Genomic DNA, 49621 nt, shown 5'->3' with positions numbered 1-49621 from the left:
GTTTAAGTTAGAATATTTCTATTTTCCCCATCATTACGAGGGAAGCATGACCGAAGTAATCTCATGATTTAAAGTTGCACACATTCCCAAACATTCAATAGGTAGATTGCTTCGTGCCTCGCAATGACGTTAATGTCATGTCTGGCAGATTAGTTTAAAGCGTTCGCAATGACGTTAAGTTCACCCAAAATAAAAAAGCCAACCATCAGATAAATCACTCCATGAAGGGTTGTCTCTATTTATTAAGACTTCCTTTCTATTTCGGCTGCCTGCTTTTAGTTGTTTTTCCCTGGTAATTGCTTGATTAATGTCTGTAAATTCTTCAAAATAGACTAATTTATCACAGTTGTATTTTGATGTGAATGCTGATTTATATTTCTTTGTTTTATGCTCATATACACGTTTTATTAAGTTAGTTGTCACACCAATATATAAAACCGTGTTATTCTTATTAGTCATAAAGTATAAATAAGATTTTTCCATAGAAAAATAATAAATATAATTAATTTTCGTCATTACGTGGGAAGCATGACCGAAGTAATCTCATGATTTAAAGTTGCACACATTCCTAAACATTCAATAAGCAGATTGCTTCGTGCCTCGCAATGACGTTATGGATGAAGATTTAGGTTTCAAATTGGTAGATTACTTCACTGCGTTCGCAATGACGCTTAAGTTAGAATGTTTCTAATTTTTCCGTCATTACGAGGGAAGCATGACCGAAGTAATCTCATGATTTAAAGTTGTAGACATTCCCAAACATTCAATAAGCAGATTGCTTCGTGCCTCGCAATGACGTTATGGATGAAGATATAGGTTTTAAATTGGCAGATTGCTTCACAGCATTCGTATTGACGTTTAAGTTAGAATATTTCTATTTTCCCCATCATTACGAGGGAAGCATGACCGAAGTAATCTCATGATTTTAAGTTGTAGACATTCCTAAGCGTTCAATAAACAGATTGCTTCGTACCTCGCAATGACGTTGTAGTTGGGTATTTAGGTTTTAAATTGGCAGATTACTTCACTGCGTTCTCAATGACGTTTAAGTTAGAATGTTTCTAATTTTCCGTCATTACGAGGGAAGCATGACCGAAGTAATCTCATGATTTAAAGTTGTAGACATTCCCAAACATTCAATAAGCAGATTGCTTCGTGCCTCGCAATGACGTTATAGAAGAAGATAAAGGTTTTAAATTGGCAGATTACTTCACTGCGTTCTCAATGACGCTTAAGTTAGAATGTTTCTAATTTTTGCGTCATTACGAGGGAAGCATGACCGAAGTAATCTCATGATTTAAAGTTGCACACATTCCTAAACGTTCAATAAACAGATTGCTTCGTGCCTCGCAATGACGTTATAGATGAAGATATAGGTTTTAAATTGGCAAATTGCTTCAGTATATTCGTCATTCCGAATTACTTAAAAAATAATAAAAACAAAAAGGGCGGAAAAACTTAGTTTTTCCGCCCTTAATAAATACTATAAAAGGTTCTTAATTACAAATTGAAAGAAGCACCTAAATTAACCGTGAATTGGTTATGTAATTTTTCAGAAGGCTCTAAAATTTCTGTATTATATTTTGCAAAAGGCACATTAAACTCGGTGTAAACACCAAAACCGTTAGTAAAAAAGTAGCGCACACCTAAATGCCCACCAAAATTTTTAAGACTTAAGTTTAAACCTGGGTACACATCAAAATTATCATCTACATTAATAACGTTTCCTAGATTGGCGTTAAAACGCGCTTTCAAATCAAAACGATCTGTAAAACTTTTAGAAAGTTCTTCGTCTATACTTAATGCGTAAGATGATGAGATACCAACAGATATGTTTTCACCCAAACCATAATCGTAACTGATGTTAAAACCGGTGGCATTGTTTTGTAAATTCGTTCCTAGTTGTAGTTTGTTGTCGTTAACACCCATAAAAGCTTGTGAATTACAAAGCGATACGGTAAGTATGGTTACTAATAAAATTATTTTTTGCATGATTTTTTTTTAAATTTTTGATGCCGCAAATATATTACAAGTTCTTGTAAAAAGTGGTTTTATTTATAAGTTCTTGTGGGTTTTCTTAATAGCCTGTTGGTTTTTCCAATCAATCCATTTTTGACCTTTGATAATGCGCATGGCATTATCAAAATTGCGCATAACAAGCAGATTATAAACCGCTTTACTGAAGTTTTTCGGGTTACGTGCAATGGCGCGCAAACTCATAGAAAAACCAGGCGTTAAGTAACGCATGTAGTGCCAATAACCCTCGGGCATGTACAATACTTCACCGTGTTTTAAAGTGGTTTTGTGTCCATTTGCTTTTTTAAGCATGGGCCACTTTTTAAAATCGGGGTTATTAAAATCGATATCTTCTCGAGTTATTAAGGCGTGTGGTATTTTATATAAATAGCCATTCTGTTTTTGGTCGAATAAAATAACTTGCTTTTCACCTTCAAAATGGAAATGAAAAATATTTGCCATATCAATATCATAATGCATAAAAGTATAAGCATCACGACCACCAAAAAATAACATAGGGATGCCTTTTAGGAGGCGTAAACCAAAATCGGGAAACGAAAAATCGTTTTGCAACACCGGGATTTCCTTTATGGCATTCCACAAAAAAATGCGGTATTTAGTGGGTTCGCGCTTAAGTAAATCGATATAATCGGCCAATTTCATTTTGGCGTGTGGTTGGTTAAAACCATCTTTATAATCTACCGGTCTATCGTCGTATAAGGGAATGCTTAGGTCGCCGCCAACGGTTTTCATATAGTCTAAATTCCATTTGGTATAAGCAGGCCAGTGGTCTATAAACCGCTCTATCACCACAGGTTTTTGCGGTTTAAAATACTGCTCTAAAAAGTCCTCTTTTGTAATTGTTTTTACTCGAGGAATATCTTGTAAGTTCAACGACAAAGCTCTATTAATTTAATATGCCAAAGTTAAGAAAACGTAATGAAACAGGAAATAGTATTTTGGGCTTTACCAGAAGGGGCGTACTATTTTTTAGAAATGCATAACATGCGCCATTTCAATAATTTAATATATAGAATTAAGTAGTTTGCGACTTTTTAAAATGACCTGGTTGGATTTTTGGGTACGCGTACTATGGAAATCGTACTGTTCAAAATTCTAAAATAATAAAAACAGACTGGTGTTCTATAAAGCAAATACATGTTATTTTAAAGCCAATTATAAATGAAAAACCCTGTTAGATGTGTAGCAACTAACAGGGTTTTGTGGGTTAAATGATAGGTGTTACCTTATTCATTTGGTATTATAGTAGCGTTTTCTGTGTCATCGCTAACATCCTGTATTGGGGTGTTGTCCGGTTTCGTTTCACGGTCTTTTCCTTTTAAATATTCTGGCAAATCCATTCCGGCCATATTGAACATTTCTTGTAAAGGTGGCACCGATTGGTACATGCCCGAAAGGAAGTTGGCTGTAGACGATTTTCCGTCTTTACCGCCACCGCCGTTATCCCAAACAGTTACTTTATCAATTTTAATGTTTTTGATGGCTTCTGCTTGTATTCTTACAAGTTCTGGTAATTTATCAGCAATTAATAATAGCACGGCGTCTTTAGAACTGTTTCCAGCTGCTTTAACAATTTGGTCTAAACCAGCTGCTTGTTTGGTTAATACTTCATATAAACCTTGCGCTTCCGCTTGTGCTTTTAATAAAATCGCATCGGCTTGTCCTTTTGCAATTCTTCTAATGTTTTCTGCTTCGGCTTCAGCATCAATTTCAACTTTTCTTTTGTCAATTTCCGCAGGCACAACAATATCAGCTAATTGTGTAGAACGTACACGCTCTGCTCTGGCAATTTCTGCTAGTTTTTCAGCGGCATAAGATTCTTCTAAGGCTTTAGCTGCCTGAACTTTCTCAGAGGTAATCGCTCTTTTTTCTGCTTCCGCTTCTTTTTCTCTTCTTAATGCATCCGATTCTGCAATCGAAATTTTTGCAATATTTTCTCCATCAATAGCACGGGCATTGGCTTCAGATGTTTTAATTCTTTCATCTTTTAAAGCCTCCGCTTCACCAATTTTAGCTTTGGCAACAGCGCTTGCGGTTTGTACACGTTCATTTTGGCTTGCATTCGCTTCACCAATCATGGCTAGGGCATTGGCTGCTGCAATTTGTGTTCTTTCATTTTGACTCGCATTGGCTTCACCAATTTTTGCTTTAGCATGAAGTTCGGCTACTTGAGTACGTTCATCTTGTACCGCATTGGCTTCACCAATAGAACCATCTCTGGTTTTTTCTGCTACCGATTTTCTAGCGGCATTTATTGCATGTGCTGCAGCTTCTTTTCCTAAAGCTTGAATGTATCCAGACTCATCAACAATATCTGTAATATTTACGTTGATAAGCTTTAAGCCTACTTTCTTAAGCTCCGATTCGACACTTTCAGAAATATTGGTTAAAAATTTATCTCTATCGGAATTAATTTCTTCAATATCCATAGAAGCAACTACCAAACGTAATTGACCGAAAATGATTTCTTGTGCCAATTCTTGAATATCGTTTTGCCCTAAACCTAATAACCTTTCGGCTGCATTTTGCATAATACCAGGCTCGGTTGATACACCAATGGTGAAACGAGACGGTACATTTACACGAATGTTTTGCTTACTTAAAGCATTCACCAGGTTTACTTCAATGGAAATAGGTGTTAAATCTAAAAACTGATAATCTTGGATAACAGGGATAATAAACGCGGCACCACCGTGAATACATTTTGCTGATTGACCACCGCCAACTTTACCGTAAACGACTAATATTCTGTCTGAAGGACAGCGTTTGTAGCGTTTAATTAAAACAATGAAAAAGATAAAAACAAATAGTACTGCGAATATGACAGCAAGGGGTAAGCCCAACTCGAAGGCTTGTGTAATTAATAAAAGCATAGATTATTTGGTTAGTAGTTCAACAATTAATATTCCGTTTTCTGTAACGTTTTTTACTTTAATCACAGAGCTCGATTTTAAGTTAACATCGGCATCTGTAAGTGCTTCAAGTTCGCGTAAAGCACCTTGTATTTTAATATGTACTTTCCCCATAGAAGAACGGTTGGCACCTATAGTGAGGTATACTTCACCCACGGCTCCAATAGCATTTTTGAAATTTAAAGTACCACTATCGTTTAGTTTGCGCATGAAGTAAAACATGGCAGCCATAACACTCATCATGAGTAAGCCACAAATTAAAGAAATGATGATGGTGACTGGTTTTGAGAGACCAGCATCGATACATGCAATGCCGCTCCACCCGAACAAAGTAAAAAAACCGATAAGGTTTTTAACAGTTATAAACTGAAAACCAATACCGGTGTCTGAATCTATTTCGGTATCGGTATCTAGGCTGTCTGTTTCACCACCCATGAAGGTTAAAAGCATCATGATGGTGAAAATTAGAGAGCCTAAAAGTGCAATACCCCAATATATTTTTGGGAATAATTCTAAGTTTGAAAACCAATCGACCATAATAAAACCTGTTAAAATTTTTTGTAAGATAACCCTTTTGAGTAGAGTTACGCAATACTAAAATCTGATTTTATTTATAGGTGTCTAGATTGTGTGTTTTGTTACAGAAAAGAAATAAATTATATGAAATTATACCTTAAACCAAATAATAAATTGCTTGAAGGCATGGGTACAAAACCAGCTTCAATATAATCTGCATTGAAAATATTGCTTGCTGTTATGGTAAATTCCACCTGTTTTAAGTTAATAGCCAAAGAGGCATCCCAAACATTATAACTGTCTCCAGTAGTACGTTCTGCGTGTTTGTATATGATATTCTGACTTATGTTTTTAAATAATTGTGTACTTAACCGTGTCGTAAAATGGTGTTTTAAGGTATTTAGAGAGTAACGAGATAGGTCTTTGTTTTGGTCTAAAATATCATCATCTAGAAAATTGTATCCAACCGCAAGTGTTTGGTTAAAATCGCTTAGTTTAAAATGGTATGCTGCATCAACTTCAAAGCCATTTGTGTTAACTTTCGCGATATTCGTGGCTGTATAAATGGCTTCGGTGGTGTCTTCACGAATAAAATCAATCAAGTTTTGTGCATCTCTGTTATACAAAGCCAATGACCCTGAAAATTTTGGTGAGAAATACTTAATTCCAATTTCTGTAGCAAAAGCCTCTTCTACTTCAAGATTTGGGTTTCCTACGGTACTAGAATCGTTATAATATAAATCGGTATAAGTTGGAATTCTATACGTGCAACCAATATTTCCATAGGCTTTTAAGTGGTCGGTTAATCTGTATCCTAAATCGATTCCTGGAAAAGCATAAAAATCGAAATCAGAGAAATAGGTTACCGCAACGCCTGGGGTAATATCTAATTTATTATCTAGTAATTTAAATTCATGCTCTAAAAACAAGGTGGTCATAAATCTATTACGATCTCCCAAGTTATTACTGGTTATATAGACTTTAGAAATATCGATACCAAAGCCGGTTATTCCTGCTTCCGATGTATAGTTGGCATTCACTTCTGCGCCAATTTTATTGGTAATGTGTAAATTTCTATAAACGGTGGGATTGTTTCTTATGTACACATATTCGTCTTGGTTTCGTTTCCAGTAAACACGTGGCGCAATAGTTAGGTTATCGGTTTTAAACTGTGTAGAAAAACCAATTAAACTATTTTGAGTTTCTTCGTATTGCTCTGTAGCACTTTCTCTAGCATAAAACCCGTTTGCACCAAATTTTCGTTCTTGGAATGTTGCAATCATTTCAATTGCTTTTTTATTCTTGTTGAAAATACTTTTTATAAAATAATTGCTGTTATCATAATCAGTATTATGGCGGTAACCGGCTGAAGACATTTTGTCGATATGTACAATATGTGATGAGTTCTCTAGGTTTGTACCAACCGTTACACCAGCATTTAATTGACCAAATGAACCTGTTTCTAAATTAAGAGAAACCGAATTATTTAAATCTTTTTTAGTAACAATATTGATGGCGCCATTAAATGCATTTTGTCCAAATACTCTGGCTGCAGGGCCTTTTATTATTTCAATACGCTCAATAACCTCAAGCGGTAAGGCCGCATTCATGGTATGATGTCCCGTTTGTGCATCGTCCATTTTTATACCATCAATAAGCAATAAGGTTTGGTCGAAACTTCCACCGCGAATATATAAATCTGCTTGACTACCAGAAGTACCGCGACGTCTAATATCTAAACCAGCTACTTGTTGTAGTAAATCGGCAATAGTATTGGCAGCACTATTTTTAATATCTTCTGAAGAAATGATAGAAATAGTTCTAGAGTTTTCTTTAAAAGGTAAATTAATTCGGGTAGAGTTTATAATAACTTCACCAAGAGCCGTGGTGTCTTGTTGTTTAGTTTGCTTGTTTTGAGCATTTACGATAACAGAAACCAATAGGGTTAAAGCTAAAAAACAGTTGTTTTTCATAATAGGTAATTGATTGTTTTTTTTGAAGTGCAAAATTCGTAACTTTCTGGACTAGTTAAGTAGTCCAGTTTTAAATTAATGAATAGTCCGGTTAGCCAGCTTTTAAAGCAATTAATACAACTTGAAAAATTAAACACGACGCCGGTTTATATTCAAGCAGCGCAACAAATTATTAATGCCATTCAACGGGGTTACTTAGTAGAAGGCACTTGGTTACCTGGGACGCGTACTTTTAGTCAGTTATTTAAAATTAATAGAAATACGGTTGTGGCCATTTATGATGAATTAGCGTCACAAGGTTGGGTGGAGATTATACCAAATAAAGGAACTTGTGTTTTAGTTCCAGAAAATAAAACAGCGGCCATTAAAGCAACTTCGCAGCGTATTGATCAAGTACATGACTATGCGAGAACAACAGGTTTTCCCTTTCAAGCCTCATTTAATTTGGCATCTACGCAGGAGCAAAATCAAAAAAAATACAGTATAAATGACGGGCAACCCGATTTAAGGCTGCATCCTATCCATCAGTTTTCAAAATGGTATAGTGCCTCGATGAAGCGAAAATCGTTAGTTTCAAAATGGAATCAAACGGCGCTATCTTCACATTCTGCGTTCGAGATTCAATTGTGCAATTATTTAAACGCTACACGCGGTTTTCATATAATGCCACATAATTTAATGAGTACAAGAAGCATAGAAATGAGTTTGTATATTGTTTCTCAGGTCTTATTAAAACCTAATGATATTGTTTTGGTTGGCGATTTAAGTAATTATGCTGCTAATATGATTTTTCAGCAATCTGGTGCCAAAATAAAAACCATTCCGATAGATAGCGATGGTATTGATGTTGATTATATTAGAACACATTTCATAAAGCATGCCATTCGTTGTGTTTATGTATGTGCGCACAGGCATTACCCAACCACGAGTGGGCTAAGTGCCGAACGACGCTTGCAGTTAATGCAACTTGCTAAAGATTATCAGTTTGCTATTATTGAAGACGATTATGATTACGATTTTCAGTTTGATGGTTCTGCCATGTTACCTATGGCGAGTTCAGATGCCAATGGGGTTATTATATATTTAGGTAAAATGGGGCAGTCTTTATTTCCAAGTTTTCAAACTGGGTTTGTAATCGCTCCCGAAAATTTAATTTCTGAAGCCAAAAACTATTTAAGAATTTTAGATAAGCAAGGTGATTTAATTCAAGAACAAATGCTGTCTGAACTTATTTATGAAGGAGAAATTCACAGGTTAATTAAGAAAAACATCATTATTTATAAGCAACGACGCGATTTTTTATGCCAGTGCCTTGTTGAAAATTTTGGGAGCGATGTGTTTTGGGAAAAACCTTCAGGTGGTTTGGCGTTATGGCTTTGTTTTGAGCCAAAAATATCATTAATTAAGCTTGCGTATTACGCTGCCCAATTAGATTTATTTCTTCCAAAAACCATTCTTTATCAAGATAAAAACACCTGCTCTATCCGTTTTGGGTTTGGCGATTTAAATGAAGACGAGATAGACGTAGTAATTAAAAAGTTAAAAGATGCTTATGATGTTTTGTCTTTAGATTTTGTCTAAAAAGGCATGGAAATATAGGTTTTAGAACACTTTATTTTATATCGAATTCTGTTTTACAAGCTTCACATTTATATTTATACTTGGTGTAAAAGGGCAGAGCTGTAGTTAAAATATTAACTATGAATGCAAAAATAAAAGCAAAAAAAGCTTTGCCATCTTTTACGGTAGTATAAAGGTTTGTTTTTTCACTTTTACAATTAGGGCATTTTATGGCATCCCCTTCATTATCTACAGAAAATTTATTTATCGAATTTAAAATACCTTCTGCTTCCTCTGCTTGATGCGATAACACTTTTAGCTTTACACCACCAATAGCATTGCTAATAAGTGGGTCGGTATCTATGGTGATATTATCATATAAAAGCACTTGAATGCCATCAGCTTCCAAACGACCTTTTATAATTTGTGCTTCACTTGAATATTGAAATCTGGCTATGGTTTTAAAAGTATCGCTCATAACTATAAAAGTAAAATAATTATTTCATTAGTAATTATTGTTTATCGATAATTATTATATATTTGTTATTGTTAAACAATAATAATGCATTAAGTTATGACCAAGAGCACACTTTTAAATGTGGCAATAACCTTAAGTAGGGTTTGTAAAACTATTTTTATTTTACTAATTATAGGCTTTACCGCAATATTCATTCATTTACAATTAGATAGAAGTTTTTATAATCCTAAAAAATTCAATTTAAAAACTGGAGATGGATATTCGTATTCTATGAAATGGAAATCTGATAAAAATGCTGAATTTAATGAGGTTTTTACACTAGATAAATTGAAAACAGTTTCACTTTATGTTACCTATTTAAAATTTCTTGGCGTGTTAATTTTAATATATCTGTGTATTTGGGAGTTTCAAAAAATTATGCAATCTGTAAAAGTTACTAAAACATTTGGGGAAAATAATGTTCAATCATTTAGACGCATAGGGCAGTTTCTAATGGGGTATGCTATTTTAACAAGTTACACGTCCTTTCGTTTTGAAAATGCAGGGTTTAAAGGAATTTCGATACCTTTTACTGCGATTTTTTTGGTATTATGTGCCTTTATAATGGCTGAAATCTTCAAGGAAGGAATTTTGCTAAAGGAAGAATATGACTTAACCGTATAAACCATGTCCATTATCGTAAATCTAGACATGATGCTTGCCAAGCGCGACATGAAAAGTAAAGAGTTGGCGGAAATTATTGGCATAACGGAAGCAAACTTGTCCATACTAAAATCAGGCAAGGCCAAAGCGGTACGTTTTTCAACCTTAGAAGCGATCTGTAAAGCATTAAACTGCCAACCTGCTGATATTTTAGAATATGTAGAAGACTAATTTAATGTGAAACCCTATTTTTGTTATTCACCAAATATTATTAAGCTATGAAAAAGTGTCTGTTTATTCTATTGTTCTTTATCTCCTATATCGGTTTTTCTCAAAACAACCACATTGTAAATACTGAAGATGGTAGACGTGTTTGGTTAAAAGCAGATTATACTTGGGAGTATGTTGATGATGAAAAACCAGAAGCAGCCTCTAATAACAGATGCAATCTTGCCGAAAATTTTGTTGAGCCATCGTTGAACAGTAAAATTCAATCGCAATTAAAAAAGGGTCGGGCGACTATGAATGATGTGAAAAAGAAAGTAGCCAAAGATTATGATTGTGAGGTAGGTGACGTTACTTTAATCACTGTTACCGAACAAAAAGCAAAGGGCGTGTACCATTTCTGTGCCAATGGCAGTAAAGTAACTTATAAACGAAACGGGCACGCTATTATAGAAAGTGGGAAGTTTTTCTGAAGGAATTGAATTTTATTTGGGTTTAGCAGCCGTTTGATATTCGTAAATCTTTTCAAGTGGGGCGTTACCGGTACTACATTACTAATTAAATGAAATATTTTCTTTTGAAATAGAGAGGTTTCAGAAATTAGAACTAAATTTAAAAACAGAATAAATAAATTTAGGGCGTTACCACAAGGGTCGGGCTTTACGTTTCAATCTTTTTAAAATGATATGGCGTGTACAAAGTATGTGCTTATATGCGATTCAGTAGTTGCAATACGTTATTGTTATTAAATTTTAAAAAGGATTTTCACTACAATCCCTAACGCAAAAAGAAACACACTATAAAATGATCTTACAACAAGCTAACAGTCTATCCATTTTCACACCAGAAGAATCTAATAGTTTAGGAGCTTTGTTTTTTGAAACGGGTATTTCGGCAGGATTTCCTGCGCCATCTGAAGAAGTTAAAGAGGAACGTCTGTCATTAGATCGCGAACTTGTAAGAAATAAAGATGCTACCTTTTATGCGCGTGTAAGTGGACAATCGATGATTGGTGCCGGTCTAGATGATAACGATTTGTTAGTTATTGATAGGAGTTTGCAACCCGAAAATAACAAGATAGCCGTTTGTTTCTTAGATGGTGAGTTTACCGTAAAACGATTAAAAGTAGATAAAGATGAGGTTTGGTTAAAACCAGAAAACCCTAATTATCCTATTATAAAAATTACAAGTGAAAACAATTTTATAATTTGGGGTATCGTTACCAATGTGATTAAAAAAGTATAATCCTACTAGCGTAAATATTTATGGTAAACCTTTCTGTTTTAGACATTGCAATTATTATTGCTTTTTTTTTAGTATCTCTGTTTGTTGGGGTATGGGTATCACGACAAGCAGGGAAAGATTCCACCGAGTTTTTCTTATCGGGTCGTAACATGCCTTGGTGGCTGTTGGGAGTATCTATGGTCGCAACCACTTTTGCTGCCGATACACCCGGATTGGTAACCGAATTGGTTAGAAAAAACGGTGTATCTGGTAACTGGGTTTGGTGGGCTATGCTGCTTACGGGTATGTTAACGGTGTTTTTTTATGCCAAATTATGGCGTAAATCTGGAATTTCTACCGATTTGGAATTTTATGAGTTACGGTATTCAGGCAAGTCAGCTAGTTTTTTGAGAGGCTTCCGTGCTATCTATTTAGGTGTCATTTTCAACGTTATTACCATGGCAGGTGTTTGTTTGGCAGGTGCTAAAATCGCTAATATTTTATTAGATATTCCTCAAGAACAATCCTTATTGTATGCCTCTATAATTGTCGTGATATATTCGTCTTTAGGTGGCTTAAAGGGTGTTTTAATAACTGATTTTATTCAATTTATTATTGCTATGGTTGGTTCTGTTTGGGCCACTATTTATATCGTTAACCTCCCTGAAATTGGAGGGATGAGTAGTTTGCTTTCACATGAAAATGTAAGTGGTAAGTTAAATATTCTTCCAGATTTTTCGAATACAGAGGCTTTAATAACCTTATTTATTATACCGTTTGCAGTACAATGGTGGAGTACGTGGTATCCTGGTGCAGAGCCTGGTGGAGGCGGGTATATAGCGCAACGTATGTTGGCGGCAAAGGATGAAAAAAATGCCACTTGGGCTACTTTATTCTTCAACTTTGCACATTATGCTTTACGTCCGTGGCCATGGATTTTAGTTGGTTTAGCATCACTAGTTGTTTTTCCAACATTAGAAAGTATCAATTTAGCATTTCCTAATTTAAATGCCGATATGCAAGGGCATGATGTGGCTTATGCTGCTATGATGACTTATTTACCTGCGGGATTAATAGGTATTGTGTTAACCTCGTTGATAGCGGCTTTTATGAGTACTATATCTACGCAATTAAATTGGGGAAGCTCATATATTGTAAATGATTTATACGGTCGGTTTATAAACAAGTCAGCCTCAGAGAATCAGAAAGTCATGGTTGGTAGAATTTCGACTGTTTTACTTATGGTTTGTGCTGCCTTATTTTCATTTTATATTAAATCTGCAAAAGATGTGTTTGATTTGTTATTGCAAATAGGCGCAGGAACCGGATTGTTGTTTATTTTACGTTGGTTTTGGAAGCGTATAAATCCGTTTAGTGAAATAGCTGCAATGGTTATTTCTTTTATTATCGCCATTGTGTTTTTTATTAATGGGAAATTAGATGACCCATGGTTTGTTATGGCTGGGTATATGCAACTAGTTTTAGGGGTTGTTATAACAACTATAGGTTGGGTTGTAGTAACCTTATTAACCAAACCATCTCATACAGAAACCTTGGAGACATTCGAAGCGTTGGTGTATGGAGAAGAGAGTAAGTTTAAAAATATTGGCTATAAAATATTGGCGTTCTTCTTGGGTGTTATTGGTACGTATAGCTTCCTATTTGCTACAGGTTACTTTATTTACGGTAAAACCATGGTAGCTGTAAGTCTTACCATACTAAGTGTGGTATGCTGCTTTATGCTGGTTAGAAACTGGAACAAAATAGTATAAAAAAAACGCGAAACTAAAAGTTTCGCGTTTTTTGTTTTATATAAAGTGATACCGTTTAGTCTACTAAAACAATAACTTTATTATCTTTCATTTCAACAGTTCCAGAGTTGATTTTCAAAGTTAAAACTTTATCGTCGTCATTATGAGGAACAACTTCAGAGTGTAACGAATCAAAAACCAAATGGCTTTGTGTATGTGTATGAATTTTAATGATTCCTTCTTTTAAAATAGACACAATAGATGCGTGGTCTTTTAAAATTTGAAATTCACCATTTATACCAGGAAGCACTACAGAATCAATTTCTGAACTAAATAAAGTGGCTTCTGGTGATACAATTTCTAAATACATAGTTTTGTAATTGATAATTGATAATTCTCAATTGATGGTTATCAATTGAATTATACTTCTGCTAACATTTTCTCTCCAGATTCGATAGCTTCTTCAATAGTCCCTTTAAGGTTAAAAGCAGCTTCTGGTAAGTGATCTAACTCACCATCCATAATCATGTTAAATCCTTTAATAGTTTCTTTAATATCTACTAAAACACCTTTAAGACCTGTAAATTGTTCTGCTACGTGGAAAGGTTGTGATAAGAAACGTTGTACACGTCTTGCTCTACCAACAGCCATTTTATCTTCTTCAGATAATTCTTCCATACCAAGGATAGCAATAATATCTTGTAACTCTTTGTAACGTTGTAATAACTCCTTTACACGTTGTGCACAAGCATAATGCTCATTACCTAAAATATCAGCAGTTAAAATTCTTGAAGTAGAATCTAACGGGTCTACCGCAGGATAGATACCTAGCTCAGCAATTTTTCTTGATAATACGGTTGTAGCATCTAAATGCGCAAACGTTGTTGCAGGAGCAGGATCCGTTAAATCATCTGCAGGTACGTAAACCGCTTGTACAGATGTAATAGAACCTCTTTTAGTTGATGTAATACGTTCTTGCATAGCTCCCATTTCGGTTGCTAAAGTTGGTTGGTAACCTACTGCAGAAGGCATACGGCCTAAAAGTGCAGATACCTCTGAACCAGCTTGTGTAAAACGGAAGATATTATCTACGAAGAATAATACATCTTTTCCTTGTCCTTCACCAGCACCATCACGGAAATATTCAGCAATTGTTAAACCAGATAAGGCAACACGTGCACGTGCTCCAGGTGGCTCATTCATTTGTCCGAATACGAAAGTTGCTTTAGATTCTTTCATTTTAGATTTATCAACTTTAGATAAATCCCATCCGCCATTTTCCATAGAATGCATGAAATCATCACCATAACGGATAATTCCAGACTCTAACATCTCTCTTAAAAGGTCATTTCCTTCACGTGTTCTCTCACCTACACCAGCAAATACAGATAAACCACCGTGACCTTTTGCTATATTGTTAATTAATTCTTGAATTAATACTGTTTTACCAACACCAGCACCACCAAATAAACCAATTTTACCTCCTTTTGCGTAAGGCTCAATTAAGTCAATTACTTTAATACCTGTAAATAAAACTTCGGTAGAAGTTGATAAATCTTCAAACTTAGGAGCTTGACGGTGAATTGGTAACCCAGCATCTCCTGCTTTAGGTAAATCTCCAAGACCATCAATAGCATCTCCAATTACATTAAACAAACGACCATAAACAGCATCGCCTACAGGCATTTGTATAGGTGCGCCAGTTGCAAAAACCTCAGTACCTCTACTTAAACCATCTGATGAATCCATAGCAATAGTACGTACCGTATCTTCACCAATGTGAGATTGTACTTCTAGTACTAATAAAGAGCCGTCAGGTCTTTTAATTTCTAATGAATCATAAATTTTTGGAAGTTCAGAACCAGCTCCGAATTCAACATCGATAACTGGACCTACTATTTGTGCAACCTTACCTGTAACTTTAGACATTACTTATATGTTTAATATTATGCGTTTTAATTGAATGAAAACACTTTTAGTTTCCGCGTGCAAAGATAATTTTTTTAATTTAAAATGAAAGTTGTTTATAAAGCTTTTTTACAATAAAAAAACACCTCCTGTCTGAAGGTGTTTTATATTATTAATTTATACTAGGTTTATTTTAACGTTGAAGGGTAATTAGTAGGGTAGTTTCCAGCGCTTACAAAATTACCTGAGGCCTCAAAATTAGTACCATAAGTGGCATCTATAGCTTGCATCATTTTGTTCGCTAAAACCGCATATCCTCTTGAAGTAAGGTGTACACCATCTAAACTTACTAAACCTCCTGTAACTAAAGCGGCTGTTAAAGTGAAATTTCCAGAAGGAATTCCTGTAGTGGAAGCTTGTGTTAAAATGCCTTTAAAATCGACTAAAGCAAGTCCTTTTGCAGAAGCAACGGCTGCTATAGTCACATTATAAGCGTCTGTTGCATTTTTAATAGCAAGCTGCTCTTGTGGGGTTAATGCCCATTTATCGTCTAATGGAATTTGAGTTCCATATCCTTGTGGGATAAATGAAGATAGGGGTAATACAAATAAATCATTAACTGTTGATTGTCTGTAATTAGGAAGACTGTATTTTGATAAATCTGTTAAGTCTTCATCAACCAATACCATGGTGTTTGTTGCCGAAGCTTTGAAATTAATAGTTCGTGCTGCGGCTTCCGTGGCATCAATGTCTCCTTGGCTTAAGGCATATTGAATACCGCCGTTATATTGTGCATAACCAGCATTCAATTGTGAAGCAGTTCCGGCATTTAAAGGAATTGGGTTATAAGGCACAGTTGTGAAATGTGGTAAACTTGCAATATAAGGAACGTTGGTTACAACACCTTTTGCGCCATTAGCAACTAAAGCATCAACAGAAGCTGAAAAAGAGGCAGCAAACACATTGGGGTCTGTAATATCATTCGTGCCATATGTAGATGGGTCGAAATTTCCTTTTTGATCTTTTCCTGAACCACCAGAGGTTGCGTATGCAAGCACATCATTACCGCCAATTTCTGATAAGGTAAAGAATGTTGGGCTCTGCTTTACAGCATCTGCTATCATGGAGGTTGTAGGCGTTGAAGCCATTCTTCCAAAATAAGGATTTAAAGAACCGTATCCATTAATACCTAAATGGAAACTTTTAGCTCCAGGTACTCCAACATTATTAAAAGGACCACTTACAACAGTAGTCGCTTCAGTTGTTGGATCACCAGGCAATACAGCTGGTCCAGAACCATTGAAATATAGCCTTGGGCCAAAAGCACCGTTTGGAGCGCGTGAACCATTAAACAGAAGGCCACCTGTATTATCATTCATTAAAGGTTGTGTAAAAGTACCTCCACCTAACATTTCAAATTTCTGTGATAAAATATTTGGAAACGAATTAATTTGAGTGGCTTTAAATAAAGCGCCATCAGCAAAACCTGCAGTAAACGAAGCGCCAATGGCTACATATTTTGAGAAATCTGCTGAACCAGAAGTGAGTTCTGGTGTCATATCTATTATAGGTTCTATGTTAGTTCCTTTAAGAACATCTTCAGGTTCATTACATCCTATAACGGCTGTTAACCCAAAAAATAGAGCTATGTATTTTATATTTTTCATGTTAAATGTCATTTTATAAGTTATTAATAGTCCAAGATACATAGTACATTGATCCTATATTTCCAGTTCCATATGCTGTAAAGTATTCATCACCTACAAGATTGGTGGCGCCAACTTTAAAAGTGGATTTAAAACTTGGTACTTTAAGGTTTATTTGTGCATCAACTACATGATATTCTGGAACGAGTCCATTACCAAAAGTTGCTTCCCAGAAGTAATCATCACTAAATCTATAAGCAATATTGAAACCAAAGTTTTTGAAAAGGTTCGTATTACCAAAAGAGGCCTTAAATTTATGCTCTGGTGTGTTAAAGTTTGTTGTGAAATCAGGGTAAGCTTCTCTATCGAAATCTAGTTTCGCGTAGGTGTAACTTCCGCTTAAATCAAAATTACCAAATAGTTTAGTTGATAGGCCAATGGAAGCACCATATGAGTTTACGTTGGCTTCAGAGTTGGTGTAGGTACTATAAACCTGACTATCTCCATTTGCTAATGCAGCAACAGATAATGATCCGTCTCCAACAGTTCCATAAAAAGGAGCCACTACAACTTCTTGGGAAATAAAGTCTTTGTAGCTATTGTAATAGGCACTAAAGTCTACAATAAGTTTATTTAATTTTCCTCTATAACCAACTTCGGCTGAAGTTACTTGTTCTGGTTTAACTAAATCGGGGTTAGCAATTTCTAAAACGGCAGGATTTCCTGTAGCAGCTAAAGCTAGCGCAGAACTCACTGTGTAAGAGTTGTTGTAGGCAACAGCTCCTGTTTGTGTTATTGTTGATGGTTGGCCTAACAATTGACCTCCACCGCTTACTTCGTAATTTCGGGTCCATCTGTCCAAGTTGCTAGGTGAAGATCCAACTAAAATAGCACGACCAGCATCTAAACCAATAAATAAATCTTGTGTAGTCGGGTTTCTAAATCCTGTTTGAACAGAAGTTCTTATATTATGGTTTCTATTTATAGTTAAGCCAGCAGAAATTCTTGGAGATATAAAACCATCAAAGAACTCAGATTTATCATAACGAGCAGATCCTGTTAATTTCAGTTCCATGTCATTATTTAACTCAAAGTTTTTTTGAATTTGTGTATAAATACCAAATTCAGAATAGTCGATGGGCCCATCAAGATCGGTGTAAATAGTTCCTGAAGAGTTTAAATTATAGCGTCTATAAGAACCTCCAACTTGAATGTCTGCGACATCGGTTAAGTGGCTAAAGTTATAATTACCATCGGCGTGGTAATATTTTGAGGCATCTTGAAATTTAGATCCTGTAGATAAATCTGGATCGTTGATACTTTTGGTAAAGGCTGCAATGTATTCAGGTGAACCTGGTAAATAACGCCCTGTATCTGCAGTGTTTCTTGCTGCTGCGTGGGCTTGTGCATCTGTTGCTCCACCTAACGTTGCGCCTATGTAGGCACCAGTATATTGGCCAAACCATGTATTATCATCTTTCCATGCTCTGTTAATGTTTATTCCAGTAAAGACCATATCATAAGAGTCTCCAGCTTTATCGGCAACAACATAACCTCTTAAAAAGAAGTTGTCGTTTCTAATTTCTAATTTATGTTGTTCTTGAAAGAAACCGTCAATATTATATCGATTGGTCCCTTGGTATATGGTAGAACCTGTTCCTACTTTTCCAACATATGATATTTCAAATGAATCTTCAAATGGTCTGTAGTAAAGTCCCCAATCCGATTTAATACTTTCAGCATTATAATCGGTTAAATCCCCTTCATTATAACCTGTTCTACTAACAACGACATGTGGAACTAAATCTACTAAGGCAGGGTTTGGTAATTGAGCTAAGAATACAGGACTTTCAGTCACAGCTTTAAGGTTTGTGGAAACTTCATCTCCATAAACGTTAACACCATCATAATCGATGTTTGCACGTGTTCCTCCTGGGTTTGTTTTATCAACTTCACTATTAGCAGCCCAATCTGTACCTTTTAAATAACCAAAGTTTATTTTGGCAGCAAATTTATTACTAAACTTATATGCGGCACGAATACTAATATCTGTATACTCATTATCTCCGGCAGCTTCTTGGGATGTCATTCCTTTTTTAATAGAAGCGCTAAGACCTTGATGATCAAATGGGTTTTTACTACGCATAAATAGGATACCATTAAATGCGTTGGCACCATATAATGCAGAAGATGCACCTGGAAGTAATTCAACACTTAACACATCAGTCTCAGTCATACCAACTAAATTTCCAATGGGGAAGTTTAAGGCAGGGGTGGAGTTATCCATTCCATCAACCAACTGCATGAACCTATTATTGGCAAATGTGGCAAAACCACGGGTGTTTACTGATTTGAAAGTTAAACTGTTGGTATTAACATCAACGCCTTTTAAATTTTCAAGTCCGTCATAGAAATCGGCTGAAGCGGTTGTTTTAATTTCTTTAAGTCCAAATCGTTCTACCGTTACGGGCGATTCAAAAATACGCTCGGGTGTTCGTGAGGCAGATATAACCACCTCGTCTAAAGACGTTCCTTCTTTAAGGACGAAATTTATTTTTTGGTTTTTTGAAGTAACCTGTTCAGTTACGGTTTCAAAACCGACACTACTAGCTTGAACGCTAAAAGGTGGGTTTTGGGTAAATGTTAGGGCGAAATTACCATCAAAATCTGTAACAGTACCTGTAGAAGTTCCAATTACAATGATGTTTGCACCGGGAATCGGTTGACTATTATCATCTACAACAGAGCCGGTAATCGTGGTTTGAGAATTAGCAATGCCGCAAAAAAACAATAGCAATAGTGGGAAAATTGTTTTCATTTAGTATTAATTAGTTTAAGTTTGAGCTTAGCAATATAAAAATATTAAATATCACTTAGGAATAAAAGTACAAAAAATTATGCACGCATAATAAAATTTAACAAAAAAACTCTCAAAAAACTGATTTAAATGTAATGAAAAGCCTTAAAAATAAGAAAACCTCATAATTAAGATTTAATTATGAGGTTTTTTATTTGGACTACTATTTGAAGTAGTTTTAATTATTCTACAGTAACAGATTTTGCTAGGTTACGTGGTTGATCCACATTCTTATCTAGTAATACCGCAATGTGGTATGATAGAAGTTGAAGTGGAATGGTAGTTAATAGCGGTGATAAAGATTCTAAGGTATCAGGAACTTCAATAACATGATCTGCTAAATCTCTAACCTGAGTATCTCCTGCGGTAACTATTCCTATAATTTTACCTTTTCTCGATTTTATTTCTTGAATATTACTTACTACCTTTTCGTAATGCCCTTTTTTGGTAGCTATTACAATAATTGGCATGTTTTCATCGATTAAAGCAATAGGACCGTGTTTCATTTCGGCAGCGGGATACCCTTCCGCATGTATATAAGAGATCTCTTTTAATTTTAAAGCGCCTTCTAAAGCTACTGGGAAATTAAAACCTCTTCCTAAATATAAACAGTTGCGAGAATCTTTGTAGATATCAGCAATCATTTTAATATGCGCGTCCGATTTTAATGCTTCTTCAACCTTTTGAGGAATTAATTCTAATTCCAATAAATGCTGTCTGAAGTCTGTACTATTAATAGTTCCTTTAGCTCTCGCTAAACGCAGCGCCATTAAAGTTAAAACGGTGATTTGTGTTGTAAATGCTTTTGTTGAAGCAACTCCAATTTCTGGACCTGCATGTGTATAGGCACCTGCATCTGTTTCTCTAGCTATAGACGAACCTACTACATTACAAACACCAAAAACGAAAGCACCTTTAGATTTTGCTAATTTTATAGCGGCCAAAGTATCGGCAGTTTCACCTGATTGTGAAATGGCGATAACAATATCATTTTCAGTAATGACTGGGTTTCTATATCTAAATTCTGAAGCGTATTCAACTTCAACAGGTATTCTTGCTAAATCTTCAAAAATATACTCGGCTACTAAGCCTGCATGCCATGAAGTACCACAAGCCACAATAATAATACGATTGGCATTAAGGAACCTTTTCATATTATCCTCAACACCAGCCATCTTGATAATAGCTTCGTTTCTTAATAATCGACCTCTATAAGTATCTGTAATTGCTTTTGGTTGTTCGTGAATTTCCTTTAGCATAAAATGATCATAGCCACCTTTTTCAATCTGCTCCAAATTCATTTGAAGTTTTTGAACATAGGCAGGAACGATGGTATCATCCTTAATTTTTCTAACTTTTATAGCTTTATGAAATCTAATAATAGCCATTTCTTCGTCTTCTAAATAGATGGCGTTTTTTGTGTACTCTAAAAAAGGAGACGCATCACTAGCAATGAAAAATTCGTCTTCACCAACACCTACTGCTAATGGGCTACCTAGACGTGCAATTACAATTTCTTCTGGTTTTGTTTTATCGAAAACAGCAATAGCGTAAGCACCAATTACCTGGTTTAAGGCTATTTGTACCGCTTTACCTAGCTTTACGTTTTCTTTAATTTTTACGTCTTCAATTAAATTGATTAAAACTTCGGTATCTGTATCTGACTGAAAAGTAAATCCTCTAGTCATTAATTCTTGCTTTAAAGACTCGTAGTTTTCAATAATACCATTATGAATGATAACTAAGTCTCCAGAATTGGAAAGGTGTGGATGCGAGTTTACATCGTTTGGAACACCATGAGTGGCCCATCTTGTATGACCAATACCAATATTACCGTGTTTTGTTATTTCTTTATCAGCACGTGCTTCTAAATCTGATACTTTTCCTTTGGTTTTAGAAACCTTAAGGTCTGTACCATCAAAAAGTGCAATTCCAGCACTATCGTATCCTCTATATTCTAAACGCTTAAGTCCTTCTATTATAATTGGGTACGCTTCTCTGGTTCCAATATATCCTACAATTCCGCACATAATTTATTGTTTTTTGTTGGGGTTCTAATTCTCGGCAAATATGTGAATTAAATACTAATGAATGATAAATATTATATGAAGTTGATGTTTTATACGATGAAGTTCACAATTACTTAGTAAGAAATGACCTCAGGATAAAAAACGAGAGCCTAAATTATTTAGGCTCTGTGAAAAATATTTTTAATTTCATTTTTCTATTGTTAGGAACGGTTGTATTTGTTCCATATAAAATAGTGCCTCTTGGCGTTAATAAAGATGGTGACGGTACTGATGTCACATCACCTGTACCATTTAATATTTTGGCACTATTAACTAAATTAACATTCGTTGATAAAACTAAACCTATTTTAGTATTCGTTGAATCTCTAAGTAAAATGTTGTTTAAATGCTCGGTTAAATGAATTTTGTATTTTGAAATACCACCATCATTAGTTTTACGCTGTCCTAGGTGAAAAAAGGCAGAGTTATAAGGATCCGATGAGCTCAAAGTAGGATCGTAATCGTAATCAATTAATTGCTTATTGTTTTCTAAGTCGTAGGCGTAAATTCTATCAAATTTATGATAGGCGTTATCATTTTCATCAACACCATTGGTTGGCATAGATTCGTCTTCATAAACAATAAGTTGAGCATCATTTATTAAACGTTTTAAAATATAATTACCGAAAACATCTGTTTTGTAGACTCCGTTACCAAGTGGTATTCTATATGTGTCTAAAAAGTATTGAAGTGCACTTATGTTTTCTCCCTCGTGGTCCACAGTTCCACTAAATAAATCTACAACGGCCATAGAGCCTTCTGCACCTTTTAAATACAGTTTTTCATCGCCTGCAGTTGTATTAACCGTTTCAATCGCTGTTTTATATGCGGTATTGTAATTATTAATAAAGGTGTTTAATTTGTTTCCGGTGAATCTTAAAATGTAAGAATCCTGTGTTCTTTCGTTTTCTACAGTGGAATCTTTAGAATAATGAATGGTAATATTAGCGTTGGTTGAGGCTATATTTAATAAAATCATGTTGCCATCTCCATCAACAGCCTCTGCTTTAAAGTATAAACCTCTAAAGTAATTGTTGAAATTACTAGCATTACTTATTACGGACAGACCTTCTTGGTCTAAAATAGCTGCTTTCCAAAAAGCAGTATCTAATTTATCTCTTAGTGCAGGTATAGATCGTGTTGTAACAGCGGTTTCTGTGCCTTGATCTGTAGTTGTTTTTATTGCTTTGCTACTAGGTGTTATAGTGTCTCTAGAATAAACAACAGCTCCTTTATGCTCATCAAAATTGATAGTAGATGTACCATTTAAAGCAAAATTATCAGTCATGTTTATACTGCCATCTGCTTTAGAATAAAATTTTTGACTTTCACCTAAACTACCACTTGGGTCAAAATCTCTTAAGAAATAATTATTTTGGTAAACCGTAAGTTTAAAAGGTTTAATTGCCGCATCTGGCTTTTTACCGTATAAAGAATCTAAAATAGTATAGGTTGGATTGCCATTGGCATCTGTTCCTGTAACTCTACTAAAATAAGGAATGGTTAAAACAACAGAGTCTATCACCACATTTGTTCCAAAAGTAGTAGGGTAAGTAGTTGGTATTACTTGAGTTACAATACTAGCTACGGTTTGTCCATACGCAGGATCATTATAAACACCTAATAAGCTTGAAGATAATCCGTTAATCTGTAAAGCTTCCAGTTTTTTATTATAAGCTGCTATTTGAAAACTAAGGGTATCTGTATTGAAATTCACATTGTCTTCTCCAAGTACGTTGCTTTCAATAACAGAGAAATCTTTATCGCATGCTAAAAAAAATGTAACAATTAGAGAAAGTACTAGAGAAAATTTAAGGGCTTTAATGGTCTTCTTCATATAGATTGAAATGAATGTAATAGGTTAGCTTAAAACGGTTTCGTTAAAAAATGTTTTGTAAGCTTCACCAAATTCATCTTTATTTTTGTATTCTAAAACGGGTTTATTTGACGCTTCTAAATAGGTTTCTAATTCTTCAGGTATAGCTTCAGATCCTACTATTAAAGCATCCGAATAATCTATAGCCACTTTCATTAAATTCACATAAGATGGTTCTTCTAGCATTTTAATAGCGTCTTCATCAATATTGTCAAATTTAACTTTATTAAACATATCTTTATTTAACGTATTGTTAAAACTTTGATTGTATACTGAAGTTACTATTTTACTTTCGTTGAATAAAGGCTCGTCTTTGTAGTATTCTTTTAAGTAAAGAGGTAGCAATGAAGCTAACCAACCGTGAACGTGAATAATATCTGGCGACCAATTTAATTTCTTAACAGTTTCAATAACACCTTTTGCAAAGAAAATGGCGCGTTCATCGTTATCTGAAAATAAATTTCCATCTTCATCGGTTAACGTCGCTTTTCTTTTAAAGTATTCATCGTTATCTATAAAATAAACTTGGATACGCTCTTTAGGAATCGATGCTACTTTTATAATAAGTGGCATATCTAAATCGTTTATCACTAAATTTATTCCAGAAAGCCTAATAACTTCGTGTAGTTGGTGTCTTCTTTCGTTAATATTGCCGTATCGAGGCATAAAAATTCTTATTTGACCACCTTGTTGATTTACCAATCTTGGCGCCTCAAAAGACATAGAAGAAATTTCAGTTTCTGGTAAATAAGGCACTACTTCAGATGATACATATAATATCCTCTTATCTTTCATGTGTATATTTTTATTACTTTTATTGGTCTTATATAGCTTAGTATGAATGATTTCAATAATGAGAAATTTGAAAATACCAACTGTATAAATGTGTTTCTTTCGAAAAATCGAAATAAAAAACACGCAAAAGTACAAAAATTTATGCAGATTGATTGTAAAATCTTAAGTTTGCAACCGTTAATTTTATATTAAAACGTGAAGGTTTATACAGAAAAACAACAAATTGTAAATGCTATCGATGCTTTTAAAGTTAAAAAGCAAACCTTAGGACTGGTTCCCACCATGGGCGCTTTGCATGAAGGGCACTTAGCTTTGGTTAAAAAAGCACTAGAAAGTAACGACAAAGTGGTTGTTAGTATTTTTGTAAACCCAACACAATTTGACAATAAGGAAGATTTAGTTAAATACCCTAGAACTTTAGAAAGCGATATAGAATTATTAAGTTCTGTAAGTGAAGATGCTATTGTGGTATATGCACCTGCGGTGGATGATGTTTACGATGGAGATGCTGTTTCTGAAACCTTTGATTTTGATGGTTTAGAGTTTGAAATGGAAGGCAAATTTAGAGTCGGTCATTTTGATGGTGTTGGTACTATTGTGAAGCGCTTATTCGAAATTATTAAACCCAATAAGGCCTATTTTGGTGAAAAGGATTTTCAGCAATTAGCAATTATAAAAAAATTGGTTGAAAAACATCACATGCCTGTCACTATTGTGCCATGCCCTATTTATAGAGAACCATCTGGTTTGGCGATGAGTTCGCGTAATACAAGACTAAAACCCGACTTTAAGGAGGCAGCACCTTATATTTATGAAATATTAGAAACTGCCAAAAAACGTTTTGGCACAGAAAGTGCAGATGAAGTCATGCAATGGGTTGAAAAACAGTTTGAAAGCCATGAATTGCTGAAGCTAGAATATTTTATTATTGCCGATGTAGCCACATTGAAAACCGTAAAACGTAAATCAAACCAAAATACATATCGCGCCTTTATAGCCGTATATGCAGACGATATTAGACTCATTGATAATATCGCATTAAATTAATTATCTTTGCCACATGCAAATACAAGTAGTAAAATCAAAAATTCACAGAGTAAAATGTACCGGTGCAGAACTTAACTACATTGGTAGTATTACTATTGATGAAGATTTAATGGAAGCCGCCAACATCATTCAAGGAGAGAAAGTTCAAATTGTAAATAACGACAATGGCGAACGTTTAGAAACCTATTGCATTCCAGGGCCTCGAAATAGTGGGGAAATTACACTAAACGGTGCTGCCGCTAGAAAAGTGGCTGTTGGAGATACGTTAATATTAATTACTTATGCTTTTATGGATATTGAAGAAGCTAAAGTATTTAAGCCTTCTTTAGTTTTTCCAGATGAAACTACAAACTTGCTAAAATAAAAGTTTGAACCAAAACATAAAAAAAGCTCTAAAAATTATACTCCCGTTATTACTGGGAGTTTTTTTAGTTTGGTACTCGTTATCTAAAGTCTCTATAGAGGAAATTTGGGTATATCTGCAAAAATCAGATTATAAATGGATTGTTTTTGGGATGTTTTTGGGGCTCTTAAGTCACTTGTCTCGTGCATACCGTTGGCGTTTTCAGTTAGAGCCTATGGGCTATAATATAAAATTTGGAAATAGCGTTATGGCTGTTTTTGCTACTTATTTGATAAACTATACCATACCGCGTGCTGGTGAAGTTGCAAGAGCTTCCATATTAACAAACTACGAGGGCGTACCTTTTGAGAAGGGTTTTGGAACTATTGTAGCCGAACGTATTGCCGATTTAATTGTGATATTAGGTATTATACTTGTCACGTTGTTTCTTCAGTTTGACTTTATTTATGGGTTTTTTGCAGATAAGTTTAACCCAATGAAAATAGTATTTGGGTTACTAGCATTAAGCTTAATGGCGGTTATTTTTTTCAGATTCATAAAGAAAAGCAAGTCTCAATTCGCCATCAAAATTAAAAACTTTGTAAACGGCTTAATCGAAGGTGCGTTAAGTGTTTTCAAAATGAAGAAGAAATGGGCGTTTATTTTTCATACGCTTTTTATTTGGACCATGTATGTACTCATGTTTTACGTAACATCGCTATCTATTGGAGATTTAGAAGGCATTTCAACAGGGGCAATTTTAATAGGTTTTATCTCTGCTAGCTTTAGTATTGCAGCAACCAACGGTGGTATTGGTTCATACCCGTTAGCGGTTTATGCAGCATTTTCTATATTTGGTATTGCTCAAGAACCTAGTATTGCTTTTGGGTGGATTATGTGGACCTCTCAAACACTTATGGTTATTCTTTTTGGAGGCTTGTCACTTATTTATTTGCCTATTTATAACAGAGTCAAGAAAAGTTAAGGGCTTATAATCAGCTTTTTTTAGTTTTAACTTATTTCATACCTTGCATTAAAATCTCAAATCGTTTTTAAAATGAAACAACTACTTTCCATTTTAGTCGTCCTTTGTACCATTAATAGTTTTAATGCCCAAGTTAAATATGAGACGATAGAGTCTGTAAAACTTGGTGAAACACGCGAATTAAAAATTCAATTTCCACGAGGTTACAGCGCGAGTGATTCTAAGAAGTACCCTTTGTTTGTAGTTTTAGATGGCGATTATTTATTTGAAGCGGTTGCAGGAAATACAGATTATTACACGTATTGGGAAGATATGCCAGCAGCGATTGTGGTAGGGGTTAATCAATATGATAAACGTTATGATGATTGTTTGTATTCCGAGCAAAATTCGTTACCTATAGAAACGGGCGCTAGTTTTTTTGAATTTATAGGTATGGAACTTATTCCGCATTTAGAAAAAACATATAACACCTCAAGTTTTAGAGTAGCGGTGGGGCATGGTGAGACGGCCAACTTTATTAATTACTACTTGCTAAAATCGGATCCGGTTTTTAAAGGGTATATCGCCATTAGTCCAGATTTAGCTCCAAAAATGATTAGTTATATCCCAGATGCTTTAAGTAAAAAGGCAACCAAGACTTTTTATTACTTAGCAAATACGAATAACGACTCGTCGTCTATTAAACAAATGACTGATGCTTTAAATACGAATATTTCAACTTTAGATAATAAGAATCTTTTTTACACATTCAATACGTTTGAGAAGCCTTCACATTATTCCGTGCCAACACATGCCATTCCTAATGCCATTGAAGCCATGTTTAAAGTTTTTCAGCCTATAAGTAAAGATGAATACAAAGACACGATTCTAAAGTTAGAAGGTTCTCCGGTAGAATATCTTCAAGAAAAATATAAAACCATATACGAGTTATTTGGTATAAAAAAATCAATTCTAATAAATGATTTTAAGGCTATTTCGGCAGCTATTGAAAAGGCTCAACGGTTTGAGTATTATCAAGATTTAGGGAAAATGGCACGTGATGAATATCCTAAAACACTTCTGGGTAATTATTATTTGGCCAGATTTTATGAAGAAACGGGTGATACTAAAAAGGCCATGCGCACCTATCAATCAGCCTTCACCTTAGAAGAGATTGCTGGTCTTACTAAAGATTTAATGCTTGAAAAAGCAGAAGCTATTAAAACAGATTTCGGATATTAATTATGAAATTTTCTTTTAAAACCCTCAAACCTCAAAAGGATTCATGGCAAAAGTAAAAACGACTTTTTTTTGTCAGAATTGCGGCTCACAGTACGCAAAATGGCAAGGACAATGCAATGCTTGTAAAGAATGGAATACTGTTGTAGAAGAAGTGATTCAAACACCCGAAAAGAGCGATTGGAAAACACCTTCAGCGGCTGTTAAAAAAGCAGCTGTGCCTTTGCGAATTCAAGAAATTGATGCTTCAAATGAAGCGCGCTTAGATACCTTTGATGGTGAGTTTAACCGTGTGCTTGGTGGCGGTATTGTACCAGGGTCTTTAACGCTTTTAGGTGGCGAACCTGGAATTGGAAAAAGCACCTTGTTGCTTCAAATATCATTAAAGTTACCTTATAAAACTTTATATGTTTCAGGGGAAGAAAGCCAAAAGCAAATAAAAATGCGGGCGGAACGCGTTAATCCAAAGCATAATAATTGCTACATCCTTACGGAAACAAAAACACAAAATATCTTCAAGCAAATTGAAGCTTTAGAACCAGATATTGTTATTATCGATTCCATTCAAACACTTCATAGTGATTATATAGAATCGTCTTCTGGTAGTATTTCACAAATAAAAGAGTGCACCACCGAGCTTATTAAGTTTGCAAAAGAAACATCGACACCTGTTATATTAATTGGACATATTACGAAAGATGGAAACATTGCAGGTCCTAAAATTTTAGAACACATGGTCGATACGGTTTTGCAGTTTGAAGGCGATCGTAACCATGTATTTAGAATTTTACGCGCCCATAAAAACCGTTTTGGCTCTACGAATGAGTTAGGTATTTACGAAATGCAAGGGTCTGGTTTACGAGAAGTATCCAACCCGTCAGAACTTTTAATTTCTAAAAAAGACGAAGAACTTTCAGGTAACGCCATTGCCGCAACCTTAGAAGGGATGCGCCCGTTAATGATAGAAGTGCAAGCGCTTGTTAGTACAGCTGTTTACGGTACACCACAACGTAGTGCTACCGGTTTTAATGCAAAACGATTAAACATGTTGTTGGCTGTTTTAGAAAAGCGTGCAGGCTTCCGTTTGGGGGCTAAAGATGTGTTTTTAAATATTACAGGAGGTATTAATGTCGATGACCCGGCGATCGATTTGGCTGTGGTTGCTTCTATTTTATCATCCAATGAGGATGTTGCTTTGCAAAAAGATTTTTGTTTTGCTGCTGAAGTTGGTTTGTCTGGTGAAATACGCCCCGTACAACGTGTCGAGCAACGTATTTTGGAAGCCGAGAAACTAGGCTTTTCTACCATTTTTGTATCTAAATACAATAAAATTTCACTTAAAAATACGGCTATTAAAATTCAACTTATTTCTAAAATTGAAGATTTGGTAGGCTTTATAGTGTGATATAATTCTATTCCTTTTTATATAATAGTAACATGTAATATCCTCCAGCTAATTCTTTTTAGCAGGAGGGCATAAATTGTGGTATCCCGAATTTTAAAATAATCTAAATTTTACGTTGTATTTGTAAAACCCTAGTCTTTGTTTTTACGTAACTATTGCATCACCCCCTCAGGTAGTTAAGTTGTCCATTGACTTTAAAAATGTTTTATAGTACTTCATTTATACAGACTTTAATGTCTAATTAAATTAAGATTATGAAACCTACAACACATATTTTTATCAGTCTATTAACCTTGCTTTCTTTTACGCTTGTAAAAGCACAAAGTTGCAGTGGTTATACCTACACACCAATAAGCCAACCTGCGAACTGTACCTATACGTATACTTTAACTGGCTGGAAAGATGCATCGGGTTTCCCTATGGTCTCTGCGCCAACAAACGTAAAAGCATCAGAAACGGTATGTATCTTGTCCGATTATGGTAGTGCTGTTGGTTCTGGTAATTTTAAAGGAACCCTTTACGTGGCTCCTGGAGTTGTTTTTTCTGGGTCTATATCAAATATTTCTGGTGGTAAACTGCATATTGAAGGGACAGCTAATTTTGCTACCAATCCATCCATTGGAGGTTCAGATATTTACATTAATGATACAGGCATCCTGTCCGTTCCTGGCAATTTTTCTCCTTCAGGGGCTTCATCAGTTTATAATTCTGGTGAACTAAATATTGGTGGTTCAGTTAATTTAGGTGGTAGTACCTTTTTCGTTTCTTTCCCAGAATCTAAAACTATTATACAAGGTGACGCTAAATTTAACTCAGATTTTATAAACTGTGGGCTTTTAGAAGTTTTTGGTTCGGTGAGTTCAGGAGGAAGCAGTGGGTTGAAAAATTTGTGTTCAACATACATTCATACCGATATGAATCTAAATGCCGATTACACCAATGAAGGGTTAATTATCCTAGATGGTTCATTAAATTTTGGTTCGGCGACTGTATATAATAACGGTATTTTAATAGTAAATACGATAGATTTAAGTAATGATGAGTTAATTGGTAACAATATAAACTCCTTACTTATTGTACGTACCAATGCTTCCTTATCAAGTGGAGGTGTTATTAAAGGCCATTTGTTTTTTGATATGGATGATGGCGGTGGTTTCGATACCGTATGCGATTCGTGTATTGAAGATATTGATATCGTTTATAACATAGCCTTGCCAAGTACCAATGAAGGGCTTCTGGCAGATTGTGGCGGTGATATTATTGTAAACCCCTTTTTAGAGGAGTCTAAATTGGATTTTGATGGTGTAGATGATTATGTAACAACCGCTAAGTTTATAAATGGAATTAGTGATGTCACCATCATGGCTTGGGTAAATTCCGATTCTGGAAATACCACGAACATGACCATTGCCGGTGAAGATGTTGGCTGTAGAATATGGTTGGCTAACGGTAACATACCTACGTTTACTGTAAAAACAGCAGCGACAGCTTTAAAAACAATTTCATCATCAGTAGTTATTAAATATAACGAGTGGCATCATATTACGGGATCATTTTCGGGAGTAACGGGGGTTATGAAGCTGTATGTTGATGGTGTTTTAGTTGGTAGTACGGATGTCGGAGCAAGGGGTTCTACTATCTCTAATTCGATTTCTTCTAATGGAAATTTTGAAGTTGGACGCCGATCAACAGGAACTGGTAGTGAATATTTTAAAGGTGATTTAGATGAGGTTAGAGTATTTAATTCAACGCTAACAGACAGCCAAATACAACACATGGTTTATCAAGAAATCGAGAATAATAATGGAGTTGTAAAAGGAAAAATTTTGAGTAAAGATATTGCAGATGTTTCAAGTCAGGCAAAAATAGCTTGGGATGGTTTATTAGTGTATTATCCATTAAGCGATATTATTTCTAATACACGAACTACCGATTTTTCAACCAATAGCAGAATCACTAAAGTGCGTAATATCACTTCATTTCAAGAAGAAACGGCGCCTTTACCTTATGTAACAAGAGGTGATGGTAACTGGACAACGGCAAATACTTGGTTACATGGTGGTGTCTGGGATATTTTAGATCCTGCCACGATGAGTGAATGGAGCATTATTCAAATTAAGCACAATGTAGAAACGAGTCAGTCATCAAAATCTTTAGGCTTGTATATTGATGAAAACAAAACGTTAACGGTAACTGGCGATAATCAAATTCGTAATAGTTGGTATTTTGAATTAAATGGAACTTTAGATTTGAAAGATGATTCTCAATTAATCCAAACAACACAAAGTGATTTGGTAACGTCCGAAACAGGTAAAATTTTACGTCGTCAAGAAGGTACTGCCAATGCATATAGATATAATTATTGGTCATCTCCTATAGGTGCCGTTGGTGCCACCGGTTTAATGGATAATAATACATCTAGTAATAATATGAATAACGCACCTTACAAATTAAGCATGCTTAAAGAACCAACCGGTGGCGATTTTCAGTTTACATCAAAACTTAACGAACAAGGAAAAATTAGTTTACAATGGTTGTACACGTATAAAAATGGAGTTAGATATTCAGATTTTGAACAAATTAATCAGAATACATCATTAATTGCTGGTATAGGTTATACGCAAAAAGGAACCGGTATTACGGGCGCGCAACAGCAATATGTATTTGAAGGAAAACCTAATAACGGAACCATTTTGGTGAATGTTAACGATGTGGGTGGTTCAGGGTCTGTAGCTACGGTTTCTAAAACAGATTTCCTTTTAGGAAATCCATATCCATCGGCCTTAGATATTCATAAATTTATAGATGATAATGAAGGTGTTATTGGCGGAACCTTGCAATTATGGCAACAATGGGGAGGAAATTCTCATGTTTTAAGAGCTTATGAGGGCGGTTATGCTCAAGTAAATAAATTAGGTTCTTGTAGAGCGTATCAATTTGTGGGTATTGAAGGTGAAAATAATGGTGTGCAAAATGGTACGTTGATGCCTTCTCGATATCTTCCGGTAGGGCAAGGTTTTGTAGCAGAAATTATAGGGTCTGGTCAGGTAGAATTTAATAACAGCCAACGCGTATTCGTTAAAGAGGCGGATGCTGATGGAACTTACAACCAAGGGTCTTCATTTTTGAAATCGAGTAATACTAAATCTAAAAGCACTAGTGATGATGATGCTAATGCTAATGAAAGTATGATGAAAATCCGATTAGAATTTAATTCGGTTGTTGGTCCACAGGCTAGAAGAGAATTGCTTTTAGGGTTTAGTGAAGCCACCACAGACGGTTATGATTATGGTTATGATGCCGTTACAAGTGAAAGTAGTGGCGATGATTTTAATTTAAATTTAGAAGGAAAAAGCATGAATATGCAAGCATACGGCCCTGTTTTTAATGAAAAGGTAGTGGCTTTAAACTTCAAATCATCTGGTGATAACACCTTTGAAATAAAAGCTACGGATTTTGAGAATATGGGCAGTTTAAAAACCGTGTATTTAAAAGATAATGTAACGGGGATGGTTTTTGATTTAATGCAGGATTCAGCCTATAAGTTTTCATCGGTGAAAGGACAATTTAATGAGCGGTTTGAATTAGTTTTTCAATCACAACAGCAACAAAAACAAACCTTAAGTACTGATGAATCTTTAGATTCTGAGCGTTTAATTTATTATCAAAATAACACCAACACGTTGCATATTAAAAATTTGAATACACCTATACTGAATTTCGATATTGTGAACATGCGCGGTCAAACAGTGTTCGGTTTTAGTAATATGTCTTCAGAAATTCTAAGGAATGGGTTTGAATTACCGAACATGGCAACAGGTGCTTATGTACTAAGGTTGGGAACAGATGGCGGAGAAGTAATCACTAAAAAAATAATTATTAACTAATTAAAATTATCAACAGGTTTTTAGTGCTAAGATAGGTTTGTTATAATTCTTATGAAATGAACATAATAATAGAACTTAACCTACATAAAATGACTATTGGTCGAAATTAAACCACCTTTAATCGATATAAAAGTGTAATTTATTTGTTCGAATCAAATTTTATTATTACCATTGCATTGTTAATTTAATGAATATTGTGAATAACTATACAATTCGTTAAGTTGCATTTCCCTCACGTTATAGATTTTTTGTCAAGACTTTGACTGTAAGCATATTTCGCTTTAAAGTTGATAGATTGAAGAAATCAAATCGTAATGTAAACTATCGTTTTTTTTATCGGCTCACAATTGATATCTGCAAACAGGTATACTTTTAATTTATAAAAGTGTTATTGTTTCGTAGAAGGTTAACGTAATGTAATTGCTAAAAACCCTAATATCTATTACCTATGAAAACAAAGCTACTCATTGTTTTTGCTGTATTATTGACGTGTAATTTCTCATTAGCTCAAAACTCTAATGTTGAAGTAATAGTAAACTGGACTGAAAAATCATACAACTACAAAGTTGAGGTTTATAATGATTCAGATGTTCTTCTTGCAACAATTTGCGATGTAACACAATGTTATATAGATGTAGGTAAAACTAAACCGTCTGTTGAAAATTATAGTACAACCCTCGATTTAGGGTGCTTACCTAATGATAGTAAATACTATGTCTTGCTTTATGATATTAAAAAGAAAGGCTGGGACAATGGATCCATTATTATAAAAGTAGATGGTGTTGAAGTTTTAAACGAAGACGGAGATAAAGCTACAGAGAAAGGGAAAAATATAAAGTTTAAAGTTGAAGGTACTGGTACAGCATGTAACTTACCACCAGATGTAGATTCAGACGGAGATGGTATTTTTGATAGAGTCGATTTAGATGATGATAATGATGGTATTTTAGATACTGATGAAAATAGTATTCTTAGCTATGGTGGTTTTGAAAATATACCGAATACTATAAACGGAAACAACCAAGCAGCACAAGGTGTAAATGCAACAACTATATTACCATGGATTTTAATTCCTGGTAGTTTAGGTTCTGGAGGAACGCCCAATGTGGTTAAAGTTAATGGAGGCACGTATAACTATGGAAATGGAGGTCCTGCGTTTGATGCGAATCCAAACACAAACACGGTAGGCTTTAGTCAACATTATTTAGACACTAATGGAACTGCTGATGTATACCAATCTTTCAAAATAAATACGACAACAGATATTACATATTCTGGTTATTTCTCACCTAGAGATAATAACAATACGGCTACTGCCAAAATAACTATTTATTCAGGTATTGGTAATAACTTATCTGGAGCCACTTTAGTAGCTACTACAGGTACGATTGCTATTCCAATTCAAAATGGAGCTTCAGCAGCAACCCCGTGGAAACTGGTTCAAGGTACGGTGACGCTTTCACCAGGAACTTATTCGTATGTAGTAAGTATGTCTGATTATTCAAATTTTGATGAAGGTACTGTAACGGTAACTAATTCTAGTGTGGATACAGATGGTGATGGTATTCCTAATTCACTTGATTTAGATAGTGATAATGATGGTATTTTCGATGCCGTTGAAGCAGGTCACGGAAAAGCACATACCAATGGTGTGGTAAATGGAGGTTTAGGTACAGATGGTATTCCAAACGCTGTACAGGCTTCTGCTAATAGTGGTACCGTAAATTATGTGATACAAGAAAGTTTAGACGATGCCGATTATATTTTAAATTATTTAGATTTAGATAGTGATGGTGATGGCATTCCAGATAATATAGAAGCTCAAACTACGGTTGGGTATATTGCTCCGTCGGGAGTTGTAAATGCTTGGGGTGTAGATACAAATTATACTTCAGGCTTAGTACCTGTAAATACAGATGGTACAGATAACCCCGATTATTTAGATTTAGATTCTGATAATGAAGGCGGAAATGATACCACAGAAGCAGGTTTAACCTTATCGGGTAATGATACCGATCATGACGGGTTGGATGATAGCGTAGATACTACAACAGGTTATTTGGATGTTAACGGAACGATTAATAATCCAAGCACATTGCCAGATGCCGATAGTGATGTGAATTCAGGTGGTGATGTAGATTTTAGAGATGCAGTCACGACGCTGTTAAATGTACCATCCAATGCCATGATAAATTTTGATGGCGTAGATGATTACCTTTCTGGGAGTTCATTTATCAAAGGATTAAATGAGGTGACCATTATGGCTTGGGTAAAGTCCGATGCAGGAAACTCTATTGATATGACTATTGCGGGCGAAGATGTAGGTTGTAGATTGTGGTTGAAAAAAGGAAATAAACCTATGTTTTCTATTAAAGCAGGATTAACGGGTGAAAAGAAAATAGGAGGTTGTTCTGATTGTGAAATCAATTTTGATGAATGGCATCATGTGGCGGGAACCTATTCTAAAAGTACAGGTTTAATTAAATTGTATATTGATGGAAGCTTAGTTGATTCTTATTACCTACTCCTAGGTTCTTCTATATCCTTGAATTCAAATGCTAATAATACATTTGAAATTGGTAGATTTTCAAATAAAAGCACCAATGAAGAGTATTTTAAAGGAGCCATCGATGAAGTGCGTGTGTTTAATAAAGCATTAACAGACTCCCAATTACAACAAATGGTGTATCAAGAAATTGAAAACAGCAATGATTATGTAAGAGGAACAGTACTTGCAAAAGATATTATAGATAATACAACGAAAACTAAAGTGTCATGGGCAAACTTAATTGCTTATTACCCAATGACGGGTATTACAAGTAATAAAACGCTAGACTATTCTAATAATAGTTATGATTTAACCTTAAACAATATTGGGTCTATTGTAGAGCAAACAGCTCCTATGCCTTATATTACAGGGTTTGATGGTGTTTGGGAAAGTGATAATATTTGGTTGCATGGCGATGTTTGGGATGTAAATACCGTTGTTAACGGAAAAGATAATGCTGTGTTTAGAATATCAAATAACATAACAACCAATAATTCAATTAAATCATTAGGTCTAATAATCGATGAAAATAAAACACTTACGGTAAACGGGGATCATGAAATTAATAATACCTGGCTTTTAGGTTTAAATGGAACATTAGATTTAATGGACGATTCGCAACTGTTGCAAACCAGTACCAGCGATTTAGTAACCTCTGCAAACGGGAAAATTTTAAGACGTCAAGAAGGAACATCCAATGCCTTTAGATATAATTATTGGGCGTCGCCAGTTGGTGCCAAAGCTGCAACTAGTTTTGTTGATAATAATGGTTCAACCAAAAACCCGAACAATACCGCATTCACATTAAATATGCTGAAAGATGAAACGGGCTTCGATATGGCTTTTACATCTTCATATAACCAAGCAGGTAAAATAAGCACCTATTGGTTGTATACGTTCAAAAACGGAGTTACTTATTGGGATTGGTCGTCTGTAAAACCCACAACAGAAATTGAATCTGGTGTAGGGTATACTCAAAAAGGTACTGGTACCGGTAGTACCCAGCAACAATATATTTTTGAGGGGAAACCAAATAATGGTACAATAGTAATAAAGGCAACAGATAAAGGTGGCGCTGGTTCTGTAGCTAATGTATCTAAAACAACCTACCTGTTAGGAAATCCTTACCCATCCGCTTTAGATATTTATAAATTTATAGATGACAATAAAGCGGTTATTGGTGGTACAGTGCAAATGTGGCAACAGTGGGATGGTAACTCTCATTATTTAGACGAATATAAAGGAGGGTATGCCTATGTGAATAAGCTAGGGGCTATTAGAGCATCGCAGTTCGCGGGTGTTTTTGGACTCACTTTAGGATTGGCAGATGGTGTTTTGCCACCTACAAGATATTTTCCAGTAGGACAAGCATTTGTTGCTGAGGTTATATCAAGCGGTGATATTGTCTTTAAGAATAGCCAGCGTACGTTTGTTAAAGAAACCGAGTCTTATGGTATTATTGGAGACCTTATAGGTGATATTTTGTCTATTCTGAAATCTTCAGGAAAGCAATCTGCAAAAAGCACTGCAGATACCGCTACGGGAGATGAGAACGTTATGAAGAAAATACGCTTAGAGTTCAACTCTGTTGTAGGTCCTAAAACCAGAAGGGAAGTTCTTTTAGGGTTTAGCGAAGCAACTACAGATGGGTTTGATTATGGATACGATTCTGAAAATTTAGAAGAAAATAATAACGATTTTAGTTTAAGTTTAGATGGTAAAAATATGAATATGCAAGCGTATAGCCCCATTACAAGTGATAAAGTTGTGCCTTTAAACTTTAAATCTTCAGCGAATAATAGTTTTGAAATTAAAGCAACCGAACTTGAAAATATAGGCGAATACCAAGAGATCTATTTAAGAGATAATAGTACAGATACGTATTTTGATCTAACTAAAGGGCTTCCATATAGTTTTACTTCAGAACAAGGAAAGTTTAATTCTAGGTTCGAACTTGTATTCCAATCAAAGCAACAAAGTTTAGGTATGGAAGAAGCGGAAACTTTTGAGAACTTTATTTATTACCAAAACAACAGCAATACCTTATTTGGTAAAAAGCTTAATGCGCCTATCGCTAAATTAGCTATTGTAAATATGCGCGGTCAGCAGGTGTTAGAGTTCAAGAATGTATCGCAAGAAACCTTAAACAATGGTTTGAGAATATCAAATGTTTCATCAGGCGCCTATATTGTATGGTTTAAAACGGAGACAGGTCACATAGTCACTAAAAAAATAATTGTTAATTAATAACTTGATTTCAGACCTTAAGTTATTGTGAAAATTTATTAAAACACTTCTTTTATTTAATTTAAATAGAAGAAGTGTTTTTCTTTTAAAGAGAATAGTGATGCTTTTAAAGGCTCCTGAATTCAAATGTTAGATAGGTTCTAAAAGGTGTTTCAGTGTAAGAAAGAAGGTGTTATTATATTTTAATTGGCTGAATAATAGATTTTTAATTCTTGGTGTTCCTGTTTTTTTTAGCATTATTTAAATGAGTTTTGTGCTTAAAAGTGTATTTTGTCGAATAAATCAATCCTTTTAACGGTGAAAAAAGCAATTTTCTTAGCTTTTTTCTGTTTTTCTGCTTAATATTGCATTTACTAATAGTTTTATTTAAAACCGTGTTTAGAGTTTTTACGTAACTATTTGTAAAGCAAACTTCCCTCAAGTTTAAAATTTTATTAATTCATGGTACCGATGTTTTTTCGGTATGTATGAGTTTATTTAATTAAGTAGTCCCAAAACTATTGACCTATGAAACGTAAATTACTATTTTTAGCAACCTGTGTTGCCATATTACTCTCGGGGATAATTTCTGCTCAAACAGTTGATATCTCACCAACCCAATTTTCAGTAAATGATACGTCGCCAGATGAAGGACAAAATATTGTTCTAACCTTGCGGATAGATAATTATGGGCCAAGTACAGCAACTAATATTGTTATAAATAATATTTTGCCGGCGGGATTTGTTTATGTTTCTAATGATAGAGGGGCGGCTTATAATTCAGGCACAAATAAGTGGACCATTGCAACTCTAGGTAGTGGCGCTAACGTAAAATTAAATATTACTGCCTATCCAAGTTCAGGCACGAACGGTACTAATTTAACAGGCACCGCAACGGTGGCATCTGTAAACCAAACCGAATCTGTTACCACGAATAATTCTATAAACATTAGTGTGCCTGTAAATTATCCAGACATACAAATTACAAAAACAGTAAGTTCTGATACAGCCGAAGAAGGCGAATTAGTAACCTATACTTTAAAAGCAAAACATTTAAGCACCACAACAATTAATGCGACCAATGTGGTCGTAGAAGATATATTGTCTAATAGTTTAACCTATGTTTCTGATACAAGCGCTGGTGCTTATAGCACGAGTACCCATTTTTGGTCGGTTGGCACCTTAACACCTGGGCAAACGAAACAAATTACAATTACAGCTAGAATTAAAGCAGGAACCTCTGGTACAGATATTAATAATGTAGCGCAACTATCTAGTTTGACTCAAAACGATTTAAACGCCACGAACAATAAAAGTAACGCCGAAGTTTTTGTTTTGGAAGCCAACCTTATAATGACAAAAACGGTTGACGATACTACGCCAGATGAAGGGCAAACAGTAGTGTTTACATTAAAAGTAAAGAATGATGGTGATGCTAATGCTACAAATGTTTTAGCAAAAGACGTGCTGCCTGCAGGATTGACTTATATTTCAAATTCTAGTGGAGGTTCTTATAACGCGACTACTGGTGTTTGGAATGTTGGAACCTTAGCTTCTGGAGCGCAAAAACAAATAACGATAAGCGCTAAGGTAAATACGGGAACAGCTGCTACAACTATTAAAAATGTTGCAACAATAGAAAGCTTTGATCAGTCGGATACTAATACTTCCGATAATACATCTTCTGTAAGTTTATTAGTAAATGGAGCCGATCTACAAGTTACTAAAACAGTTAACAAATTAAATCCAGCTGTTGGGAGCAATGTTGTTTATACCATTGTAGTTAAGAACAAAGGTTTTCTAAAAGCACAAACGGTAGTAATACAAGATATTTTACCGTCTCCAGATTTGCTATATGTGTCATCAACCGTGTCTCAGGGTGCGGCTTATAATTCATCAACAGGAAAATGGGCTGTGGGAGATATTAATTCGGGTGCTTCGGCAACTATGACTATTACTGCCCAAGTTACTGTGGCTGCCAATGGCAAATTGGTAACCAATACAGCAAGTGTTTTTAGTGCCGTTCAGCCAGATTCTGTTACAAGTAATAACAGTGCGAGCGCCAGTATAGGTGTTGGATCTGCCGATTTAGCTTTAGTTAAAACCGTTTCAGCGGGACCTTACGATCCATTAGCGACCGTAACATATACGATTCAAGTAACCAATAATAGCAATACAACGAATGCTTTTAGTACAAAGGTTTCAGATTTAATACCTAAAAACCTAACTTATGTGAGTGATAATAGTGCTTCTACAAGCACTACATACACGCCTTCTAATGGTATTTGGGATGCCGGTACTGTTAATGCTTTAAGCAATAAAACCTTAACCATAACCTGTGCTATTAATGCAAATACAGGAGGTTTAGTAATTACTAATTCTGCAACAGCAAGTTCTATTATGAACGATTCAAATGCAGCTAATAATACGGATACGGCTTCATTTCAAGTACGAGGTTCTGATTTAGCATTAACACAAACGGTCGATAACGAATTTCCTTCAGAATTAGATCTTATAGTATATACCATTACCTTAACAAATAATGGTCCTTTAGATGCTAGTTCTATCAATGTCTTAGATCAAATACCTTTTAGTACAGACTTTGTAAGCTACACGGCATCACAAGGAACTTATAATGGATTGACAGGTAATTGGGATGTGGGAACAGTAAGTAATGGCAGTGCGGTAACATTAAATATTACGGCCCTGGTGAGGTTAAGTGGTTCGTTTATAAATACAGCAACTATAACAGCTTCAAATCAATCGGATGCCGTTTCAAAAAATAATACGGTATCAGTTAAAGTGTCGGCTAAAAAAACATTCGAAGCGGGATCTGCCATCATTGATATGGGTGTTTCTGCCCAAACCTATAATAATGGTTTAATACCTTATGGGTTGGTTTACGAATTATCTTTTAATCACTTAATCCCTGTTTATTGGGTTGTAAAACATAACAAAACTTGGGCGAACCCTAGTGCTAAACAAGATCAAGTCGATTTAACAGTAAATGGTAAAAATTATAAAGGTGGTCCTTTCGTGATTCCTGCGGAATATATGGCGGTGGCTGAACCAATTATAAACCAATGGATGCTAGATTATCCAGGTTTATTGGTTGATAAAAATTTACCAGAATTTGAGTCGCCGTTTTACGATTATATTTCTAGTTTTCCTAGAGCCGTATTAGACGACCAAAATGGTGATAAGGTACAGTCTGCATTTTATGATAAAGCGAAGGTGCCTTCTACTTTTGGTAGATTAGGTAGTCCTGATGATTTAACCTTGTGTGATGATATGTATACCATGCCACATGCCGATCCTCAAAATTGGAGTGCCGGTACCGTAAATACCTTATTAGATTTTATTGAAAACGGTGGTTACTTTTGGGCAGCCTGTCATGCCGTATCAGCCATGGAAGGTTTAGTAGATATTAACGGCGATGGAAAATTAGACTTAACCATGCTTTCTAAAAACGGCTTGGTGCCATGGAAAGAGCATAATGATGGGACTCCAGCATATAGTTATAACATACAAGCAGGAATTTTTAATGGATCGGAAACAGCAGGAGACCCTTTAATGCAGTTTATTGGCACTATGGACGGGGCATTGCAAAATGGATCAGAACAAATTTATTTGCCAAAAATTGAAGGCTGGAGAGATTCAACCGTATTGGCTATTACAGATAACGACCATCCTGATGTGGTAAACGGTACCTATCCAACCGGGCCTGCTACCGCATTAGCATATGGTCGAGCGTTTGGTAATAACTCCTATGGTATGGTTATGTATGAAGGTTCTCATAGTATTGCTGGTGGGTCTGAAGCTGAAAATGTAGCAGCTGCCAGAGTGTATGGTAACTTCTTATTTCAAGCTGGGATTGAAAGACGTCCTGATATTAAAATAGATCGTGTTGAAACAGTAACGCTAACAGACGAAACTTTAGCCTTAAACGCTCAAGTTAGTGGTATTGCACCGCCGTTTACATTGCAGTGGTTAGATTCTTGTGGGGGTTCTTTTGATGATCCTTCAAGCGCTTCTCCAAATTACAGTCCAAATGCTAGTATTGTTGGGCTAGAAAAATGCTTACTACGTTTAATTGTAACAGATAATTGTGGGAGACAAAACTTTAGTTCCTTCTACGTTTTTGTTGACAGAGATTCGGATGATGATGGTATTAGAGATTCTGTAGATTTAGATGATGATAATGATGGTATCCCTGATATTATTGAAGAAAATGGAGACACATTGCGAGATACCGATGGTGATGGCGTGTTTGATCGTTTGGATATAGATGCCGATAACGATGGTATTTTAGATATCGTTGAAGGAGGTTTAACGCGTGCTCAAATAAATTTATTCGACACCAATAACGATGGTGTGATTGATGATACTTTTAGCTTTGGTCCTAATGGTTTGATAGACGATTTGGAAATTAGTTCAGAATCTGGCACAGTCGATTATGATGGTAACGGCTCGCAAGACGATTTTGCAAATAGCGATTCAGATATTTATTATGATTTTCAAGATATTGATGCCGATAATGATGGTATTCCAGATAATGTGGAAGCCCAACCTAGTATTGGTTATATTCTGCCTAATATTTCAGTAAATATACTTGGTTTAAGTATTTCTTACCCGAATGGTATAACGGTGGTTGATACCGATGGTGATGGAATTCCAGATTATATAGATACAGATTCTGATAATGATGGAAAACCAGACATTCAAGAAAATGGTATGGCTAATTCGAGTTCTGCTGCTGATATGGATAAAGATGGGCTTAATAATGCCTTTGAAACCAATGGGATTAATGATGTTATATGGGATGTAAATGAAGATATTGAAGATCCAACAAATTTGATAATATTACCAGACATTGATGGCGACTTGCTTTCTGGTGGCGATTTAGATTATAGAGATGTGTTTGATGGTAACCCACCGGCACTTTCAACCATAGATTTTGATGGGGTTGATGATTATATTGACAGTAGTTTAAATATCTCTAATTTTGATGAAGTGACTGTTATGGCCTGGGTGAAACTAGATTCTGGTTTTTCAAAGGATGGATACATTGTTAATTTTGGAAATCTTTCCATTATAGCTTTGGATCGTAAACAAGTAAAAGTTACAGTGAATGATTCTGAAGTATATATTCCGCATTCACATGAATTAGAAAAAGACGTTTGGGCGCACCTTACCTTGGTGTTCAACAACGCGGCGGCGTCTGAAAAACTTAAAGTATATTTTAATGGCGAGTTGGTTGTTACAAATAACGATGCCTGTCTTGCTTCACCGTTATATGCATCTACCAATAAGTTTACTATTGGAGCAAAGGCTTCAAATCATACCAAACTATTTAAAGGTGATATTGATGAAGTGCGTGTATTTAATATGGCTTTAACAGATGATCAATTGCAGAAAATTATTCATCAAGAAATTCAAGAAGATGCAGGAAATGTTTCGGGTGCAGTAATTCCAAAAAGAATTGTCGATGCTAATTCAACTTCAACAATTCCTTGGACGACCTTAAAAGCGTATTACCCAATGACGAGTATTTTGAGTTCTACAACCAGTGATTTTTCAGGAAATGGGCATACAGCCAATTTACATAATATAACAACGGTACTTGAGCAAACAGCACCCATGCCTTATACTACAAAGGCAGATGGCCCTATGGATGTTGCAAATACTTGGGTACATGGTGGTAAATGGAATTTAGAGGCTTTAAGTAATACAGGAAGTGCCATCATTAAAGTTAATAATAATGTAACCACAAATAGCACATTAAAAACTTTAGGATTGGTGATTGCACCTAGTAAAAAAATTACAGTACAAGGCGATAATTTAATAAGTAATGACTGGTATTTTGAACTGAATGGTACCTTAGATTTGTTGAATGATTCCCAACTTGTGCAGGGTATGCAAAGTGATTTAGTAACCTCTGCAACGGGGAAAGTATTGAGACGTCAAGAAGGGACTTCTAGTGTGTATCGTTATAATTATTGGTCTTCGCCTATTGGTGAGGTGGGTGTTATTGGGTTATCAAACAATAACGCATCAATAAACAACGTGAATAACTCAACTTTTAAGCTGAATACTATAAAAGATGAAGTTGGTATGAATATGCCGTTTACGAGTTCATATAATCAAGCAGTAAAAATTAGTACTTATTGGTTATATACCTTCAAAAAAGGTTTAACTTATTGGGATTGGGTATCATTAAGTCCTAATGCGCCATTAACACCAGGTTTAGGTTATACTCAAAAAGGAACAGGAAATGCTGGTTTAGAGCAGCAATATATATTTGAAGGGAAACCTAATAACGGTACTATATTAGTAGATGTTATAGATAGAGGTGGTCCAGGTTCGGTAACTTCGGTGTCTAAAACACAATATCTATTAGGAAATCCCTATCCATCAGCTTTAGATATTCATAAGTTTATTGATGATAATAATGGTGTTATAAGCGGTACACTGCAACTTTGGCAACAATGGGGTGGTAATTCACATTACCTGAGTGAATACGAAGGTGGTTATGCCCAAGTAAATAAATTAGGGTCTTGTAGAGCGTATCAATTTGTTGGTCTAGAAGGAGCTAATACTGGTGATCAAAACGGAACAGTAGCTCCTTCCAGATTCCTTCCGGTGGGTCAAGGTTTTGTCACAGAAGTTGTGGCAGATGGTACGGTTGTGTTTAATAACAGTCAGCGTATTTTTGTAAGAGAAGCAGATGCTGATGGAGGTTATGAAAATGGTTCATCCTTTTTTAAATCGTCAGATTCAAAAGCTAAAAGCACGGCTACGGCTAAAAAATCGAATACCGATATGCAGAAAATGCGATTGGAATTTAACTCGGTAGTAGGGCCAAAAACCAGAAGAGAATTGCTTTTAGGTTTTAGCGAAACAACTACTGATGGCTATGATTATGGATACGAAGCCCTAACGGGAGAAAATAGTAATAATGATTTTACCCTGAATTTAGATGGTGATAACATGAATATGCAAGCATATGCCCCGATTACTAGTGATAAGGTGGTGTCGTTAAACTTTAGATCCTCAGGTAATAATACCTTTGAAATAAAAGCAACCGAGTTCGATAATGTAGACAAAAATCAGGCGATTTATTTACGTGATAACACAACGGGTGAGTATTTCGATTTAACAACAAGCAAAGCCTATAGATTTACATCGGCTCAAGGAAAGTTTAATCAACGATTCGAGATTGTATTCCAATCGAAGCAGCAAACATTAAGTGCCGAAGAGGCGACCTTTACAGAGAATTTTATATACTTTCAAAACACAACAAACACCTTATATGGTAAAAAACTAAATACCACTATCGATAAGCTAGCCATTGTGAATATGCGTGGGCAAACCGTGTTGGAATTTAATAACGTATCTCAAGAAAGTTTGAGTAATGGGTTGAAATTATCAAACATTTCAGCGGGTGCATATGTGGCTTGGTTCAAGGCAGAAGCAGGTCAGGTAATCACTAAAAAAATTATTGTGAGATAGTTTGAATATGGATATTTTGTGTATTTTGACCGACATAACAAGCGTTTAATCGGTAAATAGTGATTTAAATGTTAGGTTTTTGTTATGTAAAACCTTACTTTTGTTTAATTAATGTATTAAAAACCATGTATTTAGTGCGTTAGGTGCTTGCTTTTCCCCTCAAGCGATCACCATTAATTATGCAAATTGTCTGTTTTTAGTGATAATAAAAGCTTAACCTATGAATAAAATTTTACTTCTTAAAGTACTATTGGTTTTCGCCTGTATGTACACGAATAGCTCTTATTCACAAGATTCAGACGGTGATGGTATTGTTAACGCTATAGATGTTGATGATGATAATGATGGTATTTTAGATAGTGATGAAGGTGATGAGGACGATGATGATGACGATGATGGAATTCCTAATTTATTAGATTTAGATAGTGATAATGATGGTTGTTATGATTCTATTGAATCTGGCGGTGTAGACGCTAATAACGATGGTCGATTAGATGGTACGGGGTTTGATTTAAGCGGACGCGTAACAGGTGGTTCGGGTGGTTATAATGGTTTAACAGGTAATGAATATGTAGCGACTAAACTAACAGTATCTTCTACGCCTAGCAACAAAACAACTATTATCGGAGATGCTACTTCATTTCAAGTAAGTGCATCAGCACGTAATACAACGGAGTTTGACGAGGGTGACCCTGATTATTCTGATAAAAAATCTTCCAGTTCAAATTCAAATATTAGATATCAATGGTATGTAGGTAACCCTTCTTCTGGAGGGACGGCTTTAACCAATTCAGGTGTTTACAGTGGTACAACTTCTAGTACTTTAAATATTAGTGATGTTACTGGTTTAAACGGTAACGATTATTGCGTAGTCGTAACACATACTAATAACAAGTGTATTTTAGAAACCTATTGCGCAACCCTAACAGTTAATAATCCATGTGACCCTGTATATTCCGGAGATCCAGATTTTGATAACGATGGTGTTACAGATATTTGTGATTTAGATGATGATAATGATGGTGTTATAGATACCTATGAGTGTTCGGCAGTAATCCAATTTAATAATGCAGCCCCTTTAACGGCTGGTAGTTTAAGTAATGTTCAGCCAGGTGAAAAAGTAATATATTCCAATGCTATATTCTATCAAAATCAATACTACGATTTGGTTCTTACCATCATTACAAAAAGTGGCTCTTTTACGGTTGATTGTAATAATGAATTAAGAGTAAGTACCTTTAATGCGTCGCAAGACGATCATGTAACCTACTCCTTCGATTTGGTTAAAGCAGGCAGCGCAACTCCGGCAAACCCAGATGGGGTTCCTACGGTGCTGTATGATATGATTTTAGAGTTGCGAGATATAGATACAAGAAATGGTTCGAACTTCACAGAAATAGCTGGTTTCAATGCGTCTACCGCGACTTCTACGGTTGCACCTTATTTAAGTCCTACAACAAACTTAGAACAAGCTGGTTTTGTGAATGGCGGAAGTCCTGCGGGTTATACCTTATATAGATTAGATCCAACCATTGCAGGACCTACGAACGATTGGGTTGATGAGCCAGATGATGGAGGAACACAAGGGGATGATCCAGACTTCTATTTATATATGGAATTCGATCAATTTTCTCATGTCGATTTACTTTATGGAGCAACTGGAACAACAACAAGTACGAGCATTCGATTAACAAATTTCGGAATTAGTTCGGTGTGTGATTCAGATAGAGATGGGTTCTTAAATACTTTGGATATAGATAGTGATAACGATGGTATACCAGATAATGTGGAAGCGCAACCTACTATTGGGTACGTACCTCCAGTAGGTACCGTAAACCCTATTACTGGAATTTTCGATGCTTACGGTATAGGCCTTATTCCTGTAGATACCGATGGTGATAACCTTATAGATATGTACGATTTCGATACCGATAATGATGGAATACCAGATGTTGAAGAAAACGGTATGGCTAATCTAATTGTAACATATTCAGATGCCGATAATGATGGGTTAGATGACCTTTTTGAAGGTTCAAACATCAATGACCCGAATGATATAAATGATGAAATTGACGATCCAACTTCATCTATCTTACCTGATGTGGATGCCGATTTATTTGCTGGTGGTGATTTAGATTATAGAGATTATTTTGATGGCAATCCGCCACCTATAGCAACCATCGATTTTGATGGTGTAGATGATTACATGTCTAGAGATTCCTTTATAAGTGGTTTAAACGATGTCACTATCATGGCATGGGTTAAATCAGATTCAGGAAATACAATCGATATGGTTATTGCTGGTGAAGGTATCGCTTGTCAATTATCATTAGAAGATGGAAATAGACCCACTTTTAAAATAAAAACAGTAGGAAATTCGGTTCAGTTAGCTGGCGGCTGCAGTTGTTCTGCTATTAATTATGATGAATGGCACCATATAGCAGGTAGTTTTTCAAGTGCCACAGGTATCTTAAAATTATATGTTGATGGTGAATTGGCAAACACCTACGATACAGGTGTAACCGGAGCGGCCATCGAGGGAAGTTCAGATACTAATAATACCTTTGAAATTGGCCGATTCTCGAATGAATTAACACATGGTAATTATTTTAAAGGAGATATAGATGAAGTGCGTGTTTTTGGTAATGCCTTAACCGAAGATCAAATACAACGCATGGTTTATCAAGAAATTGAAAATAATGGAGGTAACGTAAAAGGGAAAATGGTTGCTAAAGATGTGGTTGATATCGCATCGGGAAGTACCGTGTCTTGGACACAACTTTTGGCCTATTACCCAATGACCGAAATTAAGACGAGTTCTATTTTAGATTATTCAAATTTTGGAAATACGATAAGATTACATAATATCACAACCATTCAAGAACAAACAGCTCCTATGCCATATACAACAACGGCAAATGGTGCATGGACAACGCAGTCTACATGGTTGCATGGCGAAGTTTGGGATATTGAAAACATAGCCAATAATAAAGATTGGAGTATTGTAAAAATAGCAAGCGATGTCACGGCGTGTCATCCTGTTAAAACCATGGGTTTAATTATAGATGCTAACAAAACCTTTACAGTACATACCGATAATCATGTTGAAAATAGCTGGTATTTAGAATTAAATGGAACCCTTAATTTACAAGGCGATTCACAATTACTTCAAACAACAACCAGCGATTTAGTAACATCGGCAACCGGGAAAGTATTAAGAAGGCAGGAAGGAACGTCTAGCCCGTTTAGATATAATTATTGGTCGTCTCCAGTTGGAGCCATTGGCGCAACAAGTTTAACTAATAATAACGCGATAACAAACAATACCAATAATTCAGCATTTAAGTTAAATACTATAAAAGATGAAGTGGGTATCAATATGCCTTTTACGAGTTCTTATAACCAAGCTGTGAAAATTAGTACGTATTGGTTGTACACCTTTAAAAACGGAAAAACATATTGGGATTGGGCGTCGTTAAACCCCAATTCACCATTAACACCAGGAGTAGGTTATACGCAAAAAGGAACTGGAAATGCTGGTTTAGAGCAGCAATACATATTTGAAGGGAAACCTAATAACGGTACTGTATTAGTAGATGTTATTGATAAAGGTGGTCCAGGTTCTGTAACTTCAGTATCTAAAACACAATATCTTTTAGGAAACCCATACCCATCAGCTTTAGATGTTCATAAATTTATAGATGATAATGTGGGGGTTATAGATGGCACTTTGCAATTATGGCAACAATGGTCTGGTAACTCTCATAATCTTAGCGAGTATGAAGGTGGTTATGCCCAAGTTAATAAATTAGGGTCGTGTAGAGCGTATCAATTTGTTGGATTCTATGGAGGCACAAATGGCTCGTTAGATGGCACGGTAACACCGTCAAGGTATCTTCCAGTAGGACAGGGTTTTATTACGGAAATTATAGCAGATGGTACTGTGGTGTTCAATAATGACCAACGCATATTTGTAAAGGA

At 35.3% G+C, this 49621-nt stretch carries 29 protein-coding genes (1 of these 29 cut by a window edge); 15 read left to right on the top strand and 14 right to left on the bottom strand.

From position 1 onward, the window contains the following. Positions 1-180 precede the first annotated feature (180 nt). The 6 genes from Q5N74_RS02740 to Q5N74_RS02715 all read right to left on the bottom strand — a co-directional run bounded on the left by Q5N74_RS02740 (position 181) and on the right by Q5N74_RS02715 (position 7438). On the bottom strand, positions 181-483 hold the full coding sequence (locus Q5N74_RS02740) for a GIY-YIG nuclease family protein (protein WP_304387174.1): 303 nt from the start codon (positions 481-483) through the stop codon (positions 181-183). A 1017-nt stretch (positions 484-1500) separates the two neighbouring features. Then, positions 1501-1992: a DUF6646 family protein gene (locus Q5N74_RS02735; RefSeq protein ID WP_304387158.1), complete on the bottom strand. Its 492-nt coding sequence runs from the start codon at positions 1990-1992 to the stop codon at positions 1501-1503. 63 nt (positions 1993-2055) lie between these two features. Next, on the bottom strand, positions 2056-2916 hold the full coding sequence (locus Q5N74_RS02730) for a cupin-like domain-containing protein (protein WP_304387157.1): 861 nt from the start codon (positions 2914-2916) through the stop codon (positions 2056-2058). A gap of 347 nt (positions 2917-3263) precedes the next feature. After that, positions 3264-4910: a flotillin family protein gene (locus Q5N74_RS02725; RefSeq protein WP_304387156.1), complete on the bottom strand. Its 1647-nt coding sequence runs from the start codon at positions 4908-4910 to the stop codon at positions 3264-3266. Positions 4911-4913: 3 nt separating this feature from the next. Further along, on the bottom strand, positions 4914-5486 hold the full coding sequence (locus Q5N74_RS02720) for a hypothetical protein (RefSeq protein WP_304387155.1): 573 nt from the start codon (positions 5484-5486) through the stop codon (positions 4914-4916). Positions 5487-5605: 119 nt separating this feature from the next. Then, positions 5606-7438 carry a TonB-dependent siderophore receptor gene (locus Q5N74_RS02715; protein ID WP_304387154.1) on the bottom strand — a complete coding sequence of 611 codons (1833 nt, stop codon included), beginning with the start codon at positions 7436-7438 and terminating at the stop codon, positions 5606-5608. Between the two features lie 78 nt (positions 7439-7516). Here Q5N74_RS02715 and Q5N74_RS02710 point away from each other — a divergent pair, with 78 nt between their 5' ends. Continuing rightward, positions 7517-9019, top strand: a complete 1503-nt coding sequence (locus tag Q5N74_RS02710) for a PLP-dependent aminotransferase family protein (protein WP_304387153.1) — start codon at positions 7517-7519, stop codon at positions 9017-9019. Positions 9020-9050: 31 nt separating this feature from the next. Here the strand turns inward: Q5N74_RS02710 and Q5N74_RS02705 are convergent, their stop codons facing one another. Continuing rightward, positions 9051-9476 (bottom strand): DUF2007 domain-containing protein, encoded by a 426-nt coding sequence (locus Q5N74_RS02705; protein WP_304387152.1) that lies wholly within the window; start codon positions 9474-9476, stop codon positions 9051-9053. A gap of 96 nt (positions 9477-9572) precedes the next feature. Between Q5N74_RS02705 and Q5N74_RS02700 the strand changes: the two genes are divergently transcribed. The 5 genes from Q5N74_RS02700 to Q5N74_RS02680 all read left to right on the top strand — a co-directional run bounded on the left by Q5N74_RS02700 (position 9573) and on the right by Q5N74_RS02680 (position 13339). Next, on the top strand, positions 9573-10139 hold the full coding sequence (locus tag Q5N74_RS02700) for a DUF2975 domain-containing protein (protein WP_304387151.1): 567 nt from the start codon (positions 9573-9575) through the stop codon (positions 10137-10139). A 3-nt stretch (positions 10140-10142) separates the two neighbouring features. After that, complete coding sequence (locus Q5N74_RS02695; RefSeq protein ID WP_304387150.1) at positions 10143-10349, top strand: helix-turn-helix transcriptional regulator; 207 nt, start codon at positions 10143-10145, stop codon at positions 10347-10349. A 47-nt stretch (positions 10350-10396) separates the two neighbouring features. Continuing rightward, positions 10397-10816: a DUF3157 family protein gene (locus Q5N74_RS02690; protein WP_304387149.1), complete on the top strand. Its 420-nt coding sequence runs from the start codon at positions 10397-10399 to the stop codon at positions 10814-10816. A gap of 331 nt (positions 10817-11147) precedes the next feature. After that, on the top strand, positions 11148-11588 hold the full coding sequence (locus Q5N74_RS02685) for a LexA family transcriptional regulator (RefSeq protein WP_304387148.1): 441 nt from the start codon (positions 11148-11150) through the stop codon (positions 11586-11588). Between the two features lie 20 nt (positions 11589-11608). Then, on the top strand, positions 11609-13339 hold the full coding sequence (locus tag Q5N74_RS02680) for a sodium:solute symporter family protein (RefSeq protein ID WP_304387147.1): 1731 nt from the start codon (positions 11609-11611) through the stop codon (positions 13337-13339). A 55-nt stretch (positions 13340-13394) separates the two neighbouring features. Here Q5N74_RS02680 and Q5N74_RS02675 read toward each other — a convergent pair whose 3' ends face one another. The 7 genes from Q5N74_RS02675 to Q5N74_RS02645 all read right to left on the bottom strand — a co-directional run bounded on the left by Q5N74_RS02675 (position 13395) and on the right by Q5N74_RS02645 (position 24469). After that, complete coding sequence (locus Q5N74_RS02675; protein WP_304387146.1) at positions 13395-13688, bottom strand: F0F1 ATP synthase subunit epsilon; 294 nt, start codon at positions 13686-13688, stop codon at positions 13395-13397. Positions 13689-13738: 50 nt separating this feature from the next. After that, on the bottom strand, positions 13739-15247 hold the full coding sequence (gene atpD / locus Q5N74_RS02670; RefSeq protein WP_304387145.1) for a F0F1 ATP synthase subunit beta: 1509 nt from the start codon (positions 15245-15247) through the stop codon (positions 13739-13741). Positions 15248-15414: 167 nt separating this feature from the next. Then, complete coding sequence (locus Q5N74_RS02665; protein ID WP_304387144.1) at positions 15415-16893, bottom strand: G-D-S-L family lipolytic protein; 1479 nt, start codon at positions 16891-16893, stop codon at positions 15415-15417. Positions 16894-16906: 13 nt separating this feature from the next. Next, positions 16907-19690: a TonB-dependent receptor gene (locus tag Q5N74_RS02660; protein ID WP_304387143.1), complete on the bottom strand. Its 2784-nt coding sequence runs from the start codon at positions 19688-19690 to the stop codon at positions 16907-16909. Positions 19691-19911: 221 nt separating this feature from the next. Continuing rightward, positions 19912-21759, bottom strand: coding sequence for a glutamine--fructose-6-phosphate transaminase (isomerizing) (glmS, locus tag Q5N74_RS02655; protein ID WP_304387142.1), 1848 nt, complete (start codon positions 21757-21759; stop codon positions 19912-19914). A gap of 154 nt (positions 21760-21913) precedes the next feature. After that, complete coding sequence (locus Q5N74_RS02650) at positions 21914-23635, bottom strand: DUF4270 domain-containing protein (protein ID WP_304387141.1); 1722 nt, start codon at positions 23633-23635, stop codon at positions 21914-21916. A 24-nt stretch (positions 23636-23659) separates the two neighbouring features. Continuing rightward, the gene (locus tag Q5N74_RS02645; RefSeq protein WP_304387140.1) at positions 23660-24469 is read right to left on the bottom strand and encodes a glycogen/starch synthase; all 810 of its coding nucleotides are present in this window, start codon (positions 24467-24469) and stop codon (positions 23660-23662) included. A 195-nt stretch (positions 24470-24664) separates the two neighbouring features. Between Q5N74_RS02645 and panC the strand changes: the two genes are divergently transcribed. From panC to Q5N74_RS02600, 9 genes are all read left to right on the top strand, one after another. Further along, a complete protein-coding gene (gene panC / locus Q5N74_RS02640; RefSeq protein ID WP_304387139.1) occupies positions 24665-25516 on the top strand; it encodes a pantoate--beta-alanine ligase in 852 nt (283 codons plus the stop codon). Between the two features lie 13 nt (positions 25517-25529). After that, complete coding sequence (panD, locus tag Q5N74_RS02635) at positions 25530-25880, top strand: aspartate 1-decarboxylase (protein ID WP_304387138.1); 351 nt, start codon at positions 25530-25532, stop codon at positions 25878-25880. Between the two features lie 4 nt (positions 25881-25884). Then, the gene (locus Q5N74_RS02630) at positions 25885-26844 is read left to right on the top strand and encodes a lysylphosphatidylglycerol synthase transmembrane domain-containing protein (RefSeq protein ID WP_304387137.1); all 960 of its coding nucleotides are present in this window, start codon (positions 25885-25887) and stop codon (positions 26842-26844) included. A 72-nt stretch (positions 26845-26916) separates the two neighbouring features. After that, a complete protein-coding gene (locus Q5N74_RS02625; protein ID WP_304387136.1) occupies positions 26917-28065 on the top strand; it encodes an alpha/beta hydrolase in 1149 nt (382 codons plus the stop codon). A 43-nt stretch (positions 28066-28108) separates the two neighbouring features. Further along, entirely contained in the window at positions 28109-29467 is a 1359-nt protein-coding gene (radA, locus tag Q5N74_RS02620) for a DNA repair protein RadA (RefSeq protein WP_304387135.1), read from the top strand. A gap of 254 nt (positions 29468-29721) precedes the next feature. Beyond that, positions 29722-33354 carry a LamG-like jellyroll fold domain-containing protein gene (locus tag Q5N74_RS02615; RefSeq protein WP_304387134.1) on the top strand — a complete coding sequence of 1211 codons (3633 nt, stop codon included), beginning with the start codon at positions 29722-29724 and terminating at the stop codon, positions 33352-33354. 448 nt (positions 33355-33802) lie between these two features. Beyond that, positions 33803-38149, top strand: a complete 4347-nt coding sequence (locus Q5N74_RS02610; protein ID WP_304387133.1) for a LamG-like jellyroll fold domain-containing protein — start codon at positions 33803-33805, stop codon at positions 38147-38149. Positions 38150-38656: 507 nt separating this feature from the next. Next, on the top strand, positions 38657-45640 hold the full coding sequence (locus tag Q5N74_RS02605) for a LamG-like jellyroll fold domain-containing protein (RefSeq protein ID WP_304387132.1): 6984 nt from the start codon (positions 38657-38659) through the stop codon (positions 45638-45640). 220 nt (positions 45641-45860) lie between these two features. Further along, positions 45861-49621, top strand: the 5' portion of a protein-coding gene (locus Q5N74_RS02600; protein WP_304387131.1) for a LamG domain-containing protein. The gene runs 796 nt beyond the window's last position; the window shows 3761 of its 4557 coding nt (coding positions 1-3761); the start codon lies at positions 45861-45863; the stop codon falls past the right edge of the window.

Source organism: Mariniflexile sp. AS56 (assembly GCF_030552475.1).
Taxonomy (GTDB): domain Bacteria; phylum Bacteroidota; class Bacteroidia; order Flavobacteriales; family Flavobacteriaceae; genus Mariniflexile.
Note: the sequence above shows the minus strand (reverse complement) of the source record. Positions and strands in the feature narration are given on the sequence as shown.

What these genes read in the sequence shown, in the direction of transcription:
- Q5N74_RS02740 (WP_304387174.1), bottom strand. Translation starts at nt 483, where the DNA reads ATGGAAAAATCTTATTTATACTTTATGACTAATAAGAATAACACGGTT.
- Q5N74_RS02735 (WP_304387158.1), bottom strand. Translation starts at nt 1,992, where the DNA reads ATGCAAAAAATAATTTTATTAGTAACCATACTTACCGTATCGCTTTGT.
- Q5N74_RS02725 (WP_304387156.1), bottom strand. Translation starts at nt 4,910, where the DNA reads ATGCTTTTATTAATTACACAAGCCTTCGAGTTGGGCTTACCCCTTGCT.
- Q5N74_RS02720 (WP_304387155.1), bottom strand. Translation starts at nt 5,486, where the DNA reads ATGGTCGATTGGTTTTCAAACTTAGAATTATTCCCAAAAATATATTGG.
- Q5N74_RS02715 (WP_304387154.1), bottom strand. Translation starts at nt 7,438, where the DNA reads ATGAAAAACAACTGTTTTTTAGCTTTAACCCTATTGGTTTCTGTTATC.
- Q5N74_RS02710 (WP_304387153.1), top strand. Translation starts at nt 7,517, where the DNA reads ATGAATAGTCCGGTTAGCCAGCTTTTAAAGCAATTAATACAACTTGAA.
- Q5N74_RS02705 (WP_304387152.1), bottom strand. Translation starts at nt 9,476, where the DNA reads ATGAGCGATACTTTTAAAACCATAGCCAGATTTCAATATTCAAGTGAA.
- Q5N74_RS02700 (WP_304387151.1), top strand. Translation starts at nt 9,573, where the DNA reads ATGACCAAGAGCACACTTTTAAATGTGGCAATAACCTTAAGTAGGGTT.
- Q5N74_RS02695 (WP_304387150.1), top strand. Translation starts at nt 10,143, where the DNA reads ATGTCCATTATCGTAAATCTAGACATGATGCTTGCCAAGCGCGACATG.
- Q5N74_RS02690 (WP_304387149.1), top strand. Translation starts at nt 10,397, where the DNA reads ATGAAAAAGTGTCTGTTTATTCTATTGTTCTTTATCTCCTATATCGGT.
- Q5N74_RS02685 (WP_304387148.1), top strand. Translation starts at nt 11,148, where the DNA reads ATGATCTTACAACAAGCTAACAGTCTATCCATTTTCACACCAGAAGAA.
- Q5N74_RS02680 (WP_304387147.1), top strand. Translation starts at nt 11,609, where the DNA reads ATGGTAAACCTTTCTGTTTTAGACATTGCAATTATTATTGCTTTTTTT.
- Q5N74_RS02675 (WP_304387146.1), bottom strand. Translation starts at nt 13,688, where the DNA reads ATGTATTTAGAAATTGTATCACCAGAAGCCACTTTATTTAGTTCAGAA.
- atpD (WP_304387145.1), bottom strand. Translation starts at nt 15,247, where the DNA reads ATGTCTAAAGTTACAGGTAAGGTTGCACAAATAGTAGGTCCAGTTATC.
- Q5N74_RS02665 (WP_304387144.1), bottom strand. Translation starts at nt 16,893, where the DNA reads ATGAAAAATATAAAATACATAGCTCTATTTTTTGGGTTAACAGCCGTT.
- Q5N74_RS02660 (WP_304387143.1), bottom strand. Translation starts at nt 19,690, where the DNA reads ATGAAAACAATTTTCCCACTATTGCTATTGTTTTTTTGCGGCATTGCT.
- glmS (WP_304387142.1), bottom strand. Translation starts at nt 21,759, where the DNA reads ATGTGCGGAATTGTAGGATATATTGGAACCAGAGAAGCGTACCCAATT.
- Q5N74_RS02650 (WP_304387141.1), bottom strand. Translation starts at nt 23,635, where the DNA reads ATGAAGAAGACCATTAAAGCCCTTAAATTTTCTCTAGTACTTTCTCTA.
- Q5N74_RS02645 (WP_304387140.1), bottom strand. Translation starts at nt 24,469, where the DNA reads ATGAAAGATAAGAGGATATTATATGTATCATCTGAAGTAGTGCCTTAT.
- panD (WP_304387138.1), top strand. Translation starts at nt 25,530, where the DNA reads ATGCAAATACAAGTAGTAAAATCAAAAATTCACAGAGTAAAATGTACC.
- Q5N74_RS02625 (WP_304387136.1), top strand. Translation starts at nt 26,917, where the DNA reads ATGAAACAACTACTTTCCATTTTAGTCGTCCTTTGTACCATTAATAGT.
- radA (WP_304387135.1), top strand. Translation starts at nt 28,109, where the DNA reads ATGGCAAAAGTAAAAACGACTTTTTTTTGTCAGAATTGCGGCTCACAG.
- Q5N74_RS02615 (WP_304387134.1), top strand. Translation starts at nt 29,722, where the DNA reads ATGAAACCTACAACACATATTTTTATCAGTCTATTAACCTTGCTTTCT.
- Q5N74_RS02610 (WP_304387133.1), top strand. Translation starts at nt 33,803, where the DNA reads ATGAAAACAAAGCTACTCATTGTTTTTGCTGTATTATTGACGTGTAAT.
- Q5N74_RS02605 (WP_304387132.1), top strand. Translation starts at nt 38,657, where the DNA reads ATGAAACGTAAATTACTATTTTTAGCAACCTGTGTTGCCATATTACTC.